At 37.2% G+C, this 46144-nt stretch carries 44 protein-coding genes and 1 other RNA gene (1 of these 45 running past the window's edge); 29 read left to right on the forward strand and 16 right to left on the reverse strand.

Features of this window, described 5'->3' with window-relative positions:
• On the reverse strand, positions 1–604 hold the 5' portion of the coding sequence (locus tag IQ215_RS05800; protein ID WP_193800368.1) for a diflavin flavoprotein. The gene continues 1145 nt to the left of window position 1, outside the view; the window shows 604 of its 1749 coding nt (coding positions 1–604); the start codon lies at positions 602–604; its stop codon lies off the left edge, out of view.
• A 235-nt stretch (positions 605–839) separates the two neighbouring features.
• Between IQ215_RS05800 and IQ215_RS05805 the strand changes: the two genes are divergently transcribed.
• Positions 840–1424, forward strand: coding sequence for a hypothetical protein (locus tag IQ215_RS05805; protein WP_193800369.1), 585 nt, complete (start codon positions 840–842; stop codon positions 1422–1424).
• 33 nt (positions 1425–1457) lie between these two features.
• Here the strand turns inward: IQ215_RS05805 and IQ215_RS05810 are convergent, their stop codons facing one another.
• Positions 1458–2981 carry a serine/threonine protein kinase gene (locus IQ215_RS05810; RefSeq protein ID WP_193800370.1) on the reverse strand — a complete coding sequence of 508 codons (1524 nt, stop codon included), beginning with the start codon at positions 2979–2981 and terminating at the stop codon, positions 1458–1460.
• Between the two features lie 235 nt (positions 2982–3216).
• Between IQ215_RS05810 and IQ215_RS05815 the strand changes: the two genes are divergently transcribed.
• Positions 3217–3387: a hypothetical protein gene (locus tag IQ215_RS05815; RefSeq protein WP_193800371.1), complete on the forward strand. Its 171-nt coding sequence runs from the start codon at positions 3217–3219 to the stop codon at positions 3385–3387.
• Positions 3388–3428: 41 nt separating this feature from the next.
• Here the strand turns inward: IQ215_RS05815 and nth are convergent, their stop codons facing one another.
• Both nth and ftsH3 read right to left on the reverse strand, forming a co-directional pair.
• Complete coding sequence (gene nth / locus IQ215_RS05820; RefSeq protein WP_193800372.1) at positions 3429–4079, reverse strand: endonuclease III; 651 nt, start codon at positions 4077–4079, stop codon at positions 3429–3431.
• A gap of 101 nt (positions 4080–4180) precedes the next feature.
• Positions 4181–6028: an ATP-dependent zinc metalloprotease FtsH3 gene (gene ftsH3 / locus IQ215_RS05825; RefSeq protein WP_193800373.1), complete on the reverse strand. Its 1848-nt coding sequence runs from the start codon at positions 6026–6028 to the stop codon at positions 4181–4183.
• A 223-nt stretch (positions 6029–6251) separates the two neighbouring features.
• Between ftsH3 and ssrA the strand changes: the two genes are divergently transcribed.
• Together ssrA and IQ215_RS05835 are read left to right on the forward strand one after the other, a co-directional pair.
• Positions 6252–6642, forward strand: a transfer-messenger RNA (tmRNA) gene (gene ssrA, locus IQ215_RS05830).
• A 99-nt stretch (positions 6643–6741) separates the two neighbouring features.
• Entirely contained in the window at positions 6742–8994 is a 2253-nt protein-coding gene (locus IQ215_RS05835; protein ID WP_193800374.1) for a glycoside hydrolase, read from the forward strand.
• Between the two features lie 364 nt (positions 8995–9358).
• Here IQ215_RS05835 and IQ215_RS05840 read toward each other — a convergent pair whose 3' ends face one another.
• The 3 genes from IQ215_RS05840 to IQ215_RS05850 all read right to left on the reverse strand — a co-directional run bounded on the left by IQ215_RS05840 (position 9359) and on the right by IQ215_RS05850 (position 12159).
• The gene (locus IQ215_RS05840; protein ID WP_193800375.1) at positions 9359–10084 is read right to left on the reverse strand and encodes a heme oxygenase (biliverdin-producing); all 726 of its coding nucleotides are present in this window, start codon (positions 10082–10084) and stop codon (positions 9359–9361) included.
• A gap of 420 nt (positions 10085–10504) precedes the next feature.
• Entirely contained in the window at positions 10505–11470 is a 966-nt protein-coding gene (locus IQ215_RS05845) for an aldo/keto reductase (RefSeq protein WP_193800411.1), read from the reverse strand.
• Positions 11471–11517: 47 nt separating this feature from the next.
• A complete protein-coding gene (locus tag IQ215_RS05850) occupies positions 11518–12159 on the reverse strand; it encodes a GNAT family N-acetyltransferase (RefSeq protein WP_193800376.1) in 642 nt (213 codons plus the stop codon).
• Between the two features lie 274 nt (positions 12160–12433).
• On the opposite strand from IQ215_RS05850, the gene IQ215_RS05855 reads away from it, so the two are divergent.
• The 10 genes from IQ215_RS05855 (at position 12434) to IQ215_RS05900 (ending at position 23801) form a co-directional block, all read left to right on the forward strand.
• Entirely contained in the window at positions 12434–14050 is a 1617-nt protein-coding gene (locus IQ215_RS05855) for a hypothetical protein (protein WP_193800377.1), read from the forward strand.
• Positions 14051–14235: 185 nt separating this feature from the next.
• Positions 14236–15174, forward strand: a complete 939-nt coding sequence (locus tag IQ215_RS05860; protein WP_193800378.1) for a glycosyltransferase family 2 protein — start codon at positions 14236–14238, stop codon at positions 15172–15174.
• Between the two features lie 38 nt (positions 15175–15212).
• Positions 15213–15617: a GtrA family protein gene (locus tag IQ215_RS05865; protein ID WP_015223726.1), complete on the forward strand. Its 405-nt coding sequence runs from the start codon at positions 15213–15215 to the stop codon at positions 15615–15617.
• A 160-nt stretch (positions 15618–15777) separates the two neighbouring features.
• Positions 15778–17061 carry an FkbM family methyltransferase gene (locus IQ215_RS05870; protein WP_193800379.1) on the forward strand — a complete coding sequence of 428 codons (1284 nt, stop codon included), beginning with the start codon at positions 15778–15780 and terminating at the stop codon, positions 17059–17061.
• A 272-nt stretch (positions 17062–17333) separates the two neighbouring features.
• Positions 17334–17798 (forward strand): ribosome maturation factor RimP, encoded by a 465-nt coding sequence (rimP, locus tag IQ215_RS05875; protein WP_193800380.1) that lies wholly within the window; start codon positions 17334–17336, stop codon positions 17796–17798.
• Positions 17799–17848: 50 nt separating this feature from the next.
• Positions 17849–19090, forward strand: coding sequence for a transcription termination factor NusA (gene nusA, locus IQ215_RS05880; RefSeq protein WP_193800381.1), 1242 nt, complete (start codon positions 17849–17851; stop codon positions 19088–19090).
• Positions 19091–19285: 195 nt separating this feature from the next.
• Entirely contained in the window at positions 19286–19531 is a 246-nt protein-coding gene (locus IQ215_RS05885; protein WP_193800382.1) for a YlxR family protein, read from the forward strand.
• 171 nt (positions 19532–19702) lie between these two features.
• Positions 19703–22741: a translation initiation factor IF-2 gene (gene infB, locus IQ215_RS05890; protein ID WP_193800383.1), complete on the forward strand. Its 3039-nt coding sequence runs from the start codon at positions 19703–19705 to the stop codon at positions 22739–22741.
• A 73-nt stretch (positions 22742–22814) separates the two neighbouring features.
• Complete coding sequence (locus IQ215_RS05895; protein WP_193800384.1) at positions 22815–22997, forward strand: hypothetical protein; 183 nt, start codon at positions 22815–22817, stop codon at positions 22995–22997.
• Between the two features lie 177 nt (positions 22998–23174).
• Positions 23175–23801, forward strand: coding sequence for a histidine phosphatase family protein (locus IQ215_RS05900; RefSeq protein ID WP_193800385.1), 627 nt, complete (start codon positions 23175–23177; stop codon positions 23799–23801).
• A 27-nt stretch (positions 23802–23828) separates the two neighbouring features.
• Here IQ215_RS05900 and IQ215_RS05905 read toward each other — a convergent pair whose 3' ends face one another.
• The 3 genes from IQ215_RS05905 to IQ215_RS05915 form a co-directional block, all read right to left on the reverse strand.
• Complete coding sequence (locus IQ215_RS05905) at positions 23829–24263, reverse strand: peroxiredoxin (protein ID WP_193800386.1); 435 nt, start codon at positions 24261–24263, stop codon at positions 23829–23831.
• Positions 24264–24339: 76 nt separating this feature from the next.
• The gene (gene queC, locus IQ215_RS05910) at positions 24340–25005 is read right to left on the reverse strand and encodes a 7-cyano-7-deazaguanine synthase QueC (protein ID WP_193800387.1); all 666 of its coding nucleotides are present in this window, start codon (positions 25003–25005) and stop codon (positions 24340–24342) included.
• 117 nt (positions 25006–25122) lie between these two features.
• The gene (locus tag IQ215_RS05915; RefSeq protein ID WP_193800412.1) at positions 25123–26565 is read right to left on the reverse strand and encodes an ammonium transporter; all 1443 of its coding nucleotides are present in this window, start codon (positions 26563–26565) and stop codon (positions 25123–25125) included.
• 768 nt (positions 26566–27333) lie between these two features.
• Between IQ215_RS05915 and IQ215_RS05920 the strand changes: the two genes are divergently transcribed.
• From IQ215_RS05920 to IQ215_RS05960, 9 genes are all read left to right on the forward strand, one after another.
• Positions 27334–28161, forward strand: coding sequence for a pentapeptide repeat-containing protein (locus IQ215_RS05920; RefSeq protein WP_193800388.1), 828 nt, complete (start codon positions 27334–27336; stop codon positions 28159–28161).
• Positions 28162–28333: 172 nt separating this feature from the next.
• Positions 28334–29050, forward strand: a complete 717-nt coding sequence (locus tag IQ215_RS05925) for a V4R domain-containing protein (protein WP_193800389.1) — start codon at positions 28334–28336, stop codon at positions 29048–29050.
• A 45-nt stretch (positions 29051–29095) separates the two neighbouring features.
• Positions 29096–29527 carry a hypothetical protein gene (locus IQ215_RS05930; protein ID WP_193800390.1) on the forward strand — a complete coding sequence of 144 codons (432 nt, stop codon included), beginning with the start codon at positions 29096–29098 and terminating at the stop codon, positions 29525–29527.
• A gap of 14 nt (positions 29528–29541) precedes the next feature.
• Positions 29542–30015 carry a phycobilisome protein gene (locus tag IQ215_RS05935; protein ID WP_193800391.1) on the forward strand — a complete coding sequence of 158 codons (474 nt, stop codon included), beginning with the start codon at positions 29542–29544 and terminating at the stop codon, positions 30013–30015.
• Between the two features lie 34 nt (positions 30016–30049).
• A complete protein-coding gene (locus IQ215_RS05940) occupies positions 30050–30724 on the forward strand; it encodes a V4R domain-containing protein (RefSeq protein WP_193800413.1) in 675 nt (224 codons plus the stop codon).
• A gap of 50 nt (positions 30725–30774) precedes the next feature.
• On the forward strand, positions 30775–31260 hold the full coding sequence (locus tag IQ215_RS05945) for a 2Fe-2S iron-sulfur cluster-binding protein (protein WP_193800392.1): 486 nt from the start codon (positions 30775–30777) through the stop codon (positions 31258–31260).
• Between the two features lie 31 nt (positions 31261–31291).
• The gene (locus IQ215_RS05950; protein ID WP_193800393.1) at positions 31292–31744 is read left to right on the forward strand and encodes a hypothetical protein; all 453 of its coding nucleotides are present in this window, start codon (positions 31292–31294) and stop codon (positions 31742–31744) included.
• A gap of 40 nt (positions 31745–31784) precedes the next feature.
• On the forward strand, positions 31785–32552 hold the full coding sequence (locus tag IQ215_RS05955) for a tetratricopeptide repeat protein (RefSeq protein WP_193800394.1): 768 nt from the start codon (positions 31785–31787) through the stop codon (positions 32550–32552).
• Between the two features lie 101 nt (positions 32553–32653).
• Positions 32654–33334, forward strand: coding sequence for a 4'-phosphopantetheinyl transferase family protein (locus IQ215_RS05960; protein ID WP_193800395.1), 681 nt, complete (start codon positions 32654–32656; stop codon positions 33332–33334).
• A 67-nt stretch (positions 33335–33401) separates the two neighbouring features.
• Here the strand turns inward: IQ215_RS05960 and atpC are convergent, their stop codons facing one another.
• Both atpC and atpD read right to left on the reverse strand, forming a co-directional pair.
• Positions 33402–33806, reverse strand: coding sequence for an ATP synthase F1 subunit epsilon (gene atpC, locus IQ215_RS05965; RefSeq protein WP_193800396.1), 405 nt, complete (start codon positions 33804–33806; stop codon positions 33402–33404).
• A 137-nt stretch (positions 33807–33943) separates the two neighbouring features.
• Complete coding sequence (gene atpD, locus IQ215_RS05970; protein WP_193800397.1) at positions 33944–35392, reverse strand: F0F1 ATP synthase subunit beta; 1449 nt, start codon at positions 35390–35392, stop codon at positions 33944–33946.
• Positions 35393–35612: 220 nt separating this feature from the next.
• Between atpD and IQ215_RS05975 the strand changes: the two genes are divergently transcribed.
• The 6 genes from IQ215_RS05975 to moaA all read left to right on the forward strand — a co-directional run bounded on the left by IQ215_RS05975 (position 35613) and on the right by moaA (position 42634).
• Positions 35613–36407: a TrmH family RNA methyltransferase gene (locus IQ215_RS05975; protein ID WP_193800414.1), complete on the forward strand. Its 795-nt coding sequence runs from the start codon at positions 35613–35615 to the stop codon at positions 36405–36407.
• 105 nt (positions 36408–36512) lie between these two features.
• Positions 36513–36977 (forward strand): MEKHLA domain-containing protein, encoded by a 465-nt coding sequence (locus tag IQ215_RS05980; RefSeq protein ID WP_193800398.1) that lies wholly within the window; start codon positions 36513–36515, stop codon positions 36975–36977.
• Between the two features lie 147 nt (positions 36978–37124).
• Complete coding sequence (locus IQ215_RS05985) at positions 37125–37967, forward strand: glycerol acyltransferase (protein ID WP_193800399.1); 843 nt, start codon at positions 37125–37127, stop codon at positions 37965–37967.
• Between the two features lie 183 nt (positions 37968–38150).
• Complete coding sequence (gene mutS, locus IQ215_RS05990; protein ID WP_193800400.1) at positions 38151–40772, forward strand: DNA mismatch repair protein MutS; 2622 nt, start codon at positions 38151–38153, stop codon at positions 40770–40772.
• Between the two features lie 470 nt (positions 40773–41242).
• Positions 41243–41605, forward strand: a complete 363-nt coding sequence (locus tag IQ215_RS05995; protein WP_193800401.1) for a DUF2237 family protein — start codon at positions 41243–41245, stop codon at positions 41603–41605.
• 42 nt (positions 41606–41647) lie between these two features.
• Positions 41648–42634 (forward strand): GTP 3',8-cyclase MoaA, encoded by a 987-nt coding sequence (gene moaA, locus IQ215_RS06000; protein ID WP_193800402.1) that lies wholly within the window; start codon positions 41648–41650, stop codon positions 42632–42634.
• Positions 42635–42638: 4 nt separating this feature from the next.
• Here moaA and IQ215_RS06005 read toward each other — a convergent pair whose 3' ends face one another.
• The 4 genes from IQ215_RS06005 to IQ215_RS06020 form a co-directional block, all read right to left on the reverse strand.
• The gene (locus tag IQ215_RS06005) at positions 42639–43985 is read right to left on the reverse strand and encodes an MlaD family protein (protein WP_193800403.1); all 1347 of its coding nucleotides are present in this window, start codon (positions 43983–43985) and stop codon (positions 42639–42641) included.
• Between the two features lie 15 nt (positions 43986–44000).
• Positions 44001–44786, reverse strand: coding sequence for an ABC transporter ATP-binding protein (locus tag IQ215_RS06010; RefSeq protein WP_193800404.1), 786 nt, complete (start codon positions 44784–44786; stop codon positions 44001–44003).
• Positions 44787–44850: 64 nt separating this feature from the next.
• Positions 44851–45264: a hypothetical protein gene (locus IQ215_RS06015; RefSeq protein WP_193800405.1), complete on the reverse strand. Its 414-nt coding sequence runs from the start codon at positions 45262–45264 to the stop codon at positions 44851–44853.
• Between the two features lie 132 nt (positions 45265–45396).
• Positions 45397–45972, reverse strand: a complete 576-nt coding sequence (locus tag IQ215_RS06020; RefSeq protein WP_193800415.1) for a Uma2 family endonuclease — start codon at positions 45970–45972, stop codon at positions 45397–45399.
• Between the last annotated feature and the right edge of the window lie 172 nt (positions 45973–46144).

Here is a 46144-nt window from a genome sequence, read left to right on the forward strand (position 1 = left end):
CTTCTTGGTAGATACTCCAACCCTCGTCCAAAATTTGATCACCGCACACATGGGCTGAAAATAATTTATCGGTGTAAAATACTTTGGTCTGATTATCGTAGGTTAAAAGTTGGTCAGGGTAACGGGGATTAGGGGTGGTAATGAATTCTAGTAAATGTCCTTTGCCTAAATCTAGTTGTAGGTCATTTTTGACGGCGGTAATATTGAGGGGATTTTTGCTGAGGGTTTCTTGATAGTTATTCTCGAAAATGGTTTGTAGAGATTTTGCCCCCGTGTTGGAGATAATAATATTAATTTGGGGGGCTTTTTGCACTAGGGTATTAATGGTTACTGCTCGATTGGGGTTGATATGTCCTAAAATGAGATAGTCAATTTTTTCTAAATCAACTCTTTGCTCTAGGGCATCTAAAAAAATCTCGGTAAAGGATTCCCCGGGAGGATCAAACAGGGCGGTTTTTTCTGCTTCAATGACAAAAGAATTGGCGGTAGTGCCTCGATTTAAGCCGTATTCTACCTCGAATTTGAGTCTATCCCAAGTACGAGAGCGAAATACCCTTGTGTTAAGGGCGATCGGGGTAATTTGAACATCTTTTGATTTTGTCATATTATACTCAGGGTTTAATATTTTTTTATGGGGAGTAAAAATTAATTTTATTTTTTATCGATATTTTCTATTTTATCTTCTAACTCTCACCTGTCTCTAACTTATCAGCAAGAGGAGGGAATTAATATCAACTAGGAGGAATTCTTTGCCATCTAAATTCCCCGATTTCGAGGTACTTCAATAATCAACAACATAAAAAAATTAATTGTCAATTGTCAATTGTCCACTGTTATTTATGGAATACAAAACGAACAAAAATCAACAACTAAGTTTATTTGAACCTTCTGCCACTTATCAGTTTAAAAAACCATCTTTAAACCAAGAATATAAGATGAGTGATAATTATCTACAAAGTTGGAAAAAAAGAATTTATAATTATCAGCAAGAAGCGAAAAAAGAGCAGATAAAGCAAACTAATTTATTAACCTCTGAAAATAATATAACATGGGATACAGACAATTTTGATCCTTTTTCTATCCCTACCCATACAGATCAATTTTATAATTTACCTAAATATAATGAGAGTGAAAGTTGTTTATATTTTATTTTAGATACGGAATTACCTTTATTACTTTATGTGGGGGAAACAAAATTATCACCCTATCAAAGATGGTTAAATCATGACTGTAAAAGTTACATTCAAAGATATATTGAACTTCATCGTCAATATAAAATTACTACTACGGTGCGATCGGCTTTTTGGTGGGGTATTTCTCCCGAACGTCATATCAGACAAAGGTTAGAGCGAGATTTGATTCTTAAGTGGCGATCGCCCTTTAACAAAGAATCATGGCAACATTGGGGACAACCATTTAAATAGGTATTACTCAAAAAATGTAACCATGAAAATAAATTACGCATTAATTTCCCCATCTCGATTAAATTCTAACTCTTTTAAAATATCACCCTTCATCGACTCCAAATCAGACTGTAACTTTTTCTTACTTACCATAGCTTGACGCTTATCCGCAATATTTAACATCTTACTAACCGACACCCATTGTTTAATATTTGTCCTTTGTTTAAGCATAATTTTAAAAGGTAAAAAATTAACACATCGGTTAGACTCATTAAGAGGAAAAAATAAAAGATAATATTTTTTTGAATCACTTAATAAATCAGCAATTTGTTGACCCATATTAGTTTTTAAATCTAAATAACAGGGTAACCAACGCGCCCCCAACTCAGGACTATATAAAATACTTAACCAAAGAATCATCGGATGAGGATAACTTTGAAAAATAAATCGATTGTAGCGAACATTCTCCATTCTTTCCTCAATATCATCACCATCCAACATCGTACAAAGAGTAAGAATTTGCTCATCATTAAACTTAGTCACCCGAGGAAAAACTATTTTTTGTTGAGGTTTATTCTTCGGCCATAAAGTATTTAATAAAAAAGAATCTTTATTTTGTTTTTTGTCCTTATTCGTATTAGTAAATAAATAGGTAGTTTGACTACTATTAGACTCAGAAAAATTACCAAGATTGAAATTTTTTCGAGCAATTAACTCTAATCTTTGTCTAATTTCCCCCACATTTTGTGGCCTCAATCGGGGAATTTTTTTCAAACATTGCATAACTAATTCCCTTAATTCCCTAGGAATATCCAATGCTGAAGGTAAGTCATTAGGAGGAATTTCCACATGAGCTTTGTACCATTCTCCCACCGAATTATGCTCTAATTCCCAAGGCAATTTTTTAGCCAACATTTCATACATAATGATACCCAAGCTATAAATATCAGCACGATTATCAACATCATTACCCTGTAATTGCTCAGGGGAAGCATAACGAGGAGTACCCGCAAATTCCTCCTCCCGATGCTGAGAATCTTCTTGACTTAACTTAGCAATACCAAAATCAAGAACTTTAATTTTCTCCCTACCATCATCACCATCAACCACAAAAACATTAGTAGGTTTTAAATCTCGATGAATCACAGGACAAACCTTACCCAGAAAAATAATACCATTGTGGGCAGTTTCTAAAGCAAAACAAATTTGACGGGTAAGATGAAAGAAAGTTTCTAAGGATATTTCATGGAATTCAATAAAGTCCGCTAGATTTTCCCCTTCTAACAACTCCATCACATAAAATGGTATTTTATTTTGGTCAATACCATAGTCACTTACCCTAACGATATTAGGACACATTTCTGAGAGTAAAGCACTGATGGTGGCTTCCTGCTGAAATCTATCAATCATTTTCATATCATCAAGAGCCTTTGCCAAAATTTTTACTGCCACAGTATTTTGACGGGAAACCGTATCTTTGGCTCGATATACCTTTCCCATTGCTCCTGTGCCTACTATTTCTAGCAGTTGATAGCGTTGTACTAGCAGGTTTTCGGCTGATGACTCCTTACTGTTCATTGTTGCTAATCACTTTATTGAATTATTTCATTATTATATATTTTCGTTCACCATTTAAGACTCAATTAGAATCGGTATTAAGTTTTGTATGATGGGAAGATCAATTTGAATTATTTACCTTTGATATTAGTTAATTTTTTGAGAAAAAATGGCAACTATAAAACATATAATGTTAAGATGTTTACGAAACTTAATATTTTATTGAGTTAAACAATTATTAAAGGAGATTACCATTATGGCAAAGACCGAACCTACCACCACCCCCAAAATAGAAGATCCTAAATTTGGTTTTAACACCTACGCCGAAAAATTAAATGGTAGAGCGGCGATGATCGGATTTTTAATCACCCTCGGCATTGAATATGCCACTGGTCAAGGTTTATTATCTTGGCTTGGTTTAGTATAAGTTGACGATAATGAGAACTAGAGTTAAGGGGATTTTTCCCCTTATTTTTTTTGGTTTTTTTTGTAGTCTGAGCAAAGATGAATCAGTTGACACATATCACATTGGGGCTTTCTAGCGTTACATACAGCCCTACCATGGTAAATAATACTAATGGAAAAGTTTTCCCATTCTGGTTGGGGTAACAGTTTCATTAAATCTTTTTCAATTTGTATGGGTTGACTATTTTTGGTTAATCCTAGACGGTTACTAAGTCTTTTTACATGGGTGTCCACCGTTACCCCTTCAATGATACCAAAAGCATGGGCTAGAACTACATTAGCGGTTTTTCTGGCTACCCCCGGTAAGGTTAATAATTCTTTCATGGTTTGCGGTACTTCTCCGTTAAATTCCTTGACTATTTTGAGACAAGTGCCCTGAATATTTTTGGCTTTATTACGGAAAAAACCTGTAGAACGGATCAAGGTTTCCACTTCTTCTCTATGCGCGTGGGCAAGGCTAGGGGCATCGGGAAATCGGGCAAACAAATTGGGGGTTACTTTATTTACTCTTTCATCGGTACATTGAGCCGAAAGGATAGTAGCTACTAGCAATTGTACGGGGGTTTGATAATCGAGGCTACAGGTAGCATCGGGGTAAAGGGTTTTGAGGATAGATAGTATTTCTTGTGCTTTTCTTTTTTTGGTCAGTCTCATGGTGGGTGTTAACAAAGGTTACTTTAATTTTGCACAAAAAAGGGACTTAACAATATGTTAAGCCCCTTGGAATTTTAGTTAACTTTGAAAATATCTAGGAATTAGACGATCGCAGCCATTTTCACATCACTACTATTAAGGATTTCCTGTAATTCGTCAGCTTCAACGGTTTCTTTTTCCACTAACATGGCGGCTAATTTATCAAGGATAGGACGATTTTGAACTAAAACGTCTTTTGCTCTTTGATAAGCTCTTTCTACTAATTGGGTCACTTCCTCATCAATAGTGGCCGCGGTGGTGTCTGAGAAGTCACGATCTGAGGCGATGTCTCTACCCATAAATACGTTACCACTCTGACGACCTAAGGCAACAGGACCAAGGCGATCGCTCATACCGAAACGAGTAATCATTTGACGGGCAACCCTTGCCACCTGTTGTAAGTCATTGGATGCACCAGTGGTTACTTCTTCTTCACCGAAAATGATTTCTTCGGCAATACGTCCTCCAAGGGCTACAGCCATTTGATTTTGTAAGTAGGAGCGAGAATATAACCCTGATTCCATACGATCTTCACTAGGAGTAAACCAAGTGAGTCCTCCTGCACGTCCACGGGGGATAATACTAATTTTTTGGACTGGGTCATAGTCAGGCATCAAAGCACCCACAAGGGCGTGTCCTGCTTCATGGTATGCCACGAGGGTTTTACGTTTTTCGCTCATGACACGATTTTTCTTCTCAGGGCCGGCCAATACACGGTCGATGGCGTCGTTAACTTCATCCATAGAAATTTCAGTCAGGTTACGACGGGCGGCCAAAATAGCGGCTTCGTTGAGCAGGTTGGAAAGGTCAGCTCCTGTAAATCCGGGAGTACGACGGGCAATTTTTTCCAAATCCACGTCTTTGGCAAGGGTTTTACCTTGGGCGTGAACTGATAAAATTTCCGCTCTGCCAGAGAAGTCGGGGCGATCAACCACTACTTGACGATCAAAACGTCCTGGGCGTAATAAAGCGGAGTCGAGAACGTCAGGACGGTTGGTGGCAGCGACAATGATAATACCGGTGTTGCCTTCAAAACCATCCATTTCGGTGAGAAGTTGGTTCAAGGTTTGTTCCCTTTCATCGTTACCACCCCCTAAACCGGCACCTCTTTGGCGACCTACGGCGTCAATTTCATCGATGAAGACGATACAAGGGGCGCTCTGTTTGGCTTGTTCAAACAAATCACGAACCCGAGAAGCACCAACCCCGACAAACATTTCTACGAACTCAGAACCAGAGATGCTGAAGAAAGGAACTCCTGCTTCCCCTGCTACCGCTTTGGCAAGGAGGGTTTTACCTGTCCCTGGAGGCCCTACCAAAAGAACCCCTTTAGGAATTTTTGCACCAATGGCGGTAAATCTTTCACCGTTTTTGAGGAAGTCCACCACTTCGGTAAGTTCTAGTTTGGCTTGTTCAATCCCTGCTACGTCGGCGAAGGTAACTTGGGTTTGGGGTTCCATTTGTACTCTGGCTTTGGATTTACCAAAGTTCATAGCCTGAGAACCAGGGCCGCTGGATGCACGGCGAAGAAGGAAAAATAAACCGACTAAAAGCAATACGGGGAAGAAAAGACTGCTGATGGCTCTAAACCAGAAACTGTCATCACTTTGGGGAACTACAGAAATATCAACTCTATTTTCCGAGAGAATATCAACTAATTGGGGGTCGTTAGGTAGGTTTACTAAAAACCTTTGTCCATCCCTTGCGGTGGCAATGGCCTGGGTGCGATCGGCACTCAATTGTACTCTTTCTACTCGACTGCCTTCTACTTCATTAATAAATTGACTATATTTCCAGCTCGACTGTTGTTCTTGTGGGCGATCTAAAAACGCTGTGGCTAAGGCTACGACGACTACTGCAAGTATTGCATATAGTCCGACGTTACGCCATTTTTTATTTTCTTTGCTCACTTATGGATAGCCTCCTTTAAATTTATATTCTTATTTTATCAATGGGTCTTGATAATAAATGAGAGCTTTTTTGCTACTGTTTTTTATTTGTTATTTCTATGTTAACTTATGTTACGGATTTTTAAAGTTTTTCTAATAAATCTTTCTGGTTTAAAGTGTTCAAAAAAACCACTTTGCCCCCTTGTCAATTGGAGAGATAAAAGTTATGATGAATATATATCAAGGGACTGTAACGGTTTCGACAGGTTAGTGAAAGCTGACCCGTGATACAGGTCGAGAGTGAATCTCCTCTCGTTAATCAAAGATTCAAAAAAATAGTAACTGCGAACAACATCGTTCCTTTTGCTCGTAAAGCCGCTCCTGTAGCTGCCTAAGACCAAAAAACTTGGTTCGAGCGCTTATAGTGTGACTCCGTTAAGCATTATAGGCAACCCCCAACGGATGCTCTCTGGTACTGTTTCTAGTCAGTTATAGAGAAAAGATAATACTAGAAAATCCTGCTATCAGGGATAAGTGATAGTTCCCGCCCTGCGGATCAAAGGGGCTAAACCTGTGAATGAGCGATAAGTAAATAACTGATTTGGACAGCAGTTCGACTCTGCTCAGTTCCATTAGTCGAATAAAAAGAGGACGCAAAATGCGTTCTTTTTTTTTGCCCAATTTATTTAGTGCTAATATCAGTGAAGGAAAAAACTGAATAACAATGATCATCCATGGCCCATCCTCTCTATGTCGCCTTTATCTGGCATCAACACCAACCCCTATATAAATCTCGTTTATCTAAAGATAGTTTAGGGGCTGACTATCGTCTTCCTTGGGTAAGGCTTCATGGCATAAAAGATTATCTGGATTTGATTTTGATGTTGAAAAAATATCCTGCGCTCCATCAAACGGTGAATTTAGTTCCTTCTTTGATTATGCAGTTGGAAGATTATGCCCATGGAGATGCCTTAGATCCTTACTTGGCTTTGACTTTAACCCCTGTGAGTATGTTAACCCTTGAGCAAAAGGGTTTTATTGTGGATAATTTTTTTGATGCCAATCACTATCATATGATTCGCCCCCATGGCCGTTATGAGGAGCTTTTCCAACACAAGCATATTAAGGGTAAACAGTGGTGTTTGGATAATTGGACGGATCAAGATTTGAGTGATCTTTTGGCATGGCATAATTTGGCTTGGTTTGATCCTCTTTTTTGGGATGATGCAGATATTGCCCGTTGGTTAGAAAAAGGTCGTGATTTTACCCTGAGCGATCGCCAAAGGATCTATAGTAAACAAAAAGAAATTATTGCCAGAATTATCCCTGAACATAAAAAGATGCAGGATGAAGGACAGTTGGAGGTGACGACAACCCCTTACACTCACCCTATTTTACCGTTACTTAATGATACTAATGCAGGGAGGGTGGCACTACCCCATATGGAATTACCTGTAAGTCGTTTTCAGTGGGGGGAGGATGTTCCCCGTCATTTACATCGGGCATGGACTATGTATCAAGAGCGTTTCGGGCGATCGCCCCGAGGATTGTGGCCTAGTGAGCAATCCATTAGCCCTGAAATTTTACCCCATATTGCCAAGGAAGGGTTTAAGTGGATATGTTCTGATGAAGCGGTATTGGGTTGGAGTTTTAACCACTTTTTCCACCGTGACGAAACGGGAAATGTTTATGAACCTGAGGTATTATATCGCCCCTATCGTTTAGAAACTGACCATAGGGATTTAAGTATTGTTTTTCGAGATCACCGTTTATCAGATCTCATTGGTTTCACCTATGGTGCCATGAAGCCTCAACAGGCAGCCTGTGACTTGATTTCACACCTACAGGCGATCGCCCGTACCCTAGCAGATAGACAATCCAGTGATAACACCACCCTCGACGAACCTTGGTTAGTTACCATTGCCCTCGATGGCGAAAACTGTTGGGAATTTTATGAGCAAGACGGTAAACCTTTCTTAGAAGAACTTTATCAAAACCTCTCCCACGCTCACGACATTAAATTAGTTACAGTGTCTGAATTTGTCGAGCAGTTTCCCCCCACCCATACCATCAAAAACTCCCAGTTACATAGTGGCTCATGGATTGACGGTAATTTTTCCACGTGGATAGGCGAGCGCACTAAAAACCGAGCATGGGACTATCTGAGCGCCGCCCGACAAACCTTAGCCAAACATCCCGAAGCCACCCCAGAAAATAACCCCGATGCTTGGGAAGCCCTTTATGCCGCGCAAGGCTCCGACTGGTTTTGGTGGTTTGGAGATCCCCATCACTCCTCCCATGATGATATGTTTGATCAACTATTCAGAGAACATCTCATCGCCCTCTACCAAGCCCTTAACGAAACCGTACCCCAATATCTCCATCGCCCCGTGGCTAACCCCAACCAACGCTCCACAGGAGAACAGCCCCCCAGTAGTTATATCAGCCCCCTAGTGGATGGAAAAGGAGATGAACAGGATTGGGAAAAAGCAGGAAAAATTAAAATTGGTAGTTCACGGGGTACTATGCACCGTACCAGTCTTATTCCCGCTATTTATTACGGTTGGGATCATCTAAACTTCTATTTCCGCTTCGATGTCAAATCAGGAGCCGTAGCAGGGCAAGACCTACCCTCAGAACTCCATTTATTGTGGTACTATCCCCATCGCCCTGGCCATAATAGCCCCATCCCCCTCGCCCATGTACCAGATCAAGATCCCCTAAACTACCATTACCGTCATCATCTCGGTATTAATTTAGTCACTAAAACTTATTGGCTACAGGAAGCTGGATCTGACTTGCGTTGGCATTCCCGTTATAGCAGCGCAAGGATTGCCTTGGATCAATGTATCGAAATTGCTGTACCTTGGCAAGATTTACACCTCGATCCTGATCAGGAAATTAACTTAATTGCCATACTTGCTGAAGAAGGTAAATTCAAAGAGGCTTTACCCGAAGAACATTTAATCCGTCTGCAAGTACCTTAAATTTAAAAAATAGCCGTTGCTGATTTTAGGTATGATTTCTGGTTGAAAAAGGGAACAGGGAACGGTTCTAATATTTAGAAGTCTTATTTTTTAGTGTAATTCAACTATATTTCGTATCATAATTAAGCAATGTCAAAAATATTTTACGGCTTGGGGTGGACGATCGCCCCGTGCCATGTTATATTTGTATTATAATGGAAGGCTAAGCATTTTTAAATGTAAATATACAGATTCCCATTATTAACAACCTAGTTACATCATCGCACGGCAAAAATAAAAAGACAAGAAAAAAAGCGATTTTTTAACAATTTTTAACATAAAAAAAATCCCCATGATAGGGGATTAACAAAGCAACAGAAAAAGATTATTCAGCGGTAGCCAATTCACCCTCAGAATTGTTCTGATTACGACGACGGCGAGTAGTTAAGCTATTAAATAACATCTTACCGATAGCCATAATCAAATTACCTTCTAACTCTTGGAACATTTTCATATTCATGCCAAAAGCGTCATTGGCTTCCTGTACGATGCGATCGGCAGTTTCCTGATCCACAGGTAAATCATTCAAACATTGACGATACTTTACTTTAAAAGCCTTCTCATCATCAATAGTTTCAAACTCATAAAAAGCAGTACCCTGATCATCTAAATTCATTGCTTTTTGGGCAATATTTTTGAGGATTTGACCCCCAGAAAGATCTCCTAAATAACGGGTGTAGGAATGGGCTGCAAACAATTCAGGAGCATTTTGGGCGATTTCATGGATGCGATCTACGTAGGCTTGTCCATGGGGAGTGATTTGAATTTCATTTTTCCAGTTAGGTCCATAATAAAATTGAAGATCTTTGGCTAAACTGGGCTGACGATTTAACTCAGGGAAGTAAATAGGTTTAATGAGGGGATGATCTTTGAGGCGTTCCATTTCTTCTTCCATGGCACCATATACAAAGTAGAGGTTAGCAGCTAATTTACGGTAAGAATTTTTTTCCACTACCCCTTTGAGGAAACACTTAATAAATCCCATGTTTTCCGCCATGGAGTGGGATTTTTTAGTTCCTTCTTTCAACATTGTGGCTAAGTTTACGCTCATATTTTTATTTATTCCTGATTATTAAGTTTTATGTTTATAAAAATTTACAAAAAGTCTTTGATTCCTAGTTTTCTACCTTAAACTGAATTAATCTCATTTTGTATTAAGAATTTTTACAACTTGTCGTAATGATTGTTTACAAAAAAAATCGGCTTTGCTGGTTTTAGATATGATTTTTCACTTGGACAGGGAATGGGGGATAGGCAATGGTGATAAAGTGTTAGATATTAAGTATTTTTCTTTACACGATAAGTCTAGTGAGCGACTCAATACTAAATGCAATGAGTAAAATTTATTATCACCCACCATGTAATAAATTACACGGCTAACAGTCAACGTTCAATAAATTGAACTAAAATTAATGGTTTTAATATCTTTGTTAATTAATTTTATTGGTTTACTCTACTCAGGGAATTGAGTTTAATTGTCAAAATTCCATAAAACGGGGTTATCATCAAAGTGTTTACTTACTTCCGTGCCAATATCACTAATTTTTGCTAAATCTTGATCGCTGATTTTGATATTTCCTGCTTTGATATTTTGTTCCACCTGTGAAGCATTCCTAGCGCCTACAATAGCTTGGGTTTGGCATTGGGCGATTAACCAGGCGATCGCAACTTGTCCTAAACTACAATCATACTTGTTTGCTATGGGTTGTAATAAATCCAAGGCTTTTTGAACTCTATCCCAGTGGGGTTGTTGAAACAAACGATTATTAACCCGATGATCACCCTCCTCAAACTGTGGACTTGAGCCAAATTTACCTGTTAGAATACCTTGAGCAAGGGCAGAATAGGATAGGATAGACAGATTATTTTCCACACAATAGGGCTGAATTTCCTTTTCTACCCCCCGCCAGAATAAAGAATAGGGAGGCTGAATGCTAACAATTTCCCCATACTGCCTTGCTTCCTTTAATTGTGCCACAGAAAAGTTAGATACCCCGATCGCCCTTATTTTGCCATCATCCTTGAGTTTGTTAAGCGCCTTCATCGTTTCTTCTATAGGTACAATATCACTATTCCAAGTACCAGAAGGCCAATGAATCTGATATAAATCAATGTAGTCGGTACTCAAATTCTGCAAGGAATTTTCACAGGCACTGATTACTTGATCATATTTGAGATGGTTGGCGAATACCTTGGTAGCATATACCACCTCGTCTCGAATATCCTTAACCGCTTTAGCGACGATTCTTTCGGAATGTCCTTCCCCATAAACCTCGGCGGTGTCGATGGTGGTGATGCCTCCCTCTACGGCAGTACGAATGGCTTTTATACTCTCATCATCATCAATACCTGCCCACATTCTTTTACCTGCTTGCCATGTACCCATTATAATGGGAGTGATTTCGATATTGGTATTACCTAATTTTCTTTTTTCCATGGTTAAATAAATCTTAATTTTTTTCATGGTAACATAGGATTTTATGATTAAAAAGTATCACTTAATTCTATGATTTGAGGTATTTTTTTGACTAAAAAATATATATTTTTGTGATTAGGTTGATCGTAAAAATATTGATATACTAATGTGATTAATTGTTCTATTAATAAATTATCAATTTCATATGTTTGATAATCAGGATAAACCATCAAAATCATTTCAGGGGATTTTTGTTTAGATAATTTGGGTAATAAATAAGGAACATCTTTGATAATTTTTGCTCCTAATCTGAGATAAAAATTAACCCGTCTTTGTTTTAGTTCTTTGTCTGGAGGAAACAAGGGATTTTCTACTTCTAAAAGTAACCATTGATTATGTTTTTGTAGTTGTTCTTGTATAAAGATCATAAAATCTTTTCCTAGTCCTTGACCTCGATATTCTGGAGAAGTCGCTAAATATCCGAGTAAGGTAAAATTAGTTTGCGGTAGAGGGGATAAAATAGCCATCAAAATAACTTTTTCTTGATCTTTTTTTATCCATAGTTGAAAAATTCTCGTTTCAATCTTATTTTTGATAACATTACAGGATAATTTTTCGCTGAGGGGAAATGATTGCTCATAAAGTGCGATCGCCCCTAAAAACTCATTGCCACTAATATCCGTTACCGTTACATAATTACAGGAAAACATTATCAAATTCAATCCCTTGGTTGTATAAAGAAAGACCAAATAATAGACAAATTATGGAAAATTAAACAAGGAAACATAAAATTTGTGATGAATAAAAACCAATAATTTAATTATGAGCAAATTAATAATTAGATTGTAATTTTATGATCATGATGAAACATTTTAACAGTCTTTTCATTTTCATGTTGCACTAAAATACTGTGTCTGATATAATTCAAATTTACTCAAATAAATTTGAAGGTTTAAAATATCTCTCAATGTAAAATTAATAATTATGTTGACACATAAGTTAAAAAATAATATACAGATTAAAATTTTTTATTTATTGCTTAAGCACCTACTTATCTTAGGTGTTTTTAGTTTATCAGTTTATGATCTTTATCAAGTAGATAGTATTACATTACTTTCCACTAATGCGGATATAATTCAATTACCTGTGTTATCGATGGATTTATCATCCAATCTATCAAATATATGGGGATGGAGATTACCTGATGCTCCCTATTATTTTCCTGATACAATTTTATTTTTATTAATTGCTTTTTTGCTTAACAATCCTTTATTGTCAATAATATGTTACGCAATTATTCAATGGTACCTATTTTTTATTGGTCTACGCTTTTTATATAAAGAATTAGGAGGTAAAAATATCGGTATTTATGACTGTATATTTTTATTATTCACCTTATTTTTTATTAATTTACATCCAACACGTTTTGGAAAGCTACACGATATATCATGGATTTTTACCATACCATTTCTCAGCTATATACATTTTGGAGCTTATTTAGTTTCTATTTTTTGTTTAGCATCTACCCTATCTTATTTAAGAACATCACAAGAAAAACAATTATTGCTAAGTAGTATTCTGATTTTTTTCACGAGCTTATCTAACTTGCAAATTATTATTTATTTTGTATTACCTTTTTTATTCGCCATTACAATATTAACTAAACTAAAACTTGTTAAATTCAAAGATTGTAAAAAAACATATATAGCATTTTCTATTCCATGTATTTTTGGTACTATTTTTTATAAATTTATTGATCCTTTATCTAGCAAAACTTCGCTACCATTTAAATGGAGTAATATAGTATATTCTCTCAATAGGGTTTTTGAAGATATTATCTCGATTAATCCAGAATCAAAATTCTTTTTATTCGTAAATTTAATAATACCAACAATTGCTTTTATTTATCTTTTATCTTTTCTTATTAAATACTATATTAAAAATTATAAATTTTCCCAAACACAAAATAATATATTTTTACTAAGTATCTTTACAATTTCGGGTATAGTCCTGAATTTTTCTAGTGTAATGATTTTAGGCAAATATATAGATATCGGTAGTTTAAGGTACTTTTTGTTTATATTTTATAACCCACTTATATTTTCAATTTTATTGTCGTTAGTTTACTTATCAAAGTTGAAATATCAATGGTTAAAACAAATTCAATATTTGACTCTGATTATCTTCAGTCTTAATATTGTCTTACAAATATCTTTACTAGAGATAAAATCAATCACTCAAGTATTTCCGCCCCCAGTATATTATGGTTGTTTAGCAAACAAAACCACGGCAGGTTTAGCTGGATATTGGGAAACAAAACCACTTATACTATTCTCTCAAAAAAATCTTCAAATTGGTACAATTACAGACTTTGGAAACTTATACCATTTTAACAATAACATTTACTGGTATCAAAATAGTTGGCATGAGTCAGGCTCACAACCAAAATTTGAATTTATTTTTACCAGATCTTTAAATAAAGATAAAATTTTAGAAAAATATGGTCAACCTGAACGAATAGAAAGTTGTCATGATGATGAAATATGGTGGTATTCTGATTATGAAAATATTTATAATATTCTTTTAAATAAAAATTTTTAAATTTTATTTACATAGTAGAATGTGTTTGTTTAAAAAATGTTTTTAAAAAGAAAATAATATTAAAACTTTTTTACAAACTAGGTTAGTATTTTTTTTGTGGATAAATAAAGAACTATATATATAGTTCTTTATCTTCTATTTAGATTTTTTATATTCATTTAGTCTAAACAATCAAATTGAAAATCATGGACAATAATATAGACTTATCTTTGTTGGTTCCCTGTTACAACGAGCAGGATAACTTGGACTACTTATTTCAAAAACTAACAGAAGTTTTGGATAGTCTCAATATTGTTTATGAAATCATTTGTATTAATGACGGTAGTAAGGATAATACTTTATTAAAACTTATCGAATACCGTATGCACAATAGTGACGTCAAAATTATTAATTTATCTCGTAATTTTGGTAAAGAAGCTGCCATGACAGCAGGATTAGATTACGCAAAGGGAAAAGCTGTTATACCTATTGATGCAGATTTACAAGATCCTCCCGAATTAATTAAACAATTTTGGTTTAAGTGGCTAGAAGGCTATGATGTAGTTTATGGGGTAAGAATTGACAGAAAAGGTGAATCTTGGATCAAGAAAATGACTTCTAAATATTTTTATCGCTTTATTGGTAAAATAAGCGACACACCGATTCCAGAAGACACAGGAGACTACAGATTAATGGATCAAAAAGTAGTACAGGCTCTTAAACAAATGCCTGAAAGAAATCGTTTTATGAAAGGATTATTTTCCTGGGTTGGATATAAACAAACTGCCATCTACTTTAGTCGTGAACCTCGGCAAAGTGGCAAAAGTCGCTTTAATTATTGGAAGTTATGGAATTTCGCTATTGATGGAATTACATCTTTTAGCTCTATTCCTTTAAAAATTTGGAGTTACTTTGGTTTGATTGTTTCTTTTTTGGGACTTATTTATGGTTCTTTTCTAATTATTAGAACTCTTATTTCTGGTGTTGAGGTTCCTGGTTATGCTTCAACAATTGTCACTATTTTATTTTTGGGTGGAATTCAACTAATAACTTTAGGTATATTGGGTGAATATACAGGAAGAATTTATCAAGAAGTTAAACAACGTCCCATATATCTAGTACAAGAAACATACGGTTTTGAATAAAATTTAATTTTTATGATTCCATTGGAGAATTATTGATAATGATAAAAATAATACTTTCATTGATAGATATAAAAGTTTTTAAATTTTTATTTATTGGTGGCTTTTGTGCATTGTTAACCCTTGCATTAATGTATTTTTTAACATCAATACTTTTGATTAATTATTTAATTTCTGCAGTTATAACTATTCTTGTTACTAATTACATTGGATTTTTTCTTAATAAGGTATTTACATTCCAAACAGATAAAAAATTATTTTGGAGAGAATTATGGAAGTATTATGGCGTTATGTTATCCAGCAACATGATCAATCTATGTATTATATACACTTTGGTTGATATTATTAGAATATGGTATTTATATGCCAATATGATTTCTATTGTAGCTTTAACCCCAGTTAATTATTTACTTCATAAGTATTGGAGTTTTAAAAAAAAGTCTTGATGAATTGAATAATAAACAAGTTTTTCAATCTTTAAGTTATAACTCAATGTTAATTTACTACCTACATTATTTTCAGATATTTTTTATTAGTCTAAATGAGTCGAAAATTATGATCAAATAATGCTAAGATTTAAGCTGTAAAATCAACAGAGGTCATTAAATGTCAATTTTTGGTGATGATAAATATTGGAATAGTACCTATCAATTTATCAAAAAAAACTGTAAAAAAGGTGACTTAGTAATTGCCCCCACTCCCTTTGAACAAGAGTTAGAAAACACTATCGATTACTCAAAAATTAATTCCTTAGATATAAAAAACATTCAATGGTTCGTAATTCACAAAGGAATGATTGAGGACTTAGATAGAGAATTTATAGATCAAGCAATAGAAAAATTATCGCCCGTCTTTGCCAACGAAGTTTTTGTAATACTATCCCAAAACGATAAACTAAACAAAATTGCGGCAGATAATATTCATCTTACAACCCTGTCAGAATCCATGGAAAAAACTCCTTCAAAGAGTCAGTATGATAATTTAGTATCTCTTGTGCCCAATTTTATTTCTCGTCAATTCAATAATAAAAATAATATATTTTTTGACATAAAACAAATAGTAAAAAAACATAGAGAAGAAGTACAATTATCCTGTCGACAAAACTACCAAACAGCTTATCTAGGTAACGGAATTCTTCTATGCCGAGTTTTAACAAAATACTTTTGTTACGTACAAGCCGATGATATAGGAATAGCCCCCCATTTATCTCTGAATGGATATTGGGAAATGTGGATTACAGAAGCAATTACAGATGCAATTCAACCAGGTTGGCATTGTATAGATATAGGTGCAAATCACGGTTATTATTCATTAATAATGGCAGATATTGTCGGTTCTTCTGGCCATGTTATCGCCATTGAGCCTAATCCAAACATAGAAAAACTACTCAGACGAACCATGGAAGTTAATGGATTTTTGGGTAACAACTCAGAAGTTATTCAAATGGCAGTTGCTGATGAAATCGATAAAACAGTTAACTTATATCTCCCAGAAGGAAGAGGAATTAATGGCTCAATTTGTGCAGGAGTTTCCGAAGAAGAATTATCCCAAAATCAGGATAACGTCTTTCCCGTGCAAACCACCACTTTAGATGAATTAACCAAAGATTGGCAAAAAGTGGACTTTGTCAAGATTGATGCTGAGGGGGCAGAAGAATCTATCTGGAAAGGTATGCAAAATACCATCACCAAAAATCCTGACATTAACATCGTTCTCGAGTTTGCCCCTGTGCGCTGTGATAACCCAAAAGCCTTAATAGAGGAAATAGTTAAGGCAGGATTTATTCTTAGATATATAGACTATGATGGAAAATTAAAAATTTTAACCATTGATGAATGTTTGACGAAGCATCCCTCAGAAGATTGGATGCTTTTCCTGAAAAGAAATTGAATTATCAAAAAAAATAGACTATAATCAATCCTAGAAGGTTCTAATATTTCCTTGAAAGTTGAAAAATACAAGACCATTGTATTTAAATAGCCAACAGTTGAGTCCATAAAAACTCTTAAATCATCGTCAGAACAAGGACTATTTTGGCTAAGAAGTAATCAGAACCTGAACCGCCAATCCTGAGAAATGATCTCTTAAAAGTGGGTGATACCCGCTTTTTTTGTTGCTTGTTAACAACCATTTATCAACCGAGTTTTAACGCTGATTTTTTTATGACCCATCCTTTGATAACAGAAATAACGGAGTTAGCAACTCCCATTGCTGAACAATTAAATCTTGAAATAGCTAACATAGTATTCCAAACAAATAAAAATCCTTCTTTATTAAGAGTTGATATTCGTAATAGAGTAGGGGATACCAGTCTTGATGATTGCGAAAAAATGAGCCGTTTGTTAGAGGAAATATTAGAAGGTAAAGATATTATTGCCGAGGCTTACTCTTTGGAAATATCTAGTCCTGGTATAGCGGACGTGTTGACAACGGATCGAGAATTTATCAGTTTTCAAGGTTTCCCAGTCATGGTAAAGACTCACACGCCTCACAAAAAAAAGACTCAATTTGAGGGAACTTTACGTAGTCGGGATGAGGATTTTGTTTATCTTAACTGTAAAGGACGTATTGTGAAAATTCCAAGAGAATTAGTTGAGCAGGTTAGTTTACGCAGTGCCAGTGAATAAATTAAAAATTTAACACCATTATTGATTATTAGTTATTTAGTGAAAAAAATATGAGTATTGTTCAATTACCCGGATTAAGTTTTTTAATAGAAGAAATTAGTCAAAGTCACAGTTTATCCCAAAGTGCAGTCCAAGAAGCTCTTAGAGAGGCTTTGTTTAAAGGATATGAACGCTTTCGTCGTGCCAAACAAAGTAATTTACAAAATGGTTTTAGTGAAGATTATTTTGATAATTTTCGGGTGGAATTAGATATTGATGAAGAAGGATTTAGGGTTTTAGCTCTAAAAACAGTGGTGGAAAATGTAGAAAATCCAGATCATGAAATTCCTTTGGCTGAGGTTATGGAAGTAAACCAAGAAGCTAGGGTAGGAGATGAAATGGTGGTAGATGTCACCCCCGAGCAAAAAGACTTTGGGCGTATGGCCGCAATTCAAACTAAGCAGGTTTTACAACAAAAATTACGGGATCAACAACGGTTGATGATTCAATCTGAATTTAAAGAGTTAGAAGGCACTGTGCTTCAAGCGAAGGTACAACGTTTTGAGCGTCAGTCGGTAATTATGACGATCCAAAGTGCTTATGGTCGTCCGGAAGTAGAAGCGGAATTGCCTCGTTCTCAGCAGATAAATAGTGATAATTATCGAGCTAATGCTACCTTTAAGGTGTATCTCAAGCAGGTGCGTGAAGGTTCTCAAAGAGGTCCACAGTTGTTGGTATCCCGTGCCGATGCTGGTTTAGTGGTGTATCTTTTTGCTAATGAAGTGCCTGAAATTGAAGAAGAAATAGTACGCATAGTGGCGATCGCCCGTGAAGCCAACCCCATGAGTAGATATGTAACAGCCAGAACTAAAATAGCGGTGGATAGTCTCGATAAAGATGTTGATCCCGTCGGTTCTTGTATTGGTGCGAGGGGTTCTCGTATTCAAGCGGTAGTCAATGAATTAAAAGGAGAAAAAATTGACGTCATTCGTTGGTCTCCAGATCCTGCTATATATATAGCTAACGCCTTGAGTCCCTCCCAAATCGATCTCGTAGAATTACTAGATCCTGAAGAAAAACAAGCCATGGTCGTTGTCCCCGATAATCAACTGAGCCTCGCCATTGGTAAAGACGGACAAAATGTTCGCCTAGCGGCTCGATTAACAGGATGGCGCATCGATATAAAATCCAAGAGCGACTATCAAAAAATGCAACAAGAAAAAGTTTCTCAAACCCCCGTCATGGTAGAAGAAAACAGCCCAGAGGAAAATCAAGAAATCATGAGTCCAACTTCATCCACAGAAGAAGAATAGTACATATCATCAGTTCGGGATTTGTCAGTATGGTAGGGACTCAGTACACTACGTCTGTACAGGTTACGGTTCATAGTTTATTAATTTTTACACCTTTACAAGACTATAAATTTTATCCCGAACTCAGGTTAAATATATATTCTCTCCATCGGAAAAATCATATTTTTTCCACCATTGTTGTTTTAAAAAGAAAAAATGCCCCCAAAAAATTATCGTCGTTGTGTAAGTTGTGGATTGATAAGCTCTAAACACGATTTTATTCGAGTTGTGAGAAACTTTCCCAGCCACCACATCACCATTAACCAAGGTATGGGAAGATCGGCATATGTTTGTCCTCGCCTTGAGTGTATCACCATTGCTCAGAAAAAAAAGCGCCTAGGTAGGACTTTACGAACTACTATGCCCCCTGAAATTTATGATCAATTAAAAAGTAGATGTTAGGCTAAAAAAATACCACTAGACTCATTCAATTAAAAAATATTAAGAAAATGTAACATATAGTTTTCTCTCCCAAAAACCGTGGAGATAACGAAGAAAACAAATCTCAATTAAAATAAAGAATAAACCAACATAAAATAAATTATAATATATTAGACTTAGGGCAATTTTTGGATGAAAAACGGAAAAATAAGAATATACGACCTATCAAAAGAACTAGCATTAGAAAACAAAGACGTACTAGAAATATGTTCTCAATTATCAATTGACGTAAAAACTCACAGTAGTACCATCTCTGAATCTCAAGCACAGAGCATTAAAGAAGCCGCAAAGAATTATCGTATGACATCGTCAAACAACAAGAAAGGGAAAAACCAAGACCATCAAAAAAAGAAAAATCAAGTGCCAGACTCCAAAACCAATAAACCAAAATTAGAGATTGTTGCCTTATATAAGAAAAATCGTGACCAAGAACAAAAGTCTGGGCAATCTCCAGAGAGCAAAAATGATAATCAAGATACCCCTACTCTTTTAAGTCCTCCTCGTCCCCAACGTCCTAGCGTCGATCAAGGAAAATCCAAAGCACCATCTCCAGAAAACAAGTCCACAGGGGACCTTAAGAGTCCTCCCCCTCGTCCTGAGAAAAATGCTCAAAATGGCGATGATAAAAGTAGTTTCAAACCTGAACTTAAACGGCCTCCTTCTCCTCCCTCAGCTCCAACCCAGAAAGAAGAACAGCCCTCTGGTAAGCCTCGCTCTGTGGCGAAATTAATGGATTCTATTGAAGGTGACAGAAAACCCAAACCAAAAATTAAGGGTAAGCCTTCAAAAATTGCTAAAAATAAACAAGAACAAAGCTCGGATTCTGATCAAAGCCAAGAAAAAAAAGTGGCTCAGCCCGTTGCCACCAAGGGAGATAGTGAGAAAAAAACCATAAAATCTCCGCCAAAACCTAAGTTACAAAAGCCCCCCGAACGCCCCGTTGCGATCGCCCCAGAACCCGATTTAGATGATGATCTTGATAATACTCAAAATAACACCGAAGATGATTTCGATAATGAACCCGTATTATTAGAAAAACCAAAACGCACCAAGCAAAAAGTTAAAAAACCCTTAGTCAAAGATTCCCCTGCGGTGTGGGAAGATGATGACGATAGTGGTAAAGAAAATAAAAAATCAGGGAAAAAACGTCGCTCCTTTGTACTTGAAGACGATGATGACGATTTAATTGATTATCTTGATGGAGATAACGACTCAGAAAATAATTTAAACTTAGCCTTAGCAAGACCTGATAAACCTGCGAGTAAAGCTCCTAAACCAGCCGATCGCACCAAAGCCCCCCGTCGTCAAAAACCAAAATTAGATCGCTCTGATAATAGTTCTTCCAACAAATCCAACGAAAGTAACAAAAAACCAAAACAAGAAAAAGAAGTTCCTCAGGAAATTACCCTTAAGCAAAGTCTTACTCTGCGGGAGTTAGCTGATATGCTTAATACCCCTGATACCGAAATTATTAAAATGCTATTCTTCAAAGGCATTGCGGTTAACATTACCGAAACCCTTGACCTTGAAATCGCCAAGATGGTAGCAGAAGAATTAGGGGTAACGGTAATCACAGAGGAACAAAAAGCCAGCGCCATTAAAACTGAAATGTTAGCCGAAGCCGATTTAGATAATCTTTCTAATCGTCCTCCTGTGGTCACTATTATGGGTCACGTTGACCATGGTAAAACTACCCTCCTCGATTCAATTCGTAATACCAAAGTGGTGCAAAAAGAAGCAGGAGGCATCACCCAGCACATTGGTGCTTACCATGTGGATGTGGAGCATGAGGGAACAACCCAGCAGGTAGTATTTTTGGATACCCCCGGTCACGAAGCATTTACCGCCATGAGGGCAAGGGGAGCTAAAGTTACTGACATTGCTATCTTGGTAGTGGCCGCCGATGATGGGGTTCGTCCTCAAACCAGAGAAGCCATTAGCCATGCTAAGGCCGCAAAAGTTCCCATCGTGGTAGCTATAAACAAAATTGATAAGCCAGAGGCCAATCCCGACCGAGTTAAGCAAGAATTGAGCGAATTAGAGCTAGTTCCCGAGGATTGGGGTGGGGATACCGTAATGGTGCCTGTTAGTGCTTTAAACGGGGAAAATCTCGATGCCCTATTGGAAATGATTGTTTTAGTCTCTGAGGTAGAAGACTTATCCGCAAATCCCGATCGCCCCGCTAAAGGTACAGTTATTGAAGCCCATTTAGACCGAGCCAGAGGGCCTGTGGCTACCCTATTGGTACAAAATGGAACTCTGAGGGTTGGAGATGTATTTGTGGCGGGTTCTGTGGCTGGTAAAATCCGTGCCATGATCGATGACCGTGGGGAAAAAGTAGAAGAAGCCAGTCCCTCCTTTGCGGTGGAGGTTCTTGGTTTAAATGAAGTTCCCCAAGCAGGGGATGAGTTTGATGTTTATCCTAGTGAAAAAGAAGCAAGGGCGATCGCTGAAAGTCGAGCAGCTGAAGATAGAAACAGTCGCTTACAACAAGCCTTATCTTCCCGTCGAGTAACCCTAAGTACCCTTTCTGCCCAAGCACAACAAGGGGAACTTAAGGAATTAAATATCATTCTCAAAGCCGATGTCCAAGGTTCAGTGGAAGCCATTTTAGGCTCTCTAAAACAACTACCCCAAAAAGAAGTTCAAATCCGTGTACTGCTCTCTAGTCCAGGAGAAATTACCGAAACAGACGTGGATTTAGCGGCCGCCAGTGGTGCAGTGGTCATTGGTTTTAACACCACCCTTGCCCCAAATGCCCGTCAAGCTGCCGAACAAGAAGGGGTGGACATCAGAGAATATAACGTCATCTATAAGTTATTAGATGAAATTGAAGGAGCCATGGAAGGTTTACTAGATCCTGAAGAAGTAGAAGAAGGTTTAGGAAAAGCTGAAGTTCGTGCCGTTTTCCCTGTGGGTAAGGGCGCTGTGGCTGGTTGTTACGTGCTATCAGGTAAAGTAGTTCGTAACCGCTTTATCAGGGTATTACGTAATGGGGAAGTTATCTATAATGGTAATCTTGACTCTTTACGCCGTGTCAAAGATGATGTGAAAGAAGTTGCATCGGGTTTTGAATGCGGTATCAGTATCAATAAATTTGGTAACTGGAAAGAGGGAGATATTATCGAAGCCTATGAAATGGTATTTAAACGTCGTACCCTTTCTCAGTAGATAACCACACTACAATAATGTTTTAGAGGGCAGATTTTCTGCCCTTTTTAGTGAAAATTTAGCTTTGTTAATAATGTCTCAACAGGGAAAATCTTGCCATAAATGTGGTCAAATAGTAAAAATTCGTTATCGTATTCAGTGGGATAATAGTGAGCAATGGTATCAAGTATGTCCAGACTGTTGGCAAAAAGTTTCACAAAATAATCCTTATTATCGTTATGGGGGTACTTGGAAGGCTAAAAGAAAACGATCCTGATTAAGTAATACCAAATCCGATTTCATCACCTCCCTTGCCATGAATTACCTTTGTAAAGGTGTAAATAATTGACAATTAATAAACTATTACCTGTAACCTGCAACCAGAAGCCTGTATGGACGTACCATGGTACGTCCCCTACTATACTGACAAATCCCGAACTGAGGTTAAATAAATATGTGGATTGTTAGACATGGTAACAGGCATGATTTTGTCTATCCTGAATGGTTTAATCATGCTGAAAAAAAATATGATCCGCCCTTATCGGAAGATGGCATAATTCAAGCTAAAGCAGTGGCGAAAAGATTAGAAAATGAACCTATTAAATATATTTTTTGTTCTCCTTTTTTACGAGCGATACAAACTGCTTATCCCATTGCGATCGCCCTTAACTTATCCATTAACATTGAATCAGGACTAGGAGAATGGCATAATAAGGATTGGATGGACACCCCACCCCTTACCCAATACCCTGATAACCTCGAAAAAAAATATCTCGATATAATCAACTGGAATTATCAACCTCAGATATATCCCCAATATCCTGAAACTTTAGAGGAAATATATCAGCGCACCGCCACCACTAGCAAAATACTAACAAAGTATCCTAACTCCCTCATAGTAGGGCATAGTGTCGCTATCCAAGGGATAATTAAGGCTTTACTAAATAAAAACTATCAACCCCTAACCATACCCCTGTGTAGCCTCAGTAAACTTCGCTATGTTAACAAGCAATGGCAGTGGGAAATACAAGCCGATACTACTCATTTAAGCCATCTCCCACCGCCAAAAATTGCCCAGTAGAGACAACGCCCCTACCATGACAGATAATTAACCAATGGTTTTTAAAACATCTTGGGCATGGGTGCTAGTTTGTACACTACTATCTACATGGGTGATAACCCCTTCACCGTTGATAATATAGGTGACACGTTTGGCATAACCACCGCCATCCACATCATAGGCTTTAGTAATAGCTTTATCACTGTCAACCAAAAGCTGGAAAGGTAAACCATACTTTTCCTTGAAGGCTTTGTGGGATGCTTCGTCATCCACACTCACACCCAAAACTACCATGTCTTTGTTTTGATATTCTTCGTAGTTATCACGGAAACTTTGGGCCTGTTTGGTACAACCAGGGGTATCATCTTTAGGATAGAAGTACATTACCACGATTTTTCCTGCAAAATCCTTTAGGGAGATGGTGTTTCCTTGATCATCTTTGGTGGTAAAGTCAGGGGCTTTGGTGCCTACACTAAGAGCCATAATTATTATTCCTATCTTTTGATTAATTTGCTACTATTTATTATAACTTTACATTACTTAATAATTCTTTTCGGGTTTACCCCACTAATTCAGGATAACCAGCTTCTATCAAAGCCTTATTTCTGATACGGCAAGAATCGCACACTCCGCAAGGGGTTTCTCCTCCTTGATAACATGACCATGTTTTTTCAATAGGCACGTTAAGGGCGATCGCCTTTTGTACTATTTCTACTTTCGATAAAGTTACAAGGGGAGCTATTAACTGGGGGGATTTTCCTTCGATACCCACCTTAGAGGAAAGATTGGCGAGGTTTTGGAAGGCGGTTAAATATTCGGGGCGACAATCGGGATAACCTGAATAATCCACGGCATTAATGCCCAAATAAATAGCCTCTGCACCCTTGGCTTCGGCGAGGGAAAGGGCAATGGAGATAAAAACCGTATTACGCCCCGGCACATAGGTAGAAGGGATTTCATCAGCTTTTACCCCATCTTCAGGAATATTCATATTAGCATCGGTGAGGGATGAACCACCCCACAAAGAAAGATTCACATCGATAATATAATGTTCTTTGATGCCCAAGGCTTCGGCCACATTGCGGGATGCTTCCAATTCCTTGAGATGTTTTTGTCCATAACGAAATGATAAGGCTATTACATCATAACCTTCCTTAAGGGCGATCGCACCGCTAGTGGCAGAATCTAAACCTCCTGATAATAAAACAATAGCTTTTTTAGTCATAAAAAATGCAACATAAACTTATTAATTAGTTTAACCAAATCACCATAAAAAATTTCCCCCCCCGACAACTCAGAAGAGGAAACAAATTATAAATAGGAGTAAAATACTAGAAAAAAATTAACCCTCAGTGGTAGAAGAAACCTCACCAGTCATAGAACTTGTAAAGCCTCCAGAAAGAATATCAGCCTCCTTCACAAATCCACTGTAAGCCTCCATACCGTGTTCGCTAATATCAAGACCTTTAATTTCATCCTCAGCATGAACCCTAATACCCACAGTCGCTTTTAGGGCATACCAGAAAATGGTACTAGCTACAACCGTAAAACCACCAATAGTAAGAATACCAATGAGTTGAGTTACAATGCTTTCTTCCCCAGTACCAAAAATACCCACAGCCAATGTTCCCCAAATACCACAAGCTAAGTGAACAGAAGTAGCACCCACAGGATCATCAATTTTAAGAACTTGGTCGAAAAATGCCACAGAAAATACCACTAGGATACCTGCGATCGCACCGATGATAACAGCACTGAAATAACCCACCGTAGCACAACCTGCAGTAATACCCACCAAACCAGCGAGAATACCATTAATAATCATCGATAAATCAGGCTTCCCATCCTTAATCCAAGAAGTAGCAGTAGCAGTAACCCCACCAGCCGCCGCTGCCAAATTAGTAGTCAAAGCAATGTAAGGTACATTAGCAGTAGCAGCCAACTCAGAACCAGGGTTAAAACCAAACCAGCCAATCCAAAGGATTAAACAACCCAAAGTAGCAATACTCATATTATGACCGGGAATCGCATTCACACGACCATCAGAAGAATACTTGCCCTGACGAGGCCCAAGAATTGCCGCCCCCATTAATGCAGCCCAACCACCCACAGAGTGAACAATGGTAGAACCAGCAAAATCAGAAAAACCCATTTCCGCTAACCAACCACCATTCCAAGTCCAATGACCAGTGATAGGATAAGAAATACCAACCAACAAAACACTGAAGATTAAAAAAGCATCAAACTTAATTCTTTCAGCTACCGCCCCAGACACAATAGTTGCAGCAGTTGCCGCAAAAGCTACTTGGAACAAAAAGTTAATAGCCGCAGGAACAGCCGCAGGATAATTATCATCTCCATAAGGTGTTCCATCACCATTGAAGAAGAAACCTTGAGTACCAATGAAACCATTACCATCCCCATACATAAAGCCATAACCAATGGCCCAATAAACGATAGTAGCAACCGCAAAAACGATTAAGTTTTTGGCAAGAATGTTCACAGCATTTTTCTGACGACAAAAACCAGTTTCTAACATCCCGAAACCAGCATTCATGAAAATAACCAGAATAGAACAAACCAGCAAGAAAATAGTATCTAAAATTACCTTGACTTCTTCCAAACTTTCAGGGCCGTCTAACCCCTGAGCCTGACTCGCAGTGTTCCATACCACCACAATTAAAGCACTCAAAGGAATACAAGCTAACCAGTAAGAAGGTAACTTGCTACCTAACCATCCCATAAAATTTAGTATAAGACTATCTTGGTCATAAGACCCAGACATTTTCCCTTTCGCTTTTTTTGACATTATCACCATAGTTAATCAGATTCTTATGTGTTTTTTGTCCACCTTAATCAAGAGGACTTAATGATTTAATTCAATGACTAATAGATATTCATATGTTTACCATCATTGTTTCTGTATCAAAAAATACAATATCCTTAATATTTAATGAAAATAGACGAAAAACTATAAAAACTAAGGTTAATCAAGAAATACTTCCATTATCTTCTCTCAGCATATCTATCCACAAAATACGCCAATATTTTTCCAAATATCTCCTAAAAAGACAACTTGTCAAACATCTATCACCTTGAACATAAAATTAATAACTTTAATATTTATTCCTAAAATCACTTTTGTAAGTGACAAAATATATTAATAGTCACAAAGATAGTACGTAAAGGTAAATTGATATTATGTTATAAAAATAAAGCCTATTTTTACCATTAAAAAAAACTATATAGACCTACTCTTATTTATGCAATAAACTTATTATTAGAATGGATAATTTTTACATAAACTATATAAAGTAAAGGTAATGTAGCCTCTGTGTCCGTAAAAATACTTACTTAAAATAACATAAATTAATAGAGATATTTAGTTAAATTAATAAATGTAAAAAAATAAATATATTCATAGCTTTTACTCAATAAAAATGTTATAAAAGTAGTAATTAATACAGATAAAGACTATTATTTCTAAGATTATTATAAAATAATACAAGTATATAGCAACGGGAAAATTTCCTCAAACTAGGAGTCAATATATATGGTGACAACCACAGTGAATGCAGATATACAAGCCAAATATAATTGGGGAGAAAGAGACTTCCCCAAACTACAATTAAGAAGAATTGACCTAAGAAATGCCAATTTAAAAGGAGCAAATTTTAGAGGTTCGGATTTAAGTTATGCCGACTTAAGAGGAGCGGATTTAAGCAAAGCAGACTTACGAGATTGTTACTTTAACGAAGCAAACCTGACGGGTACAAATTTAAAAGGAGCAAATTTACAAGGAGCATACTTTATTAAAGCCTATTTAATTAAAGCAGACCTAGGTAAAGCCAACATCAAAGAAGCATACCTAACAGGTAGTTTTGTCACCAAAGCAAACTTTTTCAAAGCCGATTTATGCGGAACTTTTCTCAACGGTACTCACATTGGTGGAGCAGACTTTCGGGGGGCAGTGTATGATAACTCTACCCGATTTGATAAAGGATTTGACCCTGCGAGTTTAAAAATGGTTGTAGTATCCTCCTTTGAAGGGGCAGTCGCCCACAAAATTACCATCGCTGATGTTGTCACCAATTTTGAAGAAATCGCCAAAATCACCAGCCGTTATTTAGGGGGAATGATTACTGCTAAAAACTTTGAACAATCCCGCCCCGACGCTGAATGGTTAGAACAATTTTCCATGGATAAAAATTGTAAAATAACCTTTACAGGCTCTCTCAACCATCAAGCCACCACCATACAACTGAAATGGTTAGAAAAATGGAGTAACTCATTTGTGTCTAAATGTTCCCTAATCGTTCAAGATTTACCTAACATAATTGAAGAAAAAAGTTTAACCATTCAATCCTTACTAAAAAAATAAACTTTTTGGGTAAAACTTTATCTTTCTTCAAGAAAAGACTCCAAAAACCTAATTATTGTATAGAAATGTTTAAGAAACTCCTAACCATAGGTAAACATAGTTAAACTGTATTTAGGTTGGTTTTGAAATAGTTTTAAATTAAACAAAACAAATATTTAAGGACAAAAAATCTATGACTTTTACACCTACAAAACCTAATCGTATCGTCGAAAAAATATCTAAAAATCTTTGGAAAAATCAATACCCCAAAAAGCATGATCACTACACCATAGAAGACTTTTTCCACTTCGATACTATTAATGGAGACATTACCGACTGGAACGAATCCCGCAACGTTTTAGTTACCGAAGATTTCATTGTCGGTTTAATTGAAGGTTTAGAAGAAGAAGTAGGCCCGGCGTCTAGCGTTGTGATGTATAACATCGGTAAGGCTTGGGGAGTTCGTGATGCTGATTTCTTCTGCAATTGGTTTCAAAAAGAATATGAATATCCCAAAGATGTTCACGAAATGAATTTACTCTATGTTTTAGAAGCCTGGTGGTGGCCTTTTACTACCCAAGGTTGGGGTAACTGGGATGTGGATTTGAGTGAGCAAAAAAATGGCTTTATGTTCGTCAATATCTTCGATTCTGCTGTGGCTCGTACCCTTGGGGATGTTGGTAAACCAGTATGTCATATTTACGCTGGATTATTAGCTGGATTTTTTAGCCGTTTTATCAATAAACAACTAAACTGTATAGAGATTCAGTGCTATTCCATGGGTGAAACCTATTGTAAGTTTTTGTTAGGAAAACAAGATCGCATTGATGCGGCTACTTTCTGGCACAACGAAGGGGCAGGGGCAAAGGATATTCAAAAAAGATTAGTCAATGGTGAATATCTTAAATAATTTATTTACCCACCCATACTACACAAATTGAACTAAGAAAATAATATGAGCTTAACACCAACATTTTCAAACATCAGTGTTGAGCAATTCTTCTCCAACGCCAACTGGCGGGGTATTAAGAGAAATCAACCTTCATCTGTTGCTACCAGTCAAGAATTAATTAATGCAGATGATTTTATCCCTAACCTTAATTTAAAAGTAGAAGAATTTTTCACTCACCATAACTGGAAGGGCATCAAAAAAATGGTTGCCTATACTTCCCACCTCAACACTAATAATGATTCATCGATCGCCCTTAACCTTTCTTTACAAATGAAAGTAGGAGATTTTTTTCAAAGATTCCCTTGGAGTGGGGCGCAAACCATTCAAGAAACAAAGCCAACCATAGCCCAAGAACCAATCATCGAGAAAAAGCCCAACAATTCGCCCTCTCCCTTCTCCGAATTAAAAATGAATGACTTATCTGATTTATTTTAGTAAAGGATAAAATTATGTACCCAGAATTACAACTACTCATCCACGAAGCAGAATTTAACTATCTACAAAGTAACGACTTAGAAACCTTCTCTAAGTGCATCAACAGTCTGCAGGGAAAAATGGACATTTATCGTCTTCTGCGAGATAGGGAAATTGAAATCTTTCAAATCGTGGCAGATAAATTGGTAGCCAAATTTTCCGATAGCCAAGAAAAAGCCCTCGAAATCTCCTTACAACATTGGCTATTAATTACCAGATATAGCGCCATGGCAATGCTACTCAATAACCCCGAATTTTTAGAACGTCGCCTCTTAGAATGGCTAACGGACGTTGTAGAAGCTAGGGAATCTCAATCCATTGACTCGGCGGTTCATTCCCTGTTAATCACGGAACTTAAACAAGCCTTAAACCCTTCCCAGATAGCAGATTTAGAGCCATTCTTAAATCAAGCCAAGGAATATTTAGTTAAAGATACCGTCAGGGCTTAAAAAAAATACTTTTTTAGATATGGGAGACAAATTAATGATTTCTATTGCAGATTTAGTTGAAAAAAAACCCCTCAAGGGTAATTACTTTTCCCCCGATGCTTATGTGCAGGGAGACTTTGAATTAGGACTATTAGAAACCCGCCAAGGCTCTCGACTCATCGCGCTGCCAGAGGTACTACTACAAGGCATTTATGACGGCTTAGAGGAAGAAATCGGACAGGCTTCTAGTGTGGTGCTTCATAATTGTGGTCGTTGGTGGGGTAAAAGTTTTTACCGTCGCTTTATCAATGAGGTGAGCGAATATTATGAACGTCCCCTTTCTCAGATGGAAATGGCGGAGTTTATCAGTTGCCTCAAACAGTGCTGGAAAACCCATGGTTGGGGAGTAGCAGAATTTGACTTTGACTATTATCCCCAAGGTTTTGTAGTGGTAAAAACCGTTAATTCTCCTTTTGCGGCAGCTGCCCCCAAAGATAAGCATTTTTCTTGTCAACCCGAAGCAGGAATCTTGAGCGCTTTCTTTAGTCAGTTGACGGGGGAAGATTTGGGCTGTGTGCAAACCAGTTGCGAATCTATGGGCCATGAGGCTAATTATTTTGTTATTGGTTTAGCCGAAAGAATCAAGCTGACAGAGGGATGGTTGGAGGAAGGGCATGATCATCCTACCATTATGGAACGGCTTTCCCGCAGTGAAATGACCAGTTTATAATCTTTGTACAAAAATAAGTAGTTGAGTTTTAAGAGGTTTATTTTAAAGTTGTGGCAAAAACAATCAAGTTAGATCCTATCGGCACGGAAACAGCAATTCAAACTAATGATAATCTTTTATCGGGTTTGCTAAAAAATGATTTGGATGTAATGCAAGAGTGTGGGGGGCGCGGAATGTGTTCCACTTGTCACGTTTACATCAAGGAGGGAATGGATAGTTTATCTCCCCTTAATCGTCGGGAAAAAAGAACTCTGGAGGTAATTACTACTTGTAAGATGAATTCTCGTCTTGCTTGTCAGGCTAGGGTTATCGGCGAAGGGGTGGTGGTTGAGTTACCTTCGGGGATGTATTTGAGCCAAATTGATGATGTGGATGCTTTAATTGGCAGACGCGCCCAGAAAAATATCCTTCACCCTATTTCTGGCAAAATCTTGGTGGAGGAGGGTAAGTTGATTACTCGTTCGATGATTTCTCAACTACAAAATACGAAGGGTGAGGTTAATCAGTATCTTGCCCAGACGGAAGATGTTGTTTAGTTATTTACATAAAAAAATAGGAGTTGGTATTATGTTGAAACAATTTGCGGATTTAACCCTTGAGGCTGATGGACGTTATGCCGAAGATTATGAACTCAAATTTTTAGATAATTATTTTGCAACCAAGGATTTGCGTATGAGTGCTTATGTGAAAATTAGGGATGCTGCCGATGAAATTATTGAGGCGGTTAGGGTTGGTAAGCAACAGCGTAATCCTGAGTTTACGGATTTTTATGTTACTTGTAAGCGAGATTTGATTGATTTGTTACGTTATTCGGCGGCGGCTTTGTTGTTTGATGATATGGAGCGTTTACGGACTAATATGTTGCTCTGGTTTCAGACGATTTCTAAGGCTTATAAGTTTGAGGATGATAATGTTGATACTTATGATGTTCTGCTTAAGGCCATTCGTCAGTTTTTGACTCCTGAGGAGGCTAAGTTGGCTATTCCTATTTTTGAGCTTAATTGTGCGGTTTTGGTTTAATTTGTTTTTTGTTGATTAATAAAGAGAGGTTTTTAAGATTATGGATAAGCAAGTTGATGTTTTGGGTTATGTGGGTTTGGGTGTTACTGCTTTAGGGGCGATCGCCTCGGCGGTTACTGGTCAAGTATTGCCTTTGTCTGTGGCTTCTACCATTGGGGTTGGTTGTAATGTTTTTAGCCGTAAGCAGTCTGAGGAAAGATTGGTTGATGGTTTTAATGGTCAAGGGGAAAAAATTGAGTCTTTACAAGGTATTGTGGAGGCTAACCATGGGGAGTTAAAAGAAGCTATGGTTATGGGTAAGGCTGATTTTGGTAATCAGGTGGAGGATTTGAAACTTAGTCTTAATGAGCGTTTGAATAATATTAAGGATAGTTTGGATCAAAATGTTAGTAGCTTAAATGCTGAGACTAAGGAAATAAAAGATATCGTGACTAATTTACGACAAGTGGAAGTATTATCTCAGGAGTTACGGGTTAAGCCTGATTCTGCTACTTTCTTCTATGAAAGGGGAAATAGTCATCATAAGTTGGGTAATGTCTCAGGGGCGATCGCTGATTATACTGAAGCTATTAAGAAAGATGGTAATCATGCCCAAGCCTATCATAAGAGGGGTATTTTGTACCTAGATTCTGGAGAAAGACAAAAGGCGGTGGACGATTTACGCAAGGCTTCTTTGTTGTATTTTGAAAAAGGAGAAATTGAAAGTTATCACCAAGCTAGGGAGATGAGTAAAAATGTTCATGAGTTGGAAAATCATGGCAATGGTAGTAATGGTAAAGTGTTAATTGGTGCAAAGTTATTTTCTTAATTTTTGCTTATTTTTATTGGGTAAATATTTTTTACCCTCTCCTTTCTAATTCTTTGACACTGTCGAGGAGTAGAAGGGCTTTTTTTTTATAAAGTTTTTCGATGCTTGACCTTTTTTTATTGAATACTAATAATTTTTCCTCGGATTTAACCTATTTTAAATCTCTTTTATCGCCAGATGAATTAGATAAAATTGAACGTTTTAAGAATAAATTACAGGGCGATCGCACCTGCATCGCTAGGGCAAATTTAAGAATTATTTTAAGTAAACATCTCAATATAAATCCAGATAAAATTATCTTTAATTATAATCAAAAAGGAAAACCATTTTTAAAAGATTATTCTAATTTATATTTTAATTTATCCCATACTGATAATTGGATAATTTACGGAATTTCCAATCAATTAATCGGGGTAGATATAGAAAATATTAGTAAACAAGTAAAGTTTAAACAACTAGCTCAAAGATTTTTTTGCCCCTCAGAATATGCCCTTATTGACCAAGTAAAGCCCGAAAATGAAGCACAACTATTCTATACCTTCTGGACTGCCAAGGAAGCCTATTTAAAAGCTATTGGCGAGGGATTATCTGGGGGATTGGATAGTATCGAATTAAGTTATAATTTCCTAAGTGAAAATGTGGAAATTACTTCGGCGAAAATCAGGGAAGAATGGCAGATAAAAAACTGTAAGATTAATGATAATTATTTGGTTTCTGTGGCGGTAAAAAGTAAAGATGAATTACCTGATAATTTGACAATTAAAGAGTTTGAAACACAATAAATAATTGTCAATTGTCCATTGTTAATTGTCAATTGTTTTGGTGGGCATTGCCCACCCTATGAAAAAATTAATTATTGGTTGCCTGAAGTCTAGCTCTAGCTTTTTTATAGTTAGAATTAGCTTTGATTTGTGCGAGGCGATCGCCCCCAGAGTTTGCAGATTTTAACTCATTTTCAGCAGTTTCCAAGTCAGCCTTAGCAGTTTCCTTATCGATGGATTCCCCTAACTCAGCACCATTAACAAGAACTTTTACTTCGTTATTTTCCACCTCAGCAAAACCACCCATTACAGCGATAGATTTCCAATCCTTCTCGGTGCGCACTCTCAAAACCCCAATATCAAGGTTAGTCAAAAGAGGAGCATGATCGGTCAAAATTCCTAACTGTCCACTGCCACTAGGTAAGATAACCTCTTGAGCATCCTGATCCCAGACAGTCTTATCAGGAGTAATTACCCTTACTGTTAAAGTCATAATTCAAACAAAAAATTTAATACTTATAATTTTATTTCTCTCAAAAAAAGGAAAGACATGGGAATATTATTTACTTATCCTGTCTTTCCCTTGTAATGTTGCGGATACAAAACCCGCAAACTAATAATTAGCTATCCTTAGCCTTTGAGTTTTTCACCCTTGGCGATCGCCTCGTCGATGTTACCAACTAAGTAGAAAGCCTGTTCAGGTAAATGATCCAATTCACCAGAAAGGATTCTTTGGAAACCTTTAATAGTATCTTCGAGAGAAACATATTTACCGGGGCTACCAGTGAATACTTCAGCAACGAAGAAAGGCTGAGACAAGAAACGCTCAATTTTACGCGCACGATCAACAGTTAGACGATCTTCTTCAGATAATTCATCTAAACCGAGAATCGCAATAATATCTTGTAATTCCTTATAACGTTGTAAGGTAGATTGTACCGCACGGGCAGTGTTGTAATGCTCTTCACCCACAATGCTAGGCTGTAACATGGTGCTAGTAGAACCTAAAGGATCTACCGCAGGATAAATACCCTTAGAAGCCAAAGCACGGGATAATACAGTAGTACCATCCAAGTGAGCGAAGGTAGTAGCAGGGGCAGGATCAGTTAAGTCATCCGCAGGTACATATACCGCTTGGATAGAGGTGATAGAACCTTCTTTGGTGGAGGTAATACGTTCTTGTAAATCCCCTACATCAGTACCAAGGGTGGGCTGATAACCTACCGCAGAGGGCATTCTACCAAGAAGCGCAGATACTTCAGAACCTGCTTGTACGAAACGGAAAATATTATCAATGAATAATAATACATCTTGCTTGTTAACATCACGGAAATATTCCGCCATGGTGAGTGCAGATAAACCCACACGCATTCTAGCTCCAGGGGGTTCGTTCATCTGACCATATACTAACGCAATTTTGGATTCCTCAGGATTATCCGCATTGATTACGTTAGATTCAATCATTTCATTGTAAAGGTCATTACCTTCCCTGGTGCGCTCGCCTACACCACCGAACACAGATACACCACCGTGTTGGATAGCGATATTGTTGATAAGTTCCATCATAATAACGGTTTTACCAACCCCTGCACCACCAAACAAGCCGATTTTACCGCCTTGACGATAGGGAGTTAATAAATCAACAACTTTAATACCAGTTTCAAATACGGTAGGTTTGGTATCTAAATCGGTGAAAGCAGGAGCTTTACGGTGAATGGGGGAAGTTTCGCTAGTGTTAACAGGCCCTTTGTTATCTACAGGCTCACCTAAAACGTTGAAAATACGACCTAAGGTTGCTTTACCTACAGGTACGCTGATGGGTTCACCCAAATCAACAATTTCCATACCTCTAACTAAACCGTCAGTAGAAGTCATAGAAACCGCACGAACTTGGTTATCACCTAAAAGCTGTTGTACTTCACAAGTTACCGCTACGGGTTGTCCTGCTTCGTTAGTTCCTTCAATACGGAGCGCATTATAAATACGGGGAAGATTGCCGCTAGGAAATTCAGCATCAACCACCGGCCCAATTACTTGGGTGATTTTACCGACGTTAGTTTTTTCTTTTGTTGCAACCATGCTGATTTTTAGTTTTATTTACTTTCGTAAACTTTAATTTATAATAAAATTTGACACTTTTAAGATTATCATGGCGTGGCATCAATCTTCTACTAATTCACCGTATAAATAATTGAGGTTTGTGGAAAAAGTTTAGTTATGGAAGTGGGCAATGGGCAATAGGCAATGGGCAATGGGCAAGGGTATAATATTGAGAGCTTATTGTTTGTTGCCAAAAATTGTGTTAAGTAGTCTCAAAAATCCCCTTATTAAAGAAATACGCAAGTTACAACGCCCTGCCGAAAGACATCGTCAAAATCTTTGTTTATTGGAGGGGACAAATTTATTGGATGTGGCTTCTCAAGTTAATTACCCCCTAGATACCTTATTATTTACCCCTATCTGGCAAAATAAAAATTATCTTCTTGCCCAAACTTTACAGAATCAAGCCCAAAGGGTGGAGATGGTAAGTGATGAGGTGATGAAGTCTCTGGCAACCACGGTAAATCCTGATGGGGTATTGGCTACGGCTTCCCGATACCATAGCAAAAGTAAAGATCCTGAAAATATTAGGTTAGGGGTTGTATTAGAAAGATTACAAGATCCGGGTAATTTAGGCACTATTATAAGGTCTAGTGTTGCCATGGGGGTGGATATGTTGTGGTTGAGTGGGGATAGTGTGGATTTGGATAATCCTAAGGTGATGAGGGCTTCTGCGGGAGAGTGGTTTAGGGTTAAGGCGAGGGCGGAGGATGATTTAATAACTCTGGTGCAAAGTTATGGGCAAAAGGGTTATCAAATTATTGCGACTTCCTTGGAGGGGAATAAGACTCCTTGGGAAGTTGATTTTTCTTTACCGACAATTTTTTTAATGGGTAATGAGTCTCGGGGTTTGTCTCCTGATTTGGCTGCTTTGGCAACGGAGAAGGTTAAAATCCCTCTGCTTAATGGTGTGGAATCCCTCAACGTTGCGATCGCCACTAGCCTTTTTTTAATGGAGTATCAAAGACAACAACAAAAAATTTATCCACATTAGGATTAGATAACCGTTTTTTTGTTCTTGTACAAAGTTCGGATCAACACTGATAATCAAAGTCCTTCAGCATTGGAAATTCAATAAAACATCAAAGATAATTTAAATATGATCAATATTTGGCAAAATCAACAAATAATTAGCTGGAGTCAAATAATTCTTAATAGTTACCAAAAACTATTGAACAAAGAATTAATTAATAGAAAAGGAGATGAATTAAGCGAGGCAAGAAATCTTTTTTATGCCCCCATGGTGGTTTTTTCTCACAATACATTATCAGATCCTCTTTATAATTATGGCAACGAAAAAGGCTTAATTTTATGGGATATGACTTGGGAACAACTGACCAAAACTCCTTCACGCACTACTACAGAACTTTTATTAAGGGAAGAAAGGGAAAGACTTTTACAAGAAACCAATACTAAAGGTTATGTCACTGATTATCAGGGAGTCAGAATTTCTCGCACGGGAATTCAATATCATATCAAAGATATTACTATGTGGAATTTGTTTGATGATTCTGATAATTATTGTGGTCAAGCGGCGACTTTTTCTCAGTGGGAAAAACTGTAATATTTTTACTTACTTTTGCCATTGCCCATTGCCTATTCCCTATTGACTAAGTTTAAAGTGTTAAGTTTTGTAAAATTGCTGTAAACTAAAAATAATATTACCTCAAAAAATATTGGTAATTAGAAATAGAAAATAGCAATTTTTATCATGTCAGATCAACAACTCGGCTGGTCTTTAGATTATAGAGATCCAGAAACTATTCAAAAATTAATGCCATTTTGGGATTTTTTATATAAGTATTATTTTCAGGTAAAAACCGATGGCTGGGAGTATATCCCCGATAGTCAAGTGTTGTTTGTGGGTTCGCACAATGGGGGTTTAGCGGCTCCTGACATGACCATGATGATGTATGACTGGTTTAAACGTTTTGGGGTAGAAAAGCCTGTATATGGACTGATGCACCCTAGTGCGTGGAAGGTTTATAGTGCGGTGATAGATTTGGCTGCAAAGTGTGGGGCTGTGGTTGCTCACCCGAAAATGGCCATAAGGGCGATCGAGTCTGGGGCAAGTGTTTTGGTGTATCCTGGGGGCGCTGAGGATGTATTTCGCCCCTATGAGGAAAGGGATAAAATTAAGTTGGTGGGTAGAAAGGCTTTTATCAAATTAGCCCTAAAGTATTCTTTACCCATTGTGCCATTGGTATCGAAGGGCGCCCATGAAACCTTATATGTATTGACGGATTTATATCAACAGGCGAAGTCTTTTCATGATTTGGGTTGGTTTGAATGGATTTTAAATCTTGATCCTCAAACGTTCCCTATTTATTTCGGTTTGCCTTGGGGTATTGCGTTGGGGCCTTTACCTAATATTCCGTTACCTAATCCTATTCGTACCCGTGTATGTCCTCCTATTTATTTTAAGTATTATGGTATGGATGCGAGTAAGGATAAAGATTATGTGAATGAATGTTATGTCATTGTGGAGAAGTCGATGCAGTATCAGTTGGATTTACTTTATCAGGTGGAAAATGAGCGGTTTGTTCGTATGTAAGATTTTTGAGTTCAAGAGTTTGATATAATAGCAAGTTCGGATAATTAGTTATAAATAGATTGTATCCCAGTTGCTCCAATGTGTAAACAATTGACAATAAGCAATTAATATCTTTTGCCTTGATTATGAAACCTGATTTAAGTTAATAATAAGATATAGAAAATCAGGAAATATCCATAACTAATGACCGAAATTGTTACCACCAAAGCAACTAGAAATGCTCCCCACGAAGATTATCGATTGATAAATATTAAAGATTTAACACCCATGTATCATCATTATGTGGAGGTTAAGGAACAATATCCCAATTGTCTTTTACTATATAGGGTGGGAGACTTTTTTGAGTGCTTTTTTCAAGATGCGGTAACCATTGCCCAAGAGTTAGAATTAGTTATTACCAGTAAGGATGCGGGGCAGAATGTCGGCCGAATTGCCATGACTGGAGTACCCCATCATGCGCTTGATCGTTATGCTAGACAGTTGGTAGAAAAGGGTTATGGGGTGGTAATCTGTGATCAGGTGGAGGATGCTTCTAAGGCAACGGCGGAGAAAAGGTTAGTTAAACGGGCGATTACTAAGTTATTAACCCCTGGCACGGTGACGGATGATGAGATGTTACCCTCTCGGCAAAACAATTTTTTAGCTGCGGTGGTGGTGGCAAAAGAGCATTGGGGTTTGGCCTATGCAGATATATCTACGGGGGAGTTTTTTACTACTCAGAATAAAGATTTAACCAGTTTGGCGACGGAGTTGTTGAGGTTGCAACCTGCGGAGGTTTTATTTCCTGTGAATGCTCCTGATATTAATAGTTTATTGCGTCCGGGGCAAAAGTCGGAGCATCTGCCGGAGTTTCTTCCCGATTGTTTTTGTTATACGTTGCGATCGCAAAAAACCTTTGATATTAACGAAGCCAAACCCAAGTTATTACTAGAATTTAAATTAAAATCCCTTGAGGGGGTGGGTTGTGAACATTTACCCCTAGCCATTCGGGCGGCGGGAGGATTACTGGATTATGTGCAGGATACCCAAAAAGCGAATCAAGTACCTTTGCAACTTATTCGCACTTACAGTATTGCTGATTTTTTGATGCTGGATGCCACTTCACGGCGTAACCTCGAAATCACTTCTACGGTGCGAGATAACACTTTTCATGGTTCGTTATTGTGGGCTTTGGATAAGACTTGTACGGCGATGGGGGCAAGGGCTTTAAGACGGTGGTTATTGCAACCTTTACTCAAAAAGTCGGCTATTATTGCCCGTCAGGATACCATCGCCGAGTTAATTGATAATCTTCCTCTACGGGAAGAAATGAGGAGTTTATTTAAGAGTATTTACGATTTAGAAAGAATTACGGGCAGGGTTGGTGCTGGTACGGCAAATCCAAAGGAATTACTCAATTTAGGAGATTCTTTATTAAAATTGACCTATTTGGCGGAGTTGGCAGAGGAGGGTAAGTCACCTTATTTCCAAGCGTTGCAAAATGTGCCTTCTGAGTTGGAGGAGTTGGGTAAAAAGGTGGTGGATTCGTTGGTGGAGTCTCCCCCCCATCACGTGAAGGAAGGGGGTATTATCCGAGATGGGGTTAATGAGCAGTTGGATGGGATGCGCCGTTTAATTGATGGGGATAAGGAATGGTTGGCTAATCTTGAGGTGACGGAAAGGGAGCGCATAGGTGTTAATAATTTAAAGGTGGGTTATAACAAAACTTTCGGTTATTACATTAGTATGCCTCGTTCTAAGGCGGAATTTGCTCCCGAAAATTATCAGCGTAAACAAACTTTATTAAATGAGGAAAGATATATTACTGCTGAGTTAAAAGAAAAGGAAAATCGCATTTTAAATGCAAAAGATGACTTGGCAAAGTTTGAGTATCAAATTTTTGTGGATTTACGTTCTACGGTGGCACAAAAAACTGACGAAATAAGGAAAGTTGCAAGGGCGATCGCCGCTATGGATGTCTTAAGCGGACTGGCAGAACTATCAGTATATCAGGATTATAACCGTCCAGAAATTACGGAAGATCGTACCATCAAGATTAAAAATGGTCGTCATCCTGTGGTGGAAAAAATATTAGGTTTTGGAATGTTTGTGCCTAATTCTACTTCTTTAGGGGCAGAAAAAATACCTGATTTAATAGTATTAACTGGACCTAATGCTAGTGGGAAAAGTTGTTATTTACGTCAGGTGGGTTTGATCCAATTAATGACCCAAATTGGTAGTTTTATTCCTGCGGAAAGTGCAAAAATAAGTATATGCGATCGCATCTTCACCCGTGTAGGGGCGGTGGATGACATTGCCACAGGGCAATCTACTTTTATGGTAGAAATGAATGAAACCGCCAACATTCTCAACCACGCTACCGATAAATCTTTGGTATTACTGGATGAAATTGGTAGGGGTACAGCTACTTTTGACGGGTTATCCATCGCTTGGGCGGTAGCGGAATATCTCGCCATCGAAATCCAAAGCCGTACCATTTTTGCCACCCATTACCACGAGTTGAACGAGTTGGCTTCTATTTTGGAGAATGTGGCAAACTATCAGGTGACGGTAAAAGAATTAGAAAATGAAATAATTTTCCTTCATGAAGTCAAACCTGGGGGCGCTGATAAATCCTACGGTATCGAAGCTGGGAGATTAGCAGGTTTACCAAAAGTTGTCATTAGCCGTGCGAAACAGGTGATGACTCAAATTGAAAAACACAGTAAAATCGCTATGGGTTTGCGTAAAAATATCAAAAAGTTAACTCCTTCTAATCAAGAGAATAGAGAGGAAATTATGACTCAACTAGACATTTTTGAGTAGTAATATAAAGTCCGTTTGATCATTTACAAATTAGCGGTATTAATATCTTAGTTCAATTTATTGAACGACAAATTGTTAGCCTTGTAATTCATTGCAAGGCGAGGGATGATATATTTTCTAAATCGGATTTGGTATAACCAATCTAGCTATAATTTTTAATTATTCATAGAGAGAAAATTTTATTTTTGCTTATTTATATGAAATACTTAAATGTTTGCAACAAATAAAGCCTCTAAAATGACATACCAGTCGAGTTATATTTATAGCAATTTTTTTTAGATTTCATATTATATTTGCTTTTTATGTCTTCCCCTATCTCATTTCTATCTCTATTGAATCTAAAATCGGTTACTAGAATAGAATTTTAAAAATGTACTTTCTGCATCTAAGTAATGAAATAAATTCTAGTATGTCGGTATAATAAGAGTATCATGGCATTATTACCGTAAAAATCTACAAAAAAGCTAATAATGACAAAATCTAAAAATGTACTGGGAAAAACCCTAGAAATTTGCTGTCAATCCCCCCTCACAGGTTTTTATCGTAATGGTTGTTGTGATACAGGGGCTGAAGATTTTGGTTTACACACAGTTTGCGCCCAAGTAACTGCAGAATTTTTAGAATATAGTAAAAATCAAGGCAATGACTTAATAACCCCCATGCCCATGTATAACTTTCCCGGTTTAAAACCAGGAGATAAATGGTGTTTATGTGTATCCCGATGGCAAGAAGCCCTAGAAGCGGGGGTTGCACCACCAATTATTTTAGATTCTACCCATGAAAAAACTTTAAAATTTGTTCCCTTAGAAGTGTTACAAGAACATTCTATTTAATTTTCAGAGAAAGTTTGTTTTCTCTCCTTTTTTAATTAATTTATGAATACCATTGATTACCTGAGAATTAGTTTAATTGATAAGTGCAATTTTCGCTGTCAATATTGTATGCCAGAAGATCAGGAATTAAATTATCTTTTACAACAGGATTTTTTGACAAAAGAGGAGTTATTAACTTTAGTAAAAAAGGTATTTATTCCTCTCGGTTTTACTAAATTTAGACTAACGGGGGGAGAGCCTTTATTACGTCCTGATTTGGTGGATATTATTCAAGAAATTAACTCTTTTCCTGCCACGAAGGATATATCTTTAACTACCAATGGATATTTATTAGCCCATCAGGCTCAATCTTTATATAATGCAGGATTAAAAAGAATTAATATCAGTTTAGATTCTCTTGATGAGACTACTTTTGATCAAATTATTGGTAATCATGGAAAAAGTCGATGGCAACAAACCTGGTTAGGTATTCAGAAAGCCTATGAAGTGGGTTTTAATCCTTTAAAATTAAATGTGGTGATAATTCCTGGCATAAATGATCATGAAATTTTAGATTTAGCCCAGTTAACAATCTACAAAAATTGGCACGTCAGATTTATTGAATTTATGCCCATTGGCAATGGTGAATTATTTAATCAAAAAGCATGGATTCCTTCGGCGGAAATTAGACAAAAAATTAGAGAAAGATGGGGTTTGGAGGAGAGTAATATTAAGGGTAATGGGCCAGCGGATGTGTTTAAAATTCCCCATGGAAAGGGTACTCTTGGCTTTATTTCTCAGATGTCGGAATGTTTTTGCGATCGCTGTAATCGGGTAAGATTATCTGCTGATGGTTGGTTACGTCCTTGTTTACTCAATGAGACAGGGCAATTAAATTTAAAAGAGGCTTTAAGGGAGAAAGAAAGTATTGATTTGATTAAAAAAAAGGTGCAAGATTTACTATTATTAAAACCTGAAATTAATTTTAAAGAAAGATATTCTGGGGTTAAGGGTAGTTACGATCGCACCATGTCACAAATCGGGGGCTAAAGGACTAATTACCTTTGTCCTCTACATTTTTAATATTGAGTATATTATTAAAAGACTCATTGGTATTAGAAGAAATCTCCTTGGGTAGTCTATGATTAGTGAAGGTTAAGTCAGAATTTTGAGTTTGTAAAGAATGTAATTCTTCCATGCGATGAAGCAGTTGGGCTAGTTGAATTTGTTGTTCTAAAACATCGCTATAGGATACAAGATTACTTAAGCCATCGATGAGCAAACGCATATTTTGCCGAAATTGAGGATCTCCCGTTAATTCGTCAATGTCAGAGGTAATTTTGGCGGTGTTAGCAAAGGTTACCCTTGCAGAATCAAGGGTTTGTTGCAGTGCCACAAGATTGGTGGGGTTATTTAATTCTTGGGAAAGGGCAGTTAAATTGCTGGTAACTTCTTCTAGGTTAGCGATAGTCTTTTCAATGTCTGCACCGAATTTTGGTACATCAATACTGTCAACGGTTTGATCGACTTTAGTAACCACTCGATTAGTATTTCTGATCAGGGTGGCGACTTCTTGGCTGGTGTCGGCGAGGGTAGTAATGGTTTGATTAAGGTTAGCCCGATTACTGTTAATAAGTTGATTGGTATTTTGGGCAAGTTGATTTATTTCTCGACTGGTTTGGCTGAAATCATCAGCTAATCGATTAATTTGGGTGGTGGCGCTGGTGGCGGCGTTGTTAAAAGATTCTGAGGTTGTCATAATACTATCAGCCACGGAAGAAAGTTTATTGATGTCGTCCCCTGCATTTTCCGTAAAACTTGATAACTCGCTACTAAGTTGGGCTACATTTTCCGAGGCGATCGCAATGTTAACAATAGCATCATTAAGCTGATCTATAAAAACAGGGTTAGAAAATACCGTACTAAGCCTTGTCATATTGGCAATTAAATCACCGCTATACTCCCCTGGGATAGAATCTCCACTGCAAAGGAGTTGTTGTTGCTGCTGACATTCCGGGCTAGTGGGGTTAATTTCTAAGGCAGCCTCGCTAAGTTGCTCTTGAGGTTCGATGGTAACAATAACTTCCCCTAGTAAACCCGATTGGGTGGTTTGGGCGATGACATTTTTCGGTATTCTCAAATCTTGATCTACTTTGGTAATGACTTCTACCCCTTGATTACTAGGGGTAATAGATTCAATGGTACCAACTTCTACTCCTCGGAATAAAACCCTACCTCCTTCCCTCAAACCTCCAGCATTGTCAAATTGTAATTTAACCTCGTATTTTTGTTCACGAAATTGAGTACCTCTGAGGAAAAAAATGACACCACCAAATAAAATAAATCCTAAAATGATAAATAAACCTAAAGAACCTTCCCTCGTTAACCTCGAACCTGCCATTTTAATCTAACCTCATTAAACTACTTGAATTGGACCTTCTCTTTTTGCGCTGAAAAATTGTTTGACTAATTCATTGTCAGTAGTATCAATTTCCCTAACTTTGCCTTGCCATTTAACTTTACCATTATACAAGAATACGAGGCGATCGCCCGTTCTCCTAATGGTACTATTCTGGTGACTGACCATAACATAGGTTTTACAAGCCTCACTAGAAGCCCTTAAATCGGTGACTAAGTCTTCAATTACCGTTGAGGCGATGGGATCTAAACCGGCAGTAGGCTCATCATATAATATAACTTCGGGACACTGTAAAGGATTATCTGGATTAAATGTAACGGCCCTGGCAAAACTAACCCGTTTGCGCATACCCCCCGAAAGTTCGGCCGGATATAAATCCCCTTTCCCCGGTAGCCCTACCATTTCCAAACTTTGCTCGACAATATCTTTTATTTTCTTCTTTGATAAATGGGAATGTTGATAAAGAAAAAATCCGACATTTTCCCTCACCGTTAAAGAATCAAATAGGGCGGCCTGTTGGAATACCATACTAATGGCCATAGAATTATCATGATCATCAATTAATCCTTCTCTTTTTTCTCCATGGACAAATATTTCTCCTTCATCGGGTGCCATTAATCCTGCAATAATTCTTAAAACCGTAGATTTTCCAGTACCGCTAGGCCCAATAATAACCAACGCATCACTTTGGTAAATATCAAGATCAATTCCATCTAAAATGACATTTTTACCGAAAGATTTTTTGATTCCTCGTAGTTTAATAATAGGTTCTTTATCTGTCATAAGGATTGGAATGATAGAAGAATGGAGAGGATAACTTTCATTGTCCGTTGTCCATTGTTAATTGTCAATTGCTCTGACATTCAGTTTCAATTCTGCCATATATTTCTTTCCATGCGTTAACTTCTTCTTGGTTTTTGGAGTCAATGGATTTTACTTGCCCCCTACTGCTATAAAATTCTTCGTTAGTTCTTCTGGTGATGTCGGAAGGGCTACAATTGGCGATGGGATTAAAGGGTATTCCCCCATCAGGGTCATTCACAACATTACTGGTATTATGGTTGTTGGGGCTAGAAGTATTGATGTTAGGGTTATTATTACTTTCTGAATTATTGTTAGAGTTTTCGCTAGTTTCTTCTTGTTTATCGTAATCTGATCTAATATCGGCATTAATTCTTAAGTTTAAACCATCGAGGGTGGCGCGATCGCACCCTACTAAAGTAAAACTAAGCACAAATAAAATTAAGATAGTTTTTTTCATAAATAACAATGACTCAGCTTTAAAGTGTATAGGTAACAACAAATAATATTAGCATTTTATTTTTTTGTTTGAGCTAAGGTGCGCTGTACACAAATAGTGAAAACATCCTCAATAAAGGAGAGTGCTTTTTAGTTAAAAAATTTCAGTTAAATCTAAAATAAAATCAGGCAAAACGTTTTCTCCTGAGAGGTTTTGAGGATTACTTAAAATTTCCTTTTCTTTTCCTCGACGATATATTTCAACTTCTTTTTTGTCTGGGTTAATTAACCAGCCCAATTTAACTCCACTTTCCATGTATTCTGCCATTTTTTCTTGGAGCATTTTCAGGGAGTCGGTATTACTCATTAATTCTAGTACGAAATCAGGGGCGATGGGTGGAAATTTAATCTTTTCTTCTTCGGTTAACTTATCCCATCTTTCTTTCTTGATATATGCCACATCAGGGGAGCGATTACTACCCATGGGTAATCGAAAACAGGTTGAGGAATCGAAGATATATCCTAGTTTTTTTTGACGATTCCAGATGACAAAATCCGCATTCAATTCGGCATTTTTTTTGCCAGTTTCTCCTCCAGTGGGCGACATAATGATTAATTCTCCCTTTCTATTTCTCTCCAACACTAATTCTGGGTTATTAGTACACAATTGATAAAACTGTTTATCTGTAATGGTAAAGATAGAATCAAAGTTAATGGTATAGGCATTCATCATCACTTACTCCGGTTTCCCCATATTAAGCTAATTTTAACACGCACACCAAAAAGCACCCCCCAATAAAGGAGAGTGCTTTCTAGTTATTATTTAGTTGTTAAACTCAATTCCAAGTAGAAATTAACCGTTGATTACAGGAGCAGAAACTGCTTCAGCAGAGGCTAAGTCT

It is taken from the genome of Cyanobacterium stanieri LEGE 03274 (assembly GCF_015207825.1).
In the GTDB taxonomy this organism is placed as follows: Bacteria; Cyanobacteriota; Cyanobacteriia; order Cyanobacteriales; family Cyanobacteriaceae; genus Cyanobacterium; species Cyanobacterium stanieri_B.

Bases quoted from the DNA above. Each gene is read 5' to 3' on its own strand.
- IQ215_RS05805 (WP_193800369.1), top strand. From the start codon at position 840: ATGGAATACAAAACGAACAAAAATCAACAACTAAGTTTATTTGAACCT.
- IQ215_RS05810 (WP_193800370.1), bottom strand. From the start codon at position 2,981: ATGAACAGTAAGGAGTCATCAGCCGAAAACCTGCTAGTACAACGCTAT.
- IQ215_RS05815 (WP_193800371.1), top strand. From the start codon at position 3,217: ATGGCAAAGACCGAACCTACCACCACCCCCAAAATAGAAGATCCTAAA.
- nth (WP_193800372.1), bottom strand. From the start codon at position 4,079: ATGAGACTGACCAAAAAAAGAAAAGCACAAGAAATACTATCTATCCTC.
- IQ215_RS05835 (WP_193800374.1), top strand. From the start codon at position 6,742: ATGGCCCATCCTCTCTATGTCGCCTTTATCTGGCATCAACACCAACCC.
- IQ215_RS05840 (WP_193800375.1), bottom strand. From the start codon at position 10,084: ATGAGCGTAAACTTAGCCACAATGTTGAAAGAAGGAACTAAAAAATCC.
- IQ215_RS05845 (WP_193800411.1), bottom strand. From the start codon at position 11,470: ATGGAAAAAAGAAAATTAGGTAATACCAATATCGAAATCACTCCCATT.
- IQ215_RS05850 (WP_193800376.1), bottom strand. From the start codon at position 12,159: ATGTTTTCCTGTAATTATGTAACGGTAACGGATATTAGTGGCAATGAG.
- IQ215_RS05855 (WP_193800377.1), top strand. From the start codon at position 12,434: ATGTTGACACATAAGTTAAAAAATAATATACAGATTAAAATTTTTTAT.
- IQ215_RS05860 (WP_193800378.1), top strand. From the start codon at position 14,236: ATGGACAATAATATAGACTTATCTTTGTTGGTTCCCTGTTACAACGAG.
- IQ215_RS05865 (WP_015223726.1), top strand. From the start codon at position 15,213: ATGATAAAAATAATACTTTCATTGATAGATATAAAAGTTTTTAAATTT.
- IQ215_RS05870 (WP_193800379.1), top strand. From the start codon at position 15,778: ATGTCAATTTTTGGTGATGATAAATATTGGAATAGTACCTATCAATTT.
- rimP (WP_193800380.1), top strand. From the start codon at position 17,334: ATGACCCATCCTTTGATAACAGAAATAACGGAGTTAGCAACTCCCATT.
- nusA (WP_193800381.1), top strand. From the start codon at position 17,849: ATGAGTATTGTTCAATTACCCGGATTAAGTTTTTTAATAGAAGAAATT.
- IQ215_RS05885 (WP_193800382.1), top strand. From the start codon at position 19,286: ATGCCCCCAAAAAATTATCGTCGTTGTGTAAGTTGTGGATTGATAAGC.
- infB (WP_193800383.1), top strand. From the start codon at position 19,703: ATGAAAAACGGAAAAATAAGAATATACGACCTATCAAAAGAACTAGCA.
- IQ215_RS05895 (WP_193800384.1), top strand. From the start codon at position 22,815: ATGTCTCAACAGGGAAAATCTTGCCATAAATGTGGTCAAATAGTAAAA.
- IQ215_RS05900 (WP_193800385.1), top strand. From the start codon at position 23,175: ATGTGGATTGTTAGACATGGTAACAGGCATGATTTTGTCTATCCTGAA.
- IQ215_RS05905 (WP_193800386.1), bottom strand. From the start codon at position 24,263: ATGGCTCTTAGTGTAGGCACCAAAGCCCCTGACTTTACCACCAAAGAT.
- queC (WP_193800387.1), bottom strand. From the start codon at position 25,005: ATGACTAAAAAAGCTATTGTTTTATTATCAGGAGGTTTAGATTCTGCC.
- IQ215_RS05915 (WP_193800412.1), bottom strand. From the start codon at position 26,565: ATGTCTGGGTCTTATGACCAAGATAGTCTTATACTAAATTTTATGGGA.
- IQ215_RS05920 (WP_193800388.1), top strand. From the start codon at position 27,334: ATGGTGACAACCACAGTGAATGCAGATATACAAGCCAAATATAATTGG.
- IQ215_RS05925 (WP_193800389.1), top strand. From the start codon at position 28,334: ATGACTTTTACACCTACAAAACCTAATCGTATCGTCGAAAAAATATCT.
- IQ215_RS05930 (WP_193800390.1), top strand. From the start codon at position 29,096: ATGAGCTTAACACCAACATTTTCAAACATCAGTGTTGAGCAATTCTTC.
- IQ215_RS05935 (WP_193800391.1), top strand. From the start codon at position 29,542: ATGTACCCAGAATTACAACTACTCATCCACGAAGCAGAATTTAACTAT.
- IQ215_RS05940 (WP_193800413.1), top strand. From the start codon at position 30,050: ATGATTTCTATTGCAGATTTAGTTGAAAAAAAACCCCTCAAGGGTAAT.
- IQ215_RS05950 (WP_193800393.1), top strand. From the start codon at position 31,292: ATGTTGAAACAATTTGCGGATTTAACCCTTGAGGCTGATGGACGTTAT.
- IQ215_RS05955 (WP_193800394.1), top strand. From the start codon at position 31,785: ATGGATAAGCAAGTTGATGTTTTGGGTTATGTGGGTTTGGGTGTTACT.
- IQ215_RS05960 (WP_193800395.1), top strand. From the start codon at position 32,654: ATGCTTGACCTTTTTTTATTGAATACTAATAATTTTTCCTCGGATTTA.
- atpC (WP_193800396.1), bottom strand. From the start codon at position 33,806: ATGACTTTAACAGTAAGGGTAATTACTCCTGATAAGACTGTCTGGGAT.
- atpD (WP_193800397.1), bottom strand. From the start codon at position 35,392: ATGGTTGCAACAAAAGAAAAAACTAACGTCGGTAAAATCACCCAAGTA.
- IQ215_RS05980 (WP_193800398.1), top strand. From the start codon at position 36,513: ATGATCAATATTTGGCAAAATCAACAAATAATTAGCTGGAGTCAAATA.
- IQ215_RS05985 (WP_193800399.1), top strand. From the start codon at position 37,125: ATGTCAGATCAACAACTCGGCTGGTCTTTAGATTATAGAGATCCAGAA.
- mutS (WP_193800400.1), top strand. From the start codon at position 38,151: ATGACCGAAATTGTTACCACCAAAGCAACTAGAAATGCTCCCCACGAA.
- IQ215_RS05995 (WP_193800401.1), top strand. From the start codon at position 41,243: ATGACAAAATCTAAAAATGTACTGGGAAAAACCCTAGAAATTTGCTGT.
- moaA (WP_193800402.1), top strand. From the start codon at position 41,648: ATGAATACCATTGATTACCTGAGAATTAGTTTAATTGATAAGTGCAAT.
- IQ215_RS06005 (WP_193800403.1), bottom strand. From the start codon at position 43,985: ATGGCAGGTTCGAGGTTAACGAGGGAAGGTTCTTTAGGTTTATTTATC.
- IQ215_RS06010 (WP_193800404.1), bottom strand. From the start codon at position 44,786: ATGACAGATAAAGAACCTATTATTAAACTACGAGGAATCAAAAAATCT.
- IQ215_RS06015 (WP_193800405.1), bottom strand. From the start codon at position 45,264: ATGAAAAAAACTATCTTAATTTTATTTGTGCTTAGTTTTACTTTAGTA.
- IQ215_RS06020 (WP_193800415.1), bottom strand. From the start codon at position 45,972: ATGAATGCCTATACCATTAACTTTGATTCTATCTTTACCATTACAGAT.